Here is a 57671-nt window from a genome sequence, read left to right on the forward strand (position 1 = left end):
CCTCCCGATATTAGCTATCGCCTGTTCAAATGCCGCTGATGGTGACATCCCGTCTGCAATGCCGGAATCAAATGCCTCCATAATATGTGTTTCCAATTCCTCAAATTGTGCATTTGAAATTGCACTCCGGTTACTAAAACTGGCCCGCCACGAAGCCAGCGCATCTTCTATTCTAAACATAAGTTTGGCCCCCATAGCTTACTCATAACATCGTTGGTAAGACCCCATTGCCTTTGCGCATCCGCGAGCTCTTTCACGCCGGCTTCCGTGATCAGGTAATATTTACGTTTCCGACCTTTCTCGGACTTTCGCCAGACCGATTGAATCAATCCCTGTCTTTCCAATCTGTGCAGGACCGGATACAACGCCCCTTCCGACCATACAATCTGCTCGTTTGAAAGGCGTTTAACGCGTTGGATAATTTCGTAACCGTAGCTCTCTCCCCGGCTTAATATGGCTAAAACCATGGGCTTAGCTGAGGCTGCGGTCAATTCTCGTGAAAGCATGTTGAACCCTTTTGCCTATATCATCTAGGCATACTACCCACACAATACCTAGATGATCCAAGTAAGCCATCACTTTATGGCATCAAGAATGAATCTTACTTAACCCGTTGATTAGCCTGTCTATATCCTTGGTATCTGTATAAGGGGCGATGGAGACCCTTATGCGCCCATTACGGGCGCTACAAACAATGTGCTGTTTACGAAGTGTTTCAACCGCTGCTACTGCATCTATCGTGTCATGCGCAAGTGAAATGATATGCGGAGCCGCACCGGAAGTAGCGTGTGGATGAAACGGACGCCAGCCATACGGATGTGCGCCGGCTACAAGTGCTAACGATAGCGCTTGCGCGTGACGCACCAGACGTGCTTCCCCTATGCTCTTCAACTGATCCAGTGCTTTACAAAGGCCGGCAATTGAGACGTACGACATCGTCGATTGGGTAAATCGGCGCGCATCAGGTGCAAACGGACTTCGAGTTGCGTCGAAAGCAAAGGGCTCTGGTGTCCCCATCCAGCCCGGTAACAATGGGTCTTTTTTGAGGAGAGCTGAAGATAATGCTGCCAGCGCAACACCGCCGTGCCCACCCAGCCATTTGTAACCGCTCGTCACCACGGCATCTGCCCCCCACTCCGCTGCATCTACAGGCATTGCGCCGGCCATCTGGGTTGCATCAATAACCAGCTGCGCATTAACACGCGCCGTTGCACGACGAAGGCGTGGGATGTCTACAACCGATCCGGTGGCAAATTGTACAGCACTTATCGCTACAACCCGCGTCTCTTTGCCAATCGCGTTTTCCAGCGTGTCTGTCAGGTTTTCAGATGCCCTGTCCTCAACAAATACCAGTTCACAGTCGCTGGCAATTGCGTATTGAATCCAGGGGCGGGTAATCGCGGGAAAGTCGCTGGAAACCAGCACAATGTTGCTCCCTTTTGGGGGCCGCAATAAAAACGGCAGTTGCCCAAGCATTTCGCTTGCTGATGCAAGAATCGCCAATTGTGATGGCTTGCAACGTAGCAACCGTGCCCCACGCTCACGCAAAGACTCAAAAAAATCGACTTCTTCCTTGTCGGTCATGTTGAGATTACCATGCCGGCCAATTTCATCCAGAAACGTGTGCATGGCCTGCGCCGCTGGCTGCCCAATCAACCCGAGTGATGCCTGGTTTAAATACGTATGCTGATCAAGTGCAGGATAATCTGATCGAGGGAAAAGTGCAGCTATCACGGCATCTTACCTTGCAAACGGGTGGTATCCTGCATCATGCGGGGTCCGGTGTATTGAAAAGCTTGTAGAAAAACCGGCCGGTGATAAAGTAAATGACAAGAATCAGGAGTGCGCCGGCAAAAATACCATTTTCGGTCAAGCCTTCAATCCCGTATTCCCAGAGAAAGAGCCCCAGTGCAATGGTGCCCTGCAACAAGCCGTAGGCAATATTTTGCAAATTGCCAAAACCAAACGCACTAAACATTTGTGCTTTCCAGGTGCCCAGCACAAAGTGGGGCATGGCATTCATCAAAAAGAATCCTATTAGAAAATCTATCAGACTCATAGTAATCAAACCGGAAGTTTCAGGGTTTAAACGGGCTTCCAGTGCCCGTTTCCAAAAATTGCTTTAAACTGCCAAGGAAGTAGTCCCATCCCTGCTCGCAAATATCATAACATTCCAGCGACGGCACAAGTCCGTTGTGTGTAAACGTGACATGACTTCCCTCTGAGGCAGCTGAAATTTCCCATACTATTGTTGTCCCTTCCCACTCGTCACTTTTTGATAAACTGGTGAGATTATGGATGGCCTCGGTAACATGCCAGGCCAGTAGACGTTCGGGTTCTGCGCTGGTCACTTCCATCTGCCACGAGGTTCCTTCCTCAAAACGGACGGTAAGTTGGTCACCGACCTGCGACGCTTCATTGGCGCGTGTAGTCCACCAGGCATTGATGTGCAAGGTGATTGCGGTGTAGACCTGTGCCGGAGATGTAGCAATCTGTATTTCGGAGGAATAGCTTTGATTGGGCGACATGGAGTGAGGAGTGAGGAGTGAGGAGTGAGGAGTGAGGAGTGAATTTATGGGGCTGGGGTTATATATAAAATTGGGAAGTACCATATCGTGTGTGCATTTCAGCTATGATTTCAAAATCCGGTATTTGGGTCAGCGTTGTGGCGACTGCGTTCGATTTTATGGATCCGCTCCAGCCCTGCGCCACTTATGCAGAGCCGCTGCTTTTTGTCCGCCAACAATTGTTGCGTCCAGTTTACAAGTCCGCCATCGGACAGGTTTATGCGCGCGCCATCCTCTTCTAAAAAAATCTTGAACTGGATTCCTTCGTAATACCCATTGGCCGGGTCACGGTCTTCCACTTGTATACGAATCTCAGGATACCTACTGGATATCATCTGCTGTGTGGTCTTAACCTGTTCTTTCCAGGTCGGCGTCACATAGAAATCCAGGGAAAGCTCGTTTTGCTCAAAATATTTGACTACCTGGTCACAATGAAACTGCAGGTGTTTGTCGACTAACGCTTGTTCAAATTGTGCAGGGTTTTTCTCGCGTCCTCCCGAAACCATACAAAACAAACCGAAGTGGGCAGAGAAGGTGGGATTGTCAAAATATTGGCTCCGTACGTGCTGATGTGTTGTACAATACTGCTTTACCATCACCGGCGTCTTGCGCAACGCATCAGCAATTTTAAGCGCCAGTACATTGGTTGCATCAGAAACAACTTCTACGCCCCGCAAGGCGCTTACTACGTTGTTTTGATCAACACAGCCAAATGCGGCACTACTCCCCAATGGCGCCACAGGCGATAACTGGACAGCAGTAAATCCTATCTGTTCAGCCTGTTTGAGCCATGATATCTCCACTTCTTTGTAGGCAATCGGGTCAATTTGCGCAGCATCACAAAACCTGTTGGTCCGGGCAAGCTGCAACACATCGGTAGGTGTCAGCTGCGCCACCCGCTTTTTGAAAAGTGCTAACAGAAAAGAGTTTAGTTCAGAACCAGACAAGAGCCTACTCATGTTATCGACCAGGCTTTCAGCGTGCAGTTTTTTTTCTATTTTTTGGATCAGACGCTTCATAAATTATCCAGACTATTTACCGGGTGTAGGAGGCATAAAAGATGCTTACCGAACCGGTTGCTACTCTTCTATAACCGGCAGATATGCGCGCCAGGGGCCGATCTCGTTGCTGTACTGTTTTGCCATGACACGGGCGATTTGACGAATATGGCTCAAGTCATGCGCCACCCAGGTTGCCAGTAGTTGTTGCAGCGTCACTTCACCAAAATCAGGGTGTATTCCAGTGCGCTGGAGGTCAGCCGGCGCCAGATGCATAGCAACCAGGTGCCGGATGTTTGTATGCCGTAACGCCTTGAAGCTAGCCAACAAATCGTCGATAGTTTTACCTTTTGATTCTTCGAATTGCGCAAAGCGGTCAAAGGCAGGGAAAGGTGTCGGGTTGCCTGCCAATATGTGTTTGGCGCGCGGGATCCAGTCGGTTTTTTCTCCATGAATCAGGTGGCCCACTACATCAAACGGACTCCATGTATCCGGGCCTTCGTTTACAAGCAACCAGCTATCCGACAAACCCGCCAGCCATTGCTCCAGCACAGCCGGCGTCCGTGCCAGGATCTCTATTGTCTTATCCAAATCAAACGACTTCATGCTTTTATTCGATGCGGCTTTCGTACAGGCTCATTGCCTCTAGATATTGCTCTGCGCCTTCTTTAGTCAGATCGTAGATAAAGCCTGACAGATGGGTATGGTTTGAATCAATCCACGCCACCATGGAATCGCGACGGGCTTCCCATAGGCCCCAATCCGCCTCTGGGCATTCACCTACCAACAGCTTGTTGATTTTACGGTCCTGGAATGAAAACGTCATTTCACACGCCAAGGGATTGTTTTTCAGATAGGCGTAGCGCACAGATGACGAAGCAACGCGAACACGAATGCCTGCGTCAACTTGCTCCAGGTTTTTGATGTCGTAGGTAGACGCAAATACAGAATCCCACTGAAACATCGTGTAGTGATCCGCTCTTGATTGTTTTCGGGTAAAGTCTCCTTCAATCACGACAAAAGTGTCGGCCATTAAGGCCGTTACCTGCTGAAAATCGCCCGCATTCAGGCCAGCGTAGTAGGATTGAACAGCTTCGGTTTGGGATGTTAACTCACTTTTGCATGCCGGCAAAATTAATACAAGAAGTGCGAGAAGCACTGGCAACAAACGATACGTTTTAAAGAATCGCATAGGCATTTCTAAACAACAAAAGGTAGAATACAGTGAGCAGAAGTAACGTGTTTGCTTTTACGTAGTTATCAACATAGGGTTGTATTCGTTGTTATTTGACTCCCCCGGTCATCGGTCCGACAGGCGTTCTTCGGCTGCAGCGCGCCGAAAGCACAAGCCCGCGACGAATAAACAAGCAATGAAAACCAAATGCAAAATGATGAAGGTAGCAAGTGGTGGCGTACTCCCATCAAGATGCCGGCCCATTCCAATCGCCACAATCGGCACGATGACGAGGAATTTTGCCATTACAAACGCAGTATACATCATGCCGATGGGTTTAAAGCGCACCATAAGTGCCCCCACCAAACCAATGGCCAGGACACCCACATACATCAGGTTCGCCGGATCGTCCGAGTCACCAATAATGCCGACAGCCAGATTCATCCAGATAATAAACAGGCTGCAGGCTATCAGCAGTCCGAAAGCGTACTTGTAGGCACTGGTATGCGTTTTCATGGCATCGAAGGTTCTATTAAAGCACGCCACTTTACAAAGCAAAGTACTTTAACAAAAACACAATTACAAATCACACGATTTAGGGGGCAGCGCTGGCAGATGGCCGACCAAAACCTTCAGCCACCAGCCAGTTGAGCATTGCCTCGTGATAGCCTTCCGCGTATGGCGTGTTACCATCTTGCGCCTGCATCTCTCGGACGCCGCCCGTTTTGCTTTGCCGCATGTTGTGGTTGGCATCGGGAAAGGTTTGGATGGAGAGGGCAGCGTTGGGGTTTTCACCGATCGTTTGCCGGTAAAGCCGGGCGGTGCTGCGCCAGTCTACGTTTGTGTCTTTTTCGCCAAACAAAGCAAGCACCGGTTTATCAAGGGAAGCCAGCAATTGCCGGAAGTCAGGCACGTACACTTCCAATTCAGTCTGCTCATCCACAACAAAGGCTCCTGCCTCATAGCCGGCTTTATACGCCAGAAATTCTGCTTCGGTAGCGACACCGTTCCATCCCAGAAGCGCGATAAATGGATCAGCACGCAGGTTGGGCGCGGCATCCAGATACTCCTGATAGGTAGCGTCTTGCCAACCGGTGTTAAATTGTGCCTGCCACTCCCCGACCAACTGCTCTGTTTCTTCAGCCGTCCGCCCTTCTATAGGAAAATTAGATGCCAGCAGGTAGCGGGCATTTTCTTTGTCGTCTGTGCCACTAACCGAAATCCAGAAATCAATGGCCGGCTCAGCCTGCATAGCGAGGGGAGCAATCCAGCCAGCGCGGCTTATCCCCCATAATCCAATTTTATCACTCCCTTTAACATTGCGGTCTTGTAGCGCACGTACGGCAGCGACCACTTCTGCGGCGCTACTTTCAACCGGTTGGTTGATATCAAATTTCCCTTCACTCTGTCCACACCCGGGTTTATCCCACACCAGGGTATTGATGCCAAGCCCGGCAAACCGCGTGCGCAGGTTGTAATACCAGTTTTGCTCGACCACGTTGGTTGCGCCATACCCGTGCACCAGGATAATGGTAGCAGTGGCCTCCTGATCCTCCGGGCTATCCAGCATCCCCACCAGCTTGTTGCCGCCGGCGTCAAAACTGAACAAATCCGTTTGCATGGTTTCACTTGAAGAAACACCCGAATCAGTTAGCTCAGGATCTGTGGTAGATTCGGTACAGCCTGCAAACAGCATCAACAAAAGAACAGGAAGGGTGCGCATCATATTGGTGGGTACATGGGGTGAACAATTTGGATAAATCTATCCCTACGAAAGAACCCCAAAAGGTTTGCGTCTCAAACGCCTTCAGGCGGAAATTCACAGTACCAACCGGTACCTTCATTCGCTAAAAACCGGTCTACGCAGTGCACCGGCTGTACCGCTATCTTCATCCAACTACTACTCACCAAAACACAGCACAGCGATGCGTACCCGTATCAACTTTCTCGCTACGTCTTTTTGTATGATGGCTTTTTGCTTATTGGCCTCGCCGGCAATGGCCCAATCTACCGCCCCAAACAGCCGGCCCGACGTCCTCCCTATGGCTTGCGAAGAAGACCTGGCGCTCAGCGCAGCACCCGTCCATCTCAGGCCTGAGGCTACCGTTTATGCCTTGCGGGAAGATGGGTACATAAAAATTAACGCCGGCACCAATGGCTTTTCCTGCATTGTAAATCGAGACCACCCGCGCGTCCTCAAACCCACGTGTTTTGATGCAGAAGGCAGCGCCACGATTATCCCCAAAATTCTGCATGTAGGCGAGCGTCTCATGCAAGGCATGCCGGTTGCCGATATCAATAGCGAAGTCAAAGCCGGATTTGAATCGGGTAAATTTGTCTCCCCACAGCGGCCTGGCATTGCGTACATGTTATCCCATTACAATCGGCCGTATAACCCGAGCACGGATAGCCTCGCCTGGTTTCCACCCCACTTGATGTTCTACGCGCCAAACTTGCAAAACGAAGATATTGGCGTCTCCTGGGCAGCCATTCAGGCAGACCACCGGTTGCCATTCATCGGGTATCAGGGGCCACATGGCTACATGATCTCACTGGTTGAACATCAGAACCGTCCACAAGAGCATCCATTGCCCCATTGCCCCGCCTGGGTAAGCGAAGGCCCCCCCGCCTTGCCCCATACACACTAGCAGGATACGCGCTGGAGATTATCAGCTTTTTAAAAGCGCCAGTTCTGCTTTTAGCCGTTCATTTTCTGCAGCAATGTCCTTGAGTTGCGCATCAACATACAGTTTCACTTTATCCGTACTTACCAGTTGAGGGATGTACTGCGGACAATTCCAGTCGATGGCAACAACGTCAATTGTTGCGATTCTTTCGACCCGTCCTTCTCCTGGCGTCTCTAATCGTTCAACAACCGCAGGATCAGCATCTTCAAGTTTAACCATTTTCAGGTGCCCCAGGATTTTGAGGCGGGTGCGGTATTCGTAGTCCATGAGAATCAACGCGACCCGGTCGTTCTTTACCGCGTGCCCCATCGTGACGTATTGCCGGTTGCCCCGGTAGTCAGCAAACCCTAACTGGTTTTTGCCCGTGGCCTTCAGGAAGCCTTTTGGACCGCCACGGTGTTGCACATAAGGCCAACCAGATGGCGATACAGAAGCAATGTAGAAGCTTTCACGCCTTTCAATAAACTCAAGCGTCGCGTCATCGAGCGCTTCTGCAGTGCGAGACGGGTAGACGGCGGCGTATTTTTCTCCGGTGCCATCAAGGTCTTGCAAGGCGCGCACATCGTCTACAAAAAGCAGGTCAGCGTAATTTTGCATAATGGGTTACCGGATCATTGGGATTTTGTTGAACACCTGTGATGATTGGTGGCCCTATGTAGTCCGGTTCCAGTCGATAAAGTTACAGATTGCCGAGTGTCGAATGCCGAGTGGAGGGCTTGTACAGGCCCTCTCCTCTTAGCTGTACGCTATGCCGCCGGCGAACCCAGTTGGGTAGCCATGTACCAGGTATTGCCGGCAGGGCCGCGGACGCCGGAGCGGCGCTCAGCGGCATCTTCGTCCAGCTTGGGTGCTTGCACGCTGGTCCCACCTGCAGCCAGTGCGCGGGTATATGCCTCAACTACATCGGGCACATACACATGTAATATAACTGGAAAGGCCTGAATGGTATCGGTGCTATCAGCCAGCATCACAATAGAATCATCGATCTGTATTTCAGCGTGCTTGATGACGCCACTTTCTCGATTGTACCGGCGGGTAACGCGGGCATCAAACGTACCAGCGAGGAAGTCAATTACACGTTGAGCGCCAGCCGCAATGACGTACGGCGCAAGACTGGGATACCCTTCAGGTTTGAATTTCATGACTTTGCATAAATTGATTGGCAAGACCCGACAAGGATACGTCCACTGGCTGCCAACCCGTTGTCACCTTTACTTGCTGGCCGTTGCGATGTACCGGTCTACCTGATGCGCCATAACACCAAGCGGCACGGTACCGTTGCGCAAAATGGCGTCGTGGAATTCGCGGATATCAAACGCGTCACCCAACGCGGACTCTGCTTTTTGACGCAATTCGACAATTTTCAGCTCCCCTATTTTGTACGCCAATGCCTGTCCGGGCCAGGAAATATACCGATCAACCTCTGTGTTGATGTTATGCTCGGCAAGGGCTGAATTTTCGAGAAAGAAGTTGACGGCTTGCTGGCGGGTCCAGCCCATGGCGTGGATGCCTGTATCTACAATGAGCCGGCCGGCGCGCCACATTTCATATGTCAGTCGCCCAAAACGCTCGTAGGCATTTTCGTAGATGCCCATTTCTTCGCCCAAGCGTTCACAATAGAGTCCCCATCCTTCGCCAAACGCGCTGAGATAAAAGCGGCGGCGAAATTCAGGCACGTTTTTCAGTTCTTTACTGAGTGCAATCTGGTGATGATGTCCGGGTACCCCTTCATGCAGCGCAAGGGCGGGCAGCGTGTACAACGGCCGTTCTTTCAGGTTGTAGGTATTGACCATAAAAAGACCCCCTCGCACACCGGGGATGCCACCCCAATAGCGGCCCGTTGTATAATTGGGTGCAATCGCATCGGGTACAGCACGGACGCCGTAAGGATCGCGGGGCAGGGTTTTGAAGAACGCCGGCATCACTTCATCCGTACGCTTGGCAATCCAGGCCGCCTCCATTAACAGTTCGCGCGCTGACTGGGCATAGAACTGCGGATCTGTACGAAGAAATGACAGGAATTCTGCAAAGGTGCCAGCAAATTCCACCTCTTCGATGATTGCTTCCATTTCAGCGCGAATGCGCGCGGCTTCGCGTTGCCCGATGGCATGGACTTCTGCTGCCGTGAGATCCAGTGTTGTGAAGTATGCAATCAAGCTTTGATAATACGCCTCGCCATCAGGTAAGTCCGACGCACCCAGTGTTGTGCGGGCAGCCGGCGTATACTCCTGCGAGATGAACTGGTAAAGCGTTTTAAATGCCGGCAGCACCCTGGATTGGATGATTTCCCGTCCCTGTGCAGTCAGCGCTGCTTGTTGTGCATCCGGGATGTTTTCCGACAGGCGCTGGAACGGCGAAAAGAATACGCTCTCTTCGACGGCATCCACAGCCAGCGCTGCAAAGGACGGTTCAATTTTGGCCATGATGGCTGCCGGCTGCGTGTATCCATCGCGGAGGCCTACCCGCATGTTGTCGATTTGCTGGTTGATATGCGCAGGGATGGCAGCAAGCCGGCGCAAGTATGCTTCCACCTGTGCTTCATTGTCTGCCCGCGTACTTTCCACAGCGCCAGAAAGGGCCGTATGAAAACCACTGTCGCTCAAAAATGGAATACGCCAGGCCTTACGTGCTGCTGCCCTCACCCGATCTTCGAGAATGAACTTGAACAGGTCGTAATTCAGCCGGCTTTCATCGGACAGCGCCTCGTAAGAAATCGCAGCAAGGCGTTCCAGAAATCGAGCATCTTGTTGCGCCTGCGCCGCCACGGCTGCTGGTGACACATCGATGATTCGACCAGCGGCCTCTACATCTCCCATCGATGCTGCAAGCCCCGGATTGCCGGCTAACCTTGCCTCCCATTCGTCTGTAAATAACGTGGTGAGGGTTTCTTCAGCTGTTTGTGCAAGGACGGCTGTAGCCGGCAACAGGCAAAACAGGAGCATCATCAACAGGCTCTGGCGGCTGTGAAGGCAAATGAACATGTGCATGTTAACATGGATTAAAGAATGGGTTGGCTCCAATGTACTGGTTGTGGCGCTTCATCGCTGCCGGAGCCTTCGTAATGCTCAAGATGCAGACGCTTTTTGCATCACACATGCCCATAAAGTAAACGACACGGACCCTTCTTTCATTTCCCGCTCGCTTGCGATGGAGAATCTTCCAACTTCCAATGCATCAACAAACCGCTGACGTGCGTCGGCACCACCGGGAAGCCCACCGTCTTTCACAATTACAAACACACCATCTCTCCGCAGTATCCTGTACACCTCAGCCAGGCCCTTTGCTCTATCTACCCAATGATCAAACGAATCAAAGGCCAGTACCACATCAGCGCACGCATTCTTGAGCGGCAAGCTTTCAGCTGCCCCCTGCAGGTAAGTAATCCTTGCGGCAGCAGCGTGAGCTTGCGTATGCGCTTTGGCAATTTCTACCATCCGAGGCACCGGATCAATACCGATCAATTTACCCTCCGTAACGTATTGGGCGGCATGTCGCAAAGCCGCACCGGTACCACAACCAACATCCACAACATCAGCTTTAGCAGGGAGCGTTAGCGCTTCAATTGCCAGCCTGTTGGTCGGGTATTCGCCGTAGTGCTGCGCGTACCATTCAGCTGTTTCGTTGTCCCACTTGCTCATGATTTTTAGTTATTCTGTACTCAGCCAGGTAAGCATCGCCGTTCCGGGCGCAGCGTTGACACCTATGTCTGAGATCATTTCCCCCTATCCCCTTGGAGGCCGGCAGGTCTAAACAGCGAATTACAAGCAGAGCATCTTTTGATGTGATACTTTCTGTTGCCCGGACACAACTGAATAGCCCCGCTTTTCATAGAAGACACGCGCACCTTTTGCGTCGGTGTAAAGGCGTAATTTGTGAAATTGACCGCCCGCCGCGGTCTCGATGGCGTCTACTAACCTTGATGCGACACCTTTACGTCTAAACCCTGGGTGCACAAAAAGTCTTCGGATTCTCCCAACCTCACCCGAAGATGCGTAAGGATCAACATTGAGGCCGACAATACCTGCCAACTGCCCTCCCGAACGTGCCACAAACAGCGCTTCACCAGGTTTATTAAATCTATTCGCGCCCGATACAAATTCATTCTGTAAGCGCAAAACATTTCGAAACCCCTCAGTAAGTGCCAACATGACAAGCTCATCAATTTGATTTGGCAACACGCGTTCTTGTGAGACATTAATTTCCATAGGACCTGGCGACAAATTGTGCAAACAGCACCGTACGTCCTACAGCCAACCTGCATCAACCGTTGCCAGTCGAAATGCGCGCGTGGTGGGATTTACTGAGGAGTTTTAACGATACAAATATCACCCACCCAAAGACAACCACAAGCACAAGTCGATGTGCAACAGGTGCGGTGAAAAGGTTAGCCGCGGTGCCAACCATTGGAAGCACAACAAGAACGCCGGCGATATTGGCCCCGATGCGCATACTTTTCTCAAGCGGCCCTGTCTGCCCCATCCGCGCAAGCGCAAAACACCAGCCTGCGAGTGCGATGCAGATCGAAACGAAGTGGGCTTTTGATAGCGGTGCATCTGCGTTAGCAAAATCGGCGGGAATGGCGCCCAGGGTAAAACCAAGGCCGGCTGCAACAAGACAACCGCCGACAATACGGTCGTTGATAGTACGTCCAAACGTCCATCCAAAAGCAGAAAACAGGATGCCCACAACCACAAATCCAATTGCATTCCACCAGGGCGCAAGCGGTTGCCCAAGCGCGCCGAGCTTGCTGATATAGTCATACCACAGGGCGTAGTCAGGCGTCAGCATCGCAATAACGAAGAATGCGATAATGAAAACTGCAGCAGCAGCAAGGCCTAGATATGCAGTGGGCAGGCGCATTAAGTTCTCGTGACGTAGTTGGCTGGCGACCTGGGCATCTCGCTTCAGGTTGCGCTGGGGTCACAAGATACCAAACTATCCCGCATCTTCCTTATAGGCGCGTACTTCATCTACTTCGAGGCGAAAAGGACCATCAATCCCGTCTGCGATGAAAAAGCCGATGCGTCCAACGTTGGTCAGGTCAATGGCAGGTGCGCGTACGGGCCGGCCAAAAATTGTGGTACCAAGTGCGCTGAATGGTACGCGTACCCAGGTCCATTCCTCGGTAGTTTCAAAAGGTGCCCGGCGTGAAACGGTTCTTCCCCGAAATCGGGTGCCATCATCAACTGAAACTTCGAAGGTCCTGCCTCCCCCTCTAACACGCACTTCAAGCCCATCAAATCCGTCGATGTTTAGCGATTTAAAAACGCGAACCGAGGTGAAGCCTCCTCCCCGGGTGACCAATGTGCCGGTAAATTGCATCGCGCCTTCTTCAATCGACACATACCCCTTTGAGCGTCCCCCCATCACGCCATCGTTTACAATACGCCAGGAGGCTTCGTCGATCGTGTTGAAATCAAACAGTTTCATGGTTTCGGGAGGATTGGGCAACACAGCATCACCCATACCACCCCAAGCCAGTGAGAGTATCATGATTGGGAGTATTAAAATCGGCATGGGTAGGAGGTATTGGATTGAATAGTTCAATGATCTAGCCCTGGCACGTTCGAGAACGCGCTAGTAGATAGGAGCGACTGTTTATCCTGATGTGTATCGGCGGCTGGTTTATCGTGGATAACCAGTGTGCAAACCGCCAACAACTACTATACCCCGCAGTTCGGGAGAATAACCAAGGGAAAAACGGATACGCAAACGTCCTTTATCATCATCAAAGTACTGCGCCAATTGTAACCCCACTGCAGATATGCGGTAATGGGCCCCAATGTTAATACCCAGGCAGTAGCCCTCTCGGCAATTTTCCAACAAGCCGTGTCGTTCATTACGATAGAATATACCTACACCCAGGCCGCTCTTTTCTTTCTTATAGATGGGCATTTGTAATACTGCGGCTACATTTTGCGCAGCATTCCCGGAAAGGGTCATGAATACTTTATCTGCGTACGCGTATGTATAGTCGAGACCAATACCACCACTGCCCAAAGCTACGCCGAATGCACCCAGCTTCATGGGGTGAGCGTAGGAAAAAGAAATCCCGTAGTAATTCCGTTTAGCCAGTGCATCGCGTGCTCCTTCATGCTTGTGCGTATCAACCGCGTAGGCAAGCATATTCCGACTCACGATGGATGAATTCAGTGAAAATCCTTTCCCATTATTTCGATCGGCCACATTGGGCTCAAACAGCAAAACTTCGCTTTGCGGCGTATGTAGTGCAGCACAGCCTGATGATAAGATGGCAAGAAAAAGTATGAATACGAACTGTTTCATTTGATACGAGCTTGTGATAGCCTTCCTGAACTGCACGCAGGCGTCCACCCTCCAAACTCCTAATTATCGTACCAACGGTTAAGCAGCATATCTCCGGTAGACATGTATTCGAAAGGATTTTTCCCTTCCCACTGAATTGCGTTTAATGCCGTGCCCCCATCAGGTTTGACATAGAACCGAAATTCCCAAACAAGGGGTGCACCTTCATGGTAGCTGATATAGGTTCTCCTGAAATAACGGTCACTCCCAGGCAAGTAGCTTTCATCGATCAGGTCATAGCTATCAAGCGCACCATAGGAACTCGCCGGCGGACTGATTAAGATCACATCCAGTTGCGACTTGAATTCGTTGGTCTGTTGTACCTTTGTCGTTGCATCCCAATTATACCCTACCTGGCCCGTAATCCACTCAGCAATTTCCTGGCTTTTGCCGGCTTTCAGGTTTGTAAATAAGGTGGCAACCATATCTTCAGCCGCCGCCTGGGCAGCCAGCTTCGGCTGCTTGATTTCTGCACGAAAGTTTTGTGCCTGCAGTGTTGTTGGGACAACGAGGCATAACAGGAAAAAAATGCGTACGAAGTGCTTCATGAGGCTCGGGTTTTAAACTAACAGAATAACATTATCCTTTAACAACAAGCCAATCAACACATCTGCACAGCATTACTGAAAGTGCAACTGCTGTACCCAAAGCAGCAAGAGCGTTAAGGTGTCCGCAAGATTTTCTCCATCTTGCGTCCTTTGGCGAGTTCGTCCACCAATTTATCCAGGTATCGCACCTGTTGGGTCAGGGGTGTTTCTAATTCCTCAACACGATACCCGCATATAACACCTTTAATCAGGTTTGCATTCGGATGAAGTGTTGCCGCTGCAAAGAACTGCTTGAACGTAGCGCCATTGTCGATCATCGTTTGCAGCTTTGCCTCGTCGAATCCGGTGAGCCATGTAATGACCTCATGCAGTTCATCAACGGTCCGCCCTTTCTTTTCCACCTTCGCGACGTAATGCGGATAAACCGAACCAAAAGTCAAGGTGCCGATACGTTCATCGTGTTCTGGCGTAGTCTTCATGTTTGGGTATGCAGTTTATGATAAAAGTGCAGATTTGAAGTGTCTGTTTAGTCGATGATGTAACAATCCTTGATTCGCATCAACAATCAAACAAGCAACTTAAACCCGCCATATCCCATCCTGTTGGCATCAAATACAGGATTTGACGAATCGAGCAATGGACCAACCAAATCAACCATCCTTGGGTCCCCAAGAACACGTTCATTTGCCAGATCACGCGCTTCACGAGAGGCAAAGGCAACCCATCCGAATATGATGGTTTCATCTGTTGAGGCGGCTACAAGATCAGGAAATGGACGCGTCCCCTCCCGCGTCAAATCATCCCCCACGTATTCGTGATAATCAAGCGCGCCATGTTCTTTCCAAATGTTTGCGACGGCTTCAACCACCCTTTTATATTCTTCTAGCCGGTTGGTCGGAATGGGGAGGACAAATCCATCAATGTAATGTGCCATCGTTACGCTCGTTTTGGTGACTGGTGTCCGTTCTTTCAGCCGTTTGCAGGAAAGGCTACGGGACTGAATCGAATGACCTGCTACTTGAAGGTTTGTGTCTTTATTAGCTCGCCGGCCTCATCGTAAACCTTCCAGGTGCCCTTCTTCTTGCCGTGTTCAAAGCGGCCTTCATCCCAGAGATGGCCACTGGTATGGTATCGTTTCCATAAACCGTGTTTCTGCTCGTCATCGTCGAAGCCGCCGGTCGCTCGCCGTTCGCCAGTCTTGTAGAACCACTTCCATCGACCTACAATCTTGCCGTCCTTGAAGCTACCAGCCGACTGCATTTGGCCATTGTTGAGAAAGTACTTCCATTTTCCAGATTTCTTGCCGTTGTCGAACTCCCCTTCGCAAGAGACAAGACCATTCTTGAAAAAGAGTTTAAAAGGGCCATTTTTAGGATTGCCGTCCTCATCGATTCCAGAGATGTCTTTCATTGAATCTTGCTGGTTGGTGCATTTGTTGGGATGGATAGGCCTGCGTGTTAGTGAAGCATGAGCCGCCTAACGAGCCCGCGTAACTCACCTGCAATGCCTGCACCTGCAACGGTTGGTCAGGTACACAACGGCTAACGTTACGCTTTTGGTCGGGCACATGGCGTTGTTATGCGAACATGCCTACAAAGCAGCCAAAAGTGATAATACGTCTTTTCGCCAAATCTCAAAATCTTCTTCCGATTCTTCCCAAAGCTCCCTCAATTCAGAATTTTCTGCCAGAACCCTTTCGACTGCCGCCACTGATTTTACGTTTAATGACGAAGGGACAAGATTTTTGTGTTTTGTTACCCACTTCAATGCTTCTTCTGACAAAGACTCTCTTGCCTGGCCTTGTAACGCCAAGACTATCTCCGCAGCTGCTAGAATTTCACATCCTTCTGGCGCTTCGAGGTATGCCACCTCGGCACTACCAAACGTGGATTCAATCAGTGAGAGGTCAGATACTTCCTCAAGGTCATACAACCAGTCACAAGCAGCATCGTTTTCGAATGATTTATGGCCCCATGTACCCATTTTGTAACCCTCATTTTCTCAGTTTCGTTGTCCATCCTATTGAATTCAGAACCAAAAACGATGGTTGATTCAAGTAGGATAGCGTGACATGGTGAAAAAATAATGGGCCCTACCGACAACTCTATGTCATAGCTGCTGTGTACATATACATAGCATCCTGGCGCTACGGCAAAAGTAAAATGCTTGCGGTATTACGCTCTCCCGAATCAGCAATAACGTGAAGAAAATATACCCCGCCCGTAAGATGTTCTCCTGGTTTCCAAGTACGCTTCCAGACCTGTCCGTTCACAAGAACCCTGTTTTCAGAAAACACTACTCTTCCCAGAACATCGAAGATTGTAATGTTATAGACACCCTGTTTGATAGCGCTTAATTCAATATTAATTTGCTCCCTAAAAGGATTGGGATAAAAAGAATTTTTTGGTAGGTGCCTTGTTTCCGGCCCAAGGTCCTCAAGACCAACTAGACTAACAATGCGGGATGTTTCGCCAATGCTGTGTCCATTGACAATAGTACCTACAAAATTAAGCCCCGGAGACGAGCAGTCCCCGGCATAGCCAACCTCATAAATAAACTTGCCACAAAAGACTTCGCCATTAAATCCTAGCCCCGCAAAAAGATGAAGTCTCATTTCCTCACCCACTCGTGTTGTGTCTAAATAGACGTCAGCATAGCCAGCTCTTTGTGTTGAACCGGTAACAGCGTACCTTGACTGTAGGCTCCCGTCATAAGGAATGTTGACTGAAAAAATAGAGCGCGGCTGTGTAGTCCAAAGGGTGTCCTCTCTTATAAAATCGGTTGTGGATAGCACATAGAAATCATCTGTCAATCGGCGCCACGCATCTCGGGGAGAGCCACCGGGACCATTATATTCAAGAACTGAAAGTTTAGTCCATTGGACATCCTGTACCAGCGTATCGGTTGTTGTTGAGAGAATATAGGACCTGAAGCGGTCGCCGGTTTCATAGTGCCAATAGTTGCCTGTTTCAAGGGGGTACCATTTTGCTGCATCAAGAGCAAATGTTTGAGATGTGGCTTCAATGAACGGAACAGAGATGGACAGAAAGAGCAAACAGAAAGAAAAGCATCGTTTCATGGCATTGCTGTTTATGATTGGCCGCAGAACGGTTCACCGCTCAGGCGTCAGGCCTGAGGGCAGAACGGTGATTGGAAGTTGTAAGCGTCCTGCAAAGCAAAGTGTCATGTGATGCATGTTGCAATGCTCGCGAGCACCTTCATCGTTTTTTAAATGGATTTTCAGAGCAGTGCGCAAGCGTGGTTCTTCTGTAGGCGTCAAAACTGGCTATCCATCCATTGGCTGATCTTTTGATTCGCAGCCTTCATTTGCTCAACATTCTCCGTGTCAGGGTTTCCCATTTCATCGAGTAGTCCGTAGCGCCGGGCACGGTTGCGCTGGTAGGCGCCACAGAGATGAAATCCTACACATCCGGGATTCTCGAACAACGCCGCTAATGTCTCCGCATACCATGCGCCTTCATTGCGCGTGTACTCGCCTGGGACAGTCTGCCATTTCATCCGGGCTGCGTCGGCAAGCAGCACAGGTTTTCCTGTTTTTTGGTGCCATGCCCGGAGATGCTTCACAGGATCGCGAAAGTCCTGGAAGGAAAGCACGTCGACGTAGGGCAGTGCTGCATTAACCACTTCATCCGCGATGGGCGCATTGGCCTCGTAGCGATCGCCGAGTATCAGGTGGTTTTTATCGTATCGCCGAATGGCGTCATGTGTGGTTTTATAATAGCTGCTTGCCAATTCTGTCAGTTCCTTTCGGCCGGCTTCTGTCTTTAAAAGATCAGGGTCGAAAATCGGACCGCGCCACGCATTCGTTGGTCGCTCATGAATCCACGTTGGGCAGTCGCTATAGAAATAGCCAATCAGGTTGGGGTCGTCATACAATTCAGCACATTCTGCTCTTGCTACATAGTCGCACCACTCCTTCCACTCCTTACTTCGGAAATCAAAATGAACCGTGTGCTTTTCCCATTGGTGGGATTCCATAAAGGGAAGCAAGTGGCAGTAGGGCATGTTAAGCGCTCTATATTCGTCCACTGTAAAGGAACGTGAATGCCTCCACTGACGCACCGATACTTCCTGTACCCAACCCACACTGTTGAAGCCCCAGGCCTTTAAATTAGGAGCAACCGATTCCTCGATCCACCGAATGGTGCTTCCGCCATACTTCTCGCGCCAGATGTGAATGTTTTCCGGATAACGCAATGTTGCCGGGTCGATATGGTTCACACCCATCGTAAAGAAGGGCCTGTCGTCAGGGGTGATCAGCCACCAATGGTCGTTTCGCTGTCCTAGCGTGAAAAACCCCGCCGGCGCAATCTGGGTTGTCTTGATTTTCTCAGCCGCGGCCTGCAGGCTAAAGGGGGCCAGCGTCAATCCCGCGGTGAGTGTCAAGCCGCTTTGCAAAAATTGTCTGCGACGTACTTTGTTCATGATTCTGGATACTGGGGTGATCCGTCTTTGCTCAATACTAAAACGAGTGCCTTAGCGAGTTTGCATCAGGCATAATCAGAGGGTAAGGTTGAATTGACTTCTCCTGAATAACTTGAATTACGGCTTTCAACAAACCCATTAAGGGCTTCCCTTGTACCAACATACTCCAGTGGAACTGAATTACACAAACGTACGAGCTATTTGGTAACCGTTGACGAAGCGGGACACGTGGTGAAAGAAACCAATCTGAAAAATTATCCTGGTTCGAACAGTGTATACTTCGTATCCATGCGGTCGTTGGAAGGTAGATTTGCGTGGTTGTAGAACGTTCAACGTTTAGTCTTTCGGTATGAGCGCTATAGCTCGAACTATCTGGGCTTTGTGCTATTGCCTTGTTATCTTGCCCCGAACACTTTTCGGATGACTACAGATTCTAAGGCAAACACATGCAACAGGTCTCTCTTTGGCGAATATGGGTAGTGGCAGGCATACTGATGGTGATGCCCGCAACAGTCACAGCACAGGAAAGTGAACTCACGCTTGATGACCTGTTTGCAACGCCAAAATTGACGGGAACGCCCCCGTCTCGGCCGGCTTGGGCACCAAACAGCGAGCACTTTGCCTTTTCCTGGAATGAACCCGGAAAACCTGGACGTGGCCTCTGGGTCTCTACCAGCAATGGAAAGGAAGTACATCTCCGTTCCGATACGGCATCCGCGTCTGTGCGCGACATCGTATGGACCGACGCAACCACTATCGTGAGCCTGCGAGGTAACAACCTGTGGCGGACATCGCTGAGCCAGGGAGACGATGTCCAGCTTATGCCTGTCGAGGCCGGCGCACGTAACCTGTCGATATCACCAGCCGGCAACCAGGCGGCGTATATACGGAACGGCGACCTGTGGCTTGCGGACTTCCCTTCCAAACAGAATCGGCAGCTCACAGAGATCGGCATCGCCAGCCTCTCGGGCTTACGGAAGGGGCGCTACAGCCGGCCGGAACGCGAAATTGGTCCAGGCATCTGGAGTGGGCCAACATACAAGTGGTCGCCGGATGGCAAGACCATTGCGCTTCACGTCGTTGACCGTCGCGAGATGCGCAAAGTGCCGTTCCCGGATTATCTCGCTACCGAAACCAATCCCAACGAGGTGCGCCGTGGTTACCCTGGCGACCCAAACGAGATGCGCAGGGTAGGCCTGCTCGATGTTCAAAGCGGTGACATCACGTACCTCGATTTGCCAGACCCGGATGCAAACCAGGTCATCGACTTCAACTGGTCACCGGGCGGCGCGCTGCTGGTTGATACCGCATCCGACACGGCGATTGAACGCAAGTTGTTCGTCGTTGCACCTGGAGAAAGCCAACCGCGCGAAATTTGGCGAGGCGTTCGAGAAAGCCGGATGTACACATCGTTTGCATCGACCTGGCATCCTGATGGTGAGCATGTCATTTTCTTAAGCGATATGGGTGATCGCTACGGCCTTTATACGATCGACGCCTCACCTTCAAGGGACCTTCCGCAGCTCCTGACAGATCCGTCCTACGATGTGCTGTCCGCTCCAAGTGTTGCTGGTGATGCGCTGTTTTATGCCGGCAACAGCGTTAATCCTTATGAACAACACGTGTACCGCCTGAATATATTCGGTGGCGAACCTGAGCAAGTGACGCGTTTTGCGGGCCGGAACGCCGGCTACCCCTCGCCGGATGGCCGGCACCTGGCGTTCATGCACAGCAACGACACGTCACCAACCGAGCTTTACGTGGTATCCAGCGAGGGTGACGCAACGCGCGTAACCCACTCGCCGTTGCCTGCTTTCACGGAGCGAACCTGGGAAGCCGCGGAATACGTCAGTTTTCCCAGCCTTGTAGATGACTACACACTGCATGCCCGGATCCTGAAGCCTGCCAATATGCAGCCAGGCACGCAATATCCAGTGCTGTTTGGACCCGTGTATTCGAATACGGCGAAGAACCGCTGGGCCGGCAACTACAGCCTCGTACAGCAACTGTTGGTCAAGAAAGGATACATCATCGTGCAGGTGGACTCACGGGGGAGCAACGGTTATGGGCGGGCATTCCGTGAAGAGTTTCTGCTGGGCTTTGCCGGCCAGGACATTGAGGATTATGCAAGTGCCGTTGCCTACATGGAGTCACTGGCCTATGTTGACCCCGACCGCATCGGCATCTGGGGCAGCAGTTATGGGGGCACGCTCTCCGTTTATTCGCTGTTGATGAAGCCGGGCTTATTCCAGGTGGGTGTTGCTGCAGCGGCGGCTGTTGACCCGGTGTTCTTTGGCACCGACGACGTCGCGATTGTTCGCCACCCCGAGACACACCCGGAGATCTTCGAAAGAAAAGCGCTCAACCATGCAGCCAATCTGGAGGATAAACTCCTGTTCATCCATGGCCTGCAAGACCACGTGGTACCGTTCAAGACGACAGCTGTGTTAGCTGAAGAACTGATCAAACAGGGCAAGGACTTCGACTTTGCGTTTGCACCTGGTGCAACGCATGGATGGAGCCGAGAGCGACACTACGATCGCTACCTGTTTGGCAAAATGATCGAATACTTTGACCGACACCTGGCCGCGCCTATCGAATAGCTGCGCGGAGGAAGCGCTACAGGTAATTAGCAGTGATGGGTTGAATGAATTGGCGGGATTAATAGAGGTTGATGTCGCACGCATTAAGGTGCGTGAATTCGGTGATGCGACTCAATGATTGAGCAAGTTAGCAGCCTTGTTCAGAGGTATGGCTACGCAACTCTAGGGCCGTGTGGCTTGTGCTGTTTTTTAGTCCAAGAGCCCCGTTGATCTCTGTCAGGTATCGCGAAAAGTGATTTGATCAGTTCTCAGGCGTTGATAGCAGGCGATCATAAAGACCAAAAGGTCTAAACGCAATAGATCCAATTTTTGCACATATTAGTGCAGGTATTAACGCTGGAAGCAGGAAGCCGCAGGTAAGTTCGAAGAATGAAGGGTTATAGGCATAGGTTGAATCGCAGAATTCTGCATAGGACTCAACAATTGAAGGCATAGTAATCGTTGGCTCATGATACACTGTGCGATTTTCATCATATAACCAGTCTCCAAAGCAATTAATATGGAAAACTGATTTTCGATATTCGTGCAAAGCGAATCCGAAAGCACAAATGCAAAAAAGCAACACGGCGTCATGCCAGTAGAATGTTGTACCTGATTTGTTTTGCTGGTTTATAAAGACGGGTGCAAATACAAGAAGAATGGTCAAGGCTACAAGCGCAAGCCAGGGGTAGGGCGGTGCTGCACTAAACGCTATCACTACTATGCTCAAGAATTGCATGCAATGAGGGTTTAAGGAAATGTAGGTAGATATGTTTGAGGTACATAGCTACTCAGCGCTCAGCTGCTAGGACCCAAAGCGGAACGACAAATATTATGCTGCAGGTCGATAAATTTACATCAAAGTGATTGATCGCAAACTCTTTGTTGGCTGAAGTACCGCGTTATACTGTATATGTAAAAACTGATGCACCGTTAAGCCACTGTAACTCTCTTGTCCCTTGAGACGTCCTTTCGAAAACGTTGTCCAATCAGGCCAACGGATAACGCCCTGCAAGGTGCCAAATAGAGTTGTATTACACAAATGGACATTGTAAGGGAGAAACTGTTTGTATTCTAGAAAGAGGCGTAGCATTGTCAGGGAGTACATTTCAAGTCGTTGTTTTTACGACAGCCTTTTTATCAGCCTTAATTTTACTTGCTGCAGTCCTTTTGAAGGGAAAAGTTCGCTGGGTATGGCTTTTCTCAATTCCTGTACTGGCCTTTATTAAGCACCTGTTGCTGGTTGAAGGTGCAGCTGGAAGCTTTGGTGATTGGATACCCGGGCGGTACAATTGGGAAGGAAAGTTATTAGCTATATCGCTGTGGATTGTGGTTGTCATTACGTTTTTCAGAGACAGACTTGAAACGATCGGTCTGACCTTTAAGCAATGTGGACACTGGCGTAACACAGCATTCGGGGTTGCTGTGTTTTGCGCTCTATCGTGGGCGTTGGCGGCTGTATTCCAGTTCGAAGGATTGAAAAGCGGATCGATATCGGACATCCTGTACCAGGCATCCATGCCGACATTAGAAGAAGAGCTTTGGTTTCGGGGTATTATGCTGGCAATGCTTATTGAAGATTTTACAACAAAGGGTATTAAGAAGCCGCAGGTTACCGCTTTGATCCTGGCTGCTCTGGTCACCAGTCTCAGTTTTTGGGGGGCTCACTCTATTAACACCGATGGTGATTGGGGCTTTGTGTTTGACGTTTGGGGAAACTTAGTCGCCGGAGGATTCGGTGTGTTGTTTGTTATCGTTCGTATCGGAACCGGTAGCCTGGTTTTGCCGATGCTTTTACACACCTGGGTAAATACAGCAGGATATTTTCTTTGAAGGTGACTGCGTCAGGTCGGTCTTTACGTTTTATACATACCCCGACATCAATCTTTTCCTTTCTTCGACAGAAAAGCGGTATACCGCCCAAAGCAGCGGCGCGCGATGTTGCCTTTAGTTGTTACATGTTTTACGCTCATAACTTAGTTACGGAATCGATTGTGACAGTGCAATCAAAGTAATCGGTTACGTATGCAGTCAGACAATCGCCGAATTCATCTAACGTTGCTTGTCCATCACTATCAAAGTCATTTTCTACAATGAGCATTAGAATTTCACCGTCCCATGTACATACAGGATTATTATGCCAATCCCTATGCTCACTAAATTCTTGTGCTATATCGCATGAAGCTTCATTCCCATCCTCAGAAGATAAGCCTTTGCAAACTATTGTGACTCTATACATACATATAACGGCACGGGCATAACCCGCCGAAAGCGGGGAAAATCAGTTCATCCAGCCAACCGCAGCTTGTAAACCCTCGCTTTCGGTCGGCCGTTAATGCCCTTGTTATGTGCCGTGATTACAACCGATCCTCTTCTAATGGCTCGACATCGCCTCCATGCTCGGATAACAAGTCCCGCAATTGTTTGCTTGCATCTCCTTCTACACGAGCAGCCCTGGCTGAAAGATAGTTTGTTGCCCCTAGCTCTAGCACGGCTGCTTTTTCGGCAACAGCAAGCATGATGAACTGATTAAGAGATACACCATCCTGCTCCGCGAGCAATCGGATTTTGGCATGTAATGACTCAGGAAGTCTCAAATTCAAGGAAGCCATTTTTTACCCCAACTTTTGTAAAAATTCTGCTGCTGTAACAACTTCAATCCCAAAACTTGCAGCCTGAGTAAAATCACGTTTGTTGTATGTAATGATGTAATCACACTTGGCAGCTACAGCCAGTTCTAACACATGCGCATCATCACCATCGGGCTCTGTTGGACGCCAGAGATAATAGATACGCTGGTGATCAGATAAAGCACAGATTAAATCTAGCAGATGGTCAATCTTGGCTTTATCAAGATTCATTTGACCGCGCTGGCGAAAAAACACCTCCTCATACTCCAATACCAGGGGTACTGAAGTGACAATGCTGAAGTGATTTCCTCCGATTAATGATATCAGTTTGGCTGATGCGCCATGCTTTGAACGAAAGGCTGAGACCCAGATATTAGTGTCAAGAACGATTCGCATAAAGCAGGTTCTGCAAAGATACTACATACGGCCCCTTATACAGTACCATGTGTTTATTGTTCTCAACAGGCACATAACTACCATTATACCGAACTAGTCTGCATAACTCCAGATCCCTATCGGGATAATCTTGCTAAATAATTACGGTAAGCGATTATAAAACAATTACTTACACCAAAGAACAAGAAATTATCTCACCCCATCCGACATAATCCCTCCCATAAACCACTGCCGGCGCCTTAAGCACCTCATCGACTGGCCGATACCACAGATACCTACCGCATCCCACACCCTGTTACCCTGGCTTTCCCCACTAAACCTGTAGCCCGGTTATGTCACACGTCCGTGCCTTTAATCCGTTTGTTGTCCTGTCCTTCGGCCTCCTCATCGCAACAGGCTGCAATGCCTTTGAATTTATGCACGATGAAGAGAGCAACGATCCGGATGTCCTCCTCGATGATGCCCGTATTGCCATGCAAAACGGTGATCCCGAAAAAGCCGTCGATTTCCTCGAAAAAGCCCTGGAGAAGGCGCCTGAGAATCCAGAAATCCGCATTGAACTGTCAGCTGCCCTCTTCCAGTCCAATGAAATTGATCTGCTGGTCATGAAAGACCTCGCAGAGTTCATTTCTGATGACCAAAATGCCACCCATCTCGCCGGCGGCATAGCTTACAAATCGCCTCCTGCCTGCAACTTTCGGGATGAGGTTGATACCACAATACGGATCGACTTCGACATCGACCCGGCTTACCTGCTCTTGCTCGACAATGAAGAGGTGCTGCAACGTGCCGTAAGCTTGCTGTCCAGCACCCTGGAATCAGAAGCAGCGCAAGCGTTAACCGATCACGTGCGGAGCAATGCACATCTCATGCGGGCAATTGCAAACATGGCGACCTCCATTATCGAAATCAAACAACAAGCCGACGCCGCCGAGGCGTCTTTACACCGGCTGCGCAGCGGCAATATCGGGTACTGTGCGGCTAATGATGCAGCCCTTGCACAACTCGAAACCTTTATCCTTTGCGAAAAGCTGCCTGTTATCGACGAGGCTGTTGCGGATCTGGTAAACCGACAGGCACTCTTTAGCACCGGCGAGAGCGAGCTTGCTGATGCTGTTGCCACCGCGCGCACAGAAATCAGCAGCGCCATCACGCGCAGCTGCCAGGTTTCCGGCTGATCCACCTCCCCATCTTTACGCCAACAATTTTGAGTACGTTTTTATGAAACGTTTTACCCTCCTGCTCTCCCTCCTCCTGTGCCCGTTTTTGACGGCATCCGCACAACAGAAGCCGGCCACTACGCGCGCTTTTGCGCCAAACATAGGTGTCCTTGGTATGGGCAATGCTGTTGTCGCCCTGCCAACCCGAGGGAGCGCTTTCTTTTTCAACCCAGCACACGCAGCGCACGCCAAACGGCACATTACCTTTGTCGGCGTACAATTGGCTGCAAGCAGTACGCTGCCCGATCAGATCAGCTTTTTCAAAGATGACCTCCAGCCCGCTATCGATGAAGGCATCGACAACCTCGACAGCGAACGCCTCAACGCACTTTATGACCAGACGCTAGCAATCGGACAAAAAGCTACACGCTTGAATATCACAGCACTCGCCCCTTCCGCAGGCTTTAAAGCCGGCCCGGTTGGGTTGGGGATTGGGTTCTTTGGCAATGCCAACGTTTCCTACCGCTTCCCGGATGGCGGCGGCGGCTTGCCCCTGGTACAAGTCACCGGGCTTGCAGACGCGATGGCCGTCGGCACGGCCGGCATTGACCTGTCTAAATTTGGGGTATCCGGCCTCACAGTCGGCCTCACAGCAAAGTACACAAAGCGTTACGCCACATTCAAAAACAAACCACTCGATGCTATCAGCGATACAGAGCCCTTTGCGTTGCTCTCCGCTAACCGGGTGAGCGCTGATATTGGCTTCCTTTATAAATTGCCCCTCGTCAACAAACTACCGGGTACGGTTAACGTCGGCCTTGCGTTGTACGATGTTGCGGGTTATCCTTTTTCGTTTACCCATGAAGGTGACCTGCAGGGTACCTCTGATCCCGTCACGCTGGCACAAGACATTGAATTCGCCAACACGTTCTTTGCTGCTGAGCCTTCATTCAGACTTGGCGTCGGGTATACCCTGCCCAAAATACCTGGTGGGTTGCTGGACGAGACAGGCTTCACTATCGATTATGCCGGTGGCAAAGACTTGCCAACGGACCAGGCCTTTCTGGCCCATATCAGTATGGGTGCATCCGTCCGGGTTAAAGTGTTATCTGCACGCGCCGGCCTCAACCAGGGCTACCCTACCGTTGGCGGCGGACTACACTTAGCTTTCTTTCATGTGGAGTATGCGTACTATGGCGTGGAAAATGGGCGGTACCCTGGCCAGTTGCCAAGTTGGCACCACGCTGCGCAGATTCGGTTTGGGCTGTAGGCACGCGCCTAACGTTTGCGGGACACCCCCCGTCGATGCGGGCGCATCGACGGGGGTGTATACGCGTCCTAAACTAATCCCCACTAATCAACCCACCGATCAAACCGCCACCAATGCCGGCAACGCCTTTCCTCTCCCCCTGGTTACCGCCACCAAAGCTACCTGCGGCAATGATACGGCCGGCAAGTCGCGACAGCGGTAAGCTCTGCAAAAATACGGGACCAGGGCCGGTTAGTGTAGCCAGAAACAGTCCTTGTCCGCCAAACAGTGCATTTTTGAATCCGCGCACCATCTCGATGTCATAATCTACCGTTGGCGCAAAAGCGGCCAGGCAGCCTGTGTCTACTTTGAGCACTTCCCCCGGGCGGAGATCGCGTTTGACAATTGTGCCGCCGGCATGGATAAACGCAAGTCCATCTCCTTCTAGCCGCTGTAGAATAAACCCTTCCCCACCAAAGAAGCCGGCGCCCAGGCGCTTGGTAAATGCCATTTCAATTTCGATGCCGCGCGCGGCACAAAGAAAGGCGTCTTTCTGGCAGAGAAAGCTGCCGCCTACTTCAGATAGATCCAGGGGCACTATTTTGCCTGGGTATGGTGCGCTAAACGAAATCCTCGCTTTATCGCGCCCATTATGCAGAAACGTAGTAATGAAAAATGATTCTCCGGTAAACAGGCGTTTAAAGCCTCTGAACATGCCACCGTCGGTACCGGTCTGCATTTCGATATCTGCATCCATATACATCATGGTGCCGGCTTCCGCGCGGACGCCTTCACCCGGGTCGAGCTCTATCTCGACCACCTGCATGTCATCACCGTAAATCTTATAATCAATTACATCTGCTGCCATAGATATTCCATCCGTTTAGTTGAAACAGGGTTTACGTCCGCTCGCATTCAAACACCGCCAATCATAACAATGCACCCAGATACACCTATCGAGGTACTTAAAAACCTTGGCCCCAAATCAGCAGAAATGCTGCGGAGCATTGACATCGACACGTTTGCGGCGCTAGAAAAGGCCGGCCCAGTGCTTGTCTACAAGATTTTGCAACACCGATTCAAAGGCGTAAATCTGCTCATGCTCTACGCTTTGTACGGCGCAGTGCACAACAAACACTGGAATAGCTTGTCACCAGCTGAGAAAGAAACATTGAAAGCGGCGGCTTCAGGACCACTGCAAATATCGCATCCCGAACCAGGCAACAGAACCGGCGACTAACCTAGCCCATCGATTCCAGCGCCTCTTGAACATCTTGTCCGTATTTTTCCTGATATAGTTTCATTGCCTTGGTAACAACAGCACGTGCTTTATCAGGGCCCAGGAAATTGTCCACTTTCACTTCCTTCTCTTCGAGTTTTTTGTAGTCTTCAAAGAAGCGCTTGACTTCCCGCAGCATATGCTCGGGTAGCTCCCATATGTGGTAGAATCCGTTGAATGCCGGATCATTGAGGTGTACACAAATAATCTTTTCGTCCGCCTCTCCTTCGTCAAACATTTCCATCACACCAATCGGGCGAGCCGTCAGGATGCTCAGCGGTGCAACGGGCTCCTGCATAATAACCAACACATCAAGCGGATCGTTGTCATCGCCGAGGGTTTGCGGGATAAATCCGTAGTTGGCCGGATAGATCACAGAAGAGTATAGTACCCGGTCCACACGAATCAAGCCGGTCTGCTTGTCCAGTTCATACTTGATTTTGCCGCCGCGCGGGATTTCAATCACTGCCTGAAACGTCTCTGGCGCGTCTTCTCCGATCGGAACAGCGTGCCAGGCATGGGCGGTGCGCATTGGGATATGGGTATTCATTTAATCAGGGTTTTATATCGGGCGCAAGGATCGCGCTTTTCTGCAATTATAAGGTCGGGCCCAGTAGCCGGTAGCATACTGACGCCCCTGGAAGAGCTTATTTTTTGTTCTTTACGTTCCTTTCGTTGCAGATGTTTGCGCTGCCTAAGTCTGAACCCGGATTCCGTTTAAAATTTAACGTACGTTGAACAATGATCTTTTGGCCCAGCTATTCAACGGTCAAAAACTGAACGCTGAAGAGGCAATTGGCATCGGTCCATACGCGCCGTACCCGCAGGCCGGCTTCTTTTCCGATCGCAGCAAACTCCGCAAGGGTGTATTTATAAGAGTTTTCAGTATGTATCGTCTCTTCAGCATCAAAACTGAACTGCTTACCACCAATCGACACAATTTGCGAGGCCTCGCTCACCAGATGCATTTCAATCCGGCCGGCCTCCGCATTATACAAAGCGTGATGCCTGAACTGAGAGAGATCAAAGTCAGCCCCTAATGCTGCATTAATACGTTTGAGCAAATTCAGATTAAATGCGGCGGTAATGCCATGTGCGTCATTGTATGCCGCCTCAAGTATGGCTTTGTCTTTTTTCAGGTCTACCCCAATGAGCAAACCACCTCCCTGATCACCCAGCGTTGATACCCGTTTGAGGAATGTAATGGCTTCTTCCGGCGTAAAATTGCCAATGGTGGATCCGGGGAAATATACGACACGACGTGCAACATGTCGCTCGATCTCGGGCAACGTGAGCGCAGCAGAATAATCAGCGTGTAAAGGATGCACGTCGATATCGGGAAAGTCTTTTCTGAGCTGCGCAGCGCAGGCATAGAGGTAATCCCGCGAAATATCGATAGGTACGTAGCCGGCCAGGTTTTCGAGATGCTGCAACAATATGCGTGTTTTCAGGCTACTGCCGCTACCATACTCGATCAATAACGCTTCAGGACCTACATGGCGCACGATATCCGCCAGGTTGTCCTGCATGATTTTCATTTCCGTACGTGTCGGATAATACTCCTCAAGGTCACAAATTTGATCAAACAGCTGCGACCCTTCCTCATCGTAAAAGTATTTTGAAGGCAACTGCTTTTGAGGCAGTGCAAGCCCGGTGAGTACATCCGATAAAAAGGGGTCGTCGGCTTTAACCGCCGGGGACGAAGTAACGTCTAGGTTCGACATGTATCTGGATTGGGTGGATACAAACTGTTGGTGATTCCCAAGAGCTAACGGACAAATTATATCTACTGGCACTGCAAGCTACATGCAGTGCCAGTAAAGAAAAGGAGCATACAACGGCAAGCCGGCTTATTTGGCCAGGCGAATGCCCATAAATTGCCAGCGCGACTCAGGAGGGAAGAAATTCCTGTAGGTTACGCGGGCATGGGATTGCGATGTGGCACAGGAGGCGCCTCGCAAGACAAATTGATTACACATAAATTTACCGTTGTACTCACCTAGTGCACCTTCAACGGGTTTATATCCTGGATAGGACGTGTACTGGCTCTGGGTCCACTGCCAGACTTCGCCGTACATTTGCTGTAAGCCGGCGTCTGGCGCGGCCACGCGCGGATGATAATAGCCGGCATCCACAAAATTCCCCTCAACAGGTAGCGAAGCTGCAGCAATCTCCCACTCCTGCTCGGTAGCGAGCCGCGCGCCATACCAACGTGCGTAGGCATCTGCCTCGAAGTAGCTGACGTGGCAAACAGGCTCAGCCAGGTTAACGGGCTGTAACCCGGAAAGCGTAAACATATACCAGCGGCCTTTTTTCTTCTCCCAGTACATGGGCGCCTGCCAATCTTCTTCCTGTACCGTCGCCCAACCAGCAGAAAGCCATAACTCGGGGCGTTCGTACCCGCCGGCTTCCATAAACTCGATATACTCGCCATTGGTCACCAAACGGGAGGCCAGGGCAAAATTCTGGATGTAGGTTTTGTGGCGGGGCAGTTCGTTGTCAAAAGAGAATCCGCCCCCTTTGTGCCCCACTTCTCGCACCCCTTCGTCAAAGTTAACCCATGCGATTGGCGCTACCTCAGTTACAGGATCAGCCACATGGGACTGGTAGGCAGGGTAGAGTGGGTTGATAGAAAACACATGTTTGAGATCCGTCAACATGAGCTCTTGATGCTGCTGCTCATGATGAATGCCAATTTCTACAAGCGGCTGGAGCACAGCAAACAGGTCGGCGCTGGCACCTTGTAGCAAGTCTACCATGTGCTCATCCACATGGGCACGGTATCCATAAACCTCTTTCACAGTAGGCCGCGAAAGCAAACCCCGACGCGCCCGGCAATGGCGCTCACCAGCCTGGACGTAATAGGAATTAAACAGGAAAGGAAACTGGCTGTGAAACAACCCATATTGCTGGAAATGCGGACGCAGGATAAACGTCTCAAAAAACCAGCTTGTATGCGCCAAATGCCACTTGGTAGGGCTAACGTCCGGCATAGATTGGATAACGTAATCTTCAGGGACAAGCGGCGAACAGAGCGCTTCGGAGAAATTACGTACACTTTGGAATCGACGGACCAAGTGGCTTCTATCGTCGTCATTCAAAGGCTCAGCAACAAGCACGTCAGCCGTTGTAGAGGGATGCGAATGGTCTTCAACCTGCATGAAAAAGAATCAGTAAGTGGCTTGGAGTATCCTGGCTTGATGTACACATGTTTAAAATATGTGTTCCGCCACACACGGGATATCCCGATTCCGGTGGCAGCATCTCAGGTAATGCTTTGAGTTGGATAGGCCGGCGTCAAAAACAACAATGCATTTGGGGCAGATCAGACTGGGCAAGCAGTGGGACGTTACCTACCCTTCAGACGCACTTGACGGGATTCTGTTACAAGAAAGGGCAGAAGTGATCAACACTCCTGCCCTTGAATGCCACAATGCCTTGGCAGTGCTGCAATTCAAAAATCTTGACGGTTGCTTATTCAACCTCTACAACGCGAGACTCAGGGCCATTTTTCATGACTGATGCGATGCCTTTCTTCATTGAAGATTTGGAAGAATAGCTTTCGCTCTTGCCAATTACTTCTGAGTTTTTGGCTTTCAGCACGAAATACGGATTACCATTTTTGTCTTCCAACGCGTCGAACTGTCCTTCAGATACTGAGTTTTTGCGAACAGACTCGATGCCATTTTTGCAACCACGCTTGTCAGCATACATCTGGCTGGAAAGAATAATCTCTCCGTTGCCAGCTTTCAGGTTGAAATAGAATTTGCCATTTTTCGCTTTTTTGATTTCAAATTTTCCAGGCATAATGGTAATAAGTTTGAAAGTGAGTGTTTAAGCCTTTTTTGAGGCTGGTGCAAAAGATACCATTGCTCAGCCCAGGTCGGAAAAGCCATTTCCCGGTAAGCTACTACGATCCGAGCGGTACTGCAAGGACTTTTTTCAGGAATAGGATATTTTTTGCATCCCATTTGCAAGACATGGCAATTTTATTGCTACGTCGTCTGCTTGTTTATGCGAGGCCACAGTGAAGTTTTTCCCGATGCCCGCTTCAAAATAACCTGCTGAATTGCAATGTTATTGTGTTATTTGCTTTTGATGCCCCTCAATCAATTTTGATACCATATACTACAGCACCCTACCAAAAAATGGAAACCAAGAACCCTGTAAAGATTTGAACCCTGTATCTCACTCAAGTACCTCGGGCGCAATGCGATCTCTTGAACCTGCAATTAAAACGATCTGGACCATCAAGTTTGCATCCTTGCTGGGCAGCATGTTTCTCGCGGCCCTGCTGTACGAGGTATACGTCTATTTTTCCAGAGCAAGCTTCGCCCTGCCACCCGGCGTACTTACAGGTGCATTTCTGATCGTAGGCGTAGCAATTACGTTTTCGGTTCCGAGACTGAGCTATAAGTACTGGCGTTTTGATCTGCGGCAGGAAGAGCTGTACCTCGAACGGGGCATCCTCAACAGGGTACGCACCATTGTACCTTTGCGCCGCATTCAGCACCTCGACGTATCCCAGAATATCCTCGAGCGAGAGTTCAATTTAAGTAAACTGATTGTACATACCGCCGGCAGCAGAAGTAGCGATGTCGTTTTACCAGGCCTCCGGTTTGAAGAAGCAGAACAGCTGCGTGACGATGTAAAACGGTATATCCTGGAAGATGCCGTATGAGAGTTGATCAGCAATTTGATGAAGCGCAGATGCTTCATCCGATGACGCTGGTGCAGCGCTTTCTGCTGAGTTTACCGGCTTTTGTATTGCTCCTGATCCCAATTTTCCGCTCTGCTGATTCTGCAAGTGTGGTCCCCGTTGTGGCCGTCATCGTTTACGGTGTCCTCGCGCTTCCCCTCATTGCCTTGCGCTACTACCGGTTTCGCTACCGGATTACCAGGAAAGAAATTGTTATCCAAAGCGGCGTGCTCAACCGGCAAAACAGGAGCATTCCCATCGAACGTATCCAGAACATCGAAATTGAACAGTCGCTGCTGCCACGCATCTTTGGTACTGCAAAAGTAAAAATTGAAACCGCCGGCAGCTCAAAAACAGAAGGTGTACTGGAATTTGTCGGGATCGAAACAGCCCACGAAATCCGCGAAATTGTCCGTACCTACCAGCAGTCCAGAGAAGCTGCCGCTACCCCGGTAAACTCGGTCGCATCTCAAGATACGGGTCTAACGGACCAACCCATTGCACCAGCGCCGGCAAGGCAACAGGATGCAACTGCTAACACACCGGTCTTCAGCCTGCCGCTATCTCGCGTGCTGATGGTGGGCGTCATGCGCTTCTCATTGCTCTATATCGCAATTGCGTTTTCGCTAATAGAGCAAATGTTACCTAATCCGGACGAACTTGAGGTCTGGCTTCGACGCGGTTGGCTTAAGCCACTTACAGAATATGGTACAGATTCTCCCTGGCAACTCACCGCTGTCATTATATTCTCTGCTGTTTTACTCTCCTGGCTTTCCGGCATCCTCGTGAGCTTCAACCGATACTACGGTTTCAAACTCTGGTTGGAGAGCGACAAAATGCACAAGCGCCACGGATTACTCACCCTTTCGCAAGGCACCATTCCGTTACGCCGCGTCCAGGCCATGATCCTCCGCGCCAACATGTTGATGCGGCGGTTTAAGTGGATTACACTCGAAGTGCAAACAATGGGACTCGAAGCAACGGGGCGCGGTCATCAGGTAGTTGCCCCGCTTGCACGGCTCCCCGTAGCAATGGGACTGGCAAATCATATTGGCCCCGTCACGTTGCCAGAGCACTTTACACCCGTCTCCCGACTGACTATCCGGCGTACCATCGTCCGCTTTACGGTAGCCCTGCTGGTTACCGTGTTGCCAACAGCGTATTTCTGGCAGCCGGCATTATGGGGACTCCTGGCATTGCCAGCCATTCCTTTCTACGCATTCCAGCATTACAAAAACCACGGCTACGCCCTCCAGGAGGATACCCTGTATGTCCGCCGCGGTGTATTTCGCCATTTTATTTGGATGATTCCTGTAAGCAAATTCCAGGTACTCTATGGCGAGTCATCCATATTCCAGCGCCGGCTCGGACTTGAAACAGTTTACATCGACACCGCTGGTGCAGGCGGACTTGCCCTTCCTGAAATCATTGACGTGCCGACGGAAGAAGCCACAGCCTTGATCGAAGCCTGCTACAACCGGTTTCAACAAGCTTTTGCAACACCCTAACCTTTTACCGTGACCACGGCGGCGTCACCCCATTCATGCGTGCATAGGCAATCGATTGCCCAAGATGCTCGTTCATGTGCGTAATGAGTTGAAATAAAACGCCCCATCCTTCTGTCTCTCGACCATAAAGGCGCGTTGAAACGTTCATTCCCGCTGCCCCTAGTTCGTCGGTTGTTGCCTTAACATAGGCCACTGAGGCCCGTAAATGCTCAAGGACGTTTTGTTTCCCTGTCACAGACGCCATGGCATCCAGGTTCACATCTGCGGGGAGCGTTGTATCGAGGTAGGTATGGGGATGGTTGTAGTTGTAGCGCGCAATATGCATATACACCTCTTCCACTGACATCGCTTCATTATCCGGACGCCATGCGTATAGCTCAGCCGGCATGGCTTCTGCCAACGCTAAAAATTTACGTGCTGATGTATTGAAGTGGCGCAGAAACTCTGCCTTGAACGATGCACTATCCTGGGCAACAGCACCTGTGGGTACAAACAGCGATCCGGTGAGCAAGCCTGCAAGCAGCAAGCACACAAAAGAAAAGCGGGATTTCATAGTACAACAAACTTAACCTGATGGAATGGGGGACGCGAGGTTTGTTGCCCTCGCTACTTCACACAGCAGCGCACAACAGCCCAAAATCGGCTGCATCTGTGTGTAGCACCTGCAATTTACGCTAAAAACAACGATTTGATCGATTTGATTTTATGCCGATCACTTTTTTCGCGGCGTTGCGCTTCCATCTTCTTTACCCCGCATCGAACAGAGGCCAAGATATAACACGATGGGGATCGTTTTCCTGTAAGCCGGTCCCTGCACATCAAACGCCGTCCAGCCGATAGAAACGGTCCATGCAACAGGACCAATCCAGGAAACCCACCACGGGAATCTCCCCAAAATAAAATTGAACAACCGCATCGCCAGTTGATGCCCGATGATTTTTCCGATCAATCCAAAAATAATGTTCTTGATCAGTCCGTTCACAACCAGGCTGCCAAAGGCTTCGATCAACATCGGCAAAGCAAAAACGCCGGCTGATTTCTTGATGAACGATGCTGCGCGCTCTTGCTCTACGCCGAGGCTTTCGAGCATTTTTTGTTTCTCTTCATCCGGCAGCTCGGCAAACTGCTTGGTCGCGTATTGTGTCACAATTTGCTCTAGCATCTCGCGCTGCGTGCCCACTTGCGGCTTGTCAACTTTGAGCGCACCTGCTACATCCCGCATCATTTCGTGGAATGGCACACCGGGTTCCGGCGTTGCCCACCTGCGCATAAAATAGGCAAGATCTGAGCTGCCGAGGTACCGCGTGGATCGCTCCAGTTGTTTGTTCAGCGCCGCACGCCGCGCCGGCGTCTCATCTTTCTCATAGGCGGCCAGCAACGACTTCAGTTTTTGATCATCCGTCAGGTTAAACGGACTTTCGATAATCCCGATTAGGAAATGGTAATCTGCAATTTCAAGGGGTTTGAAGACTTCTTGCATGATGCGCGCTGTAAATTGAGCAACATTGATGAGGCAGGTCGGTTCTACGATTGCCGGCGATCCAAGGTTACGCGTAGGGAGATTGTTTTATATATGTGTATAAAGAAGGGCTGGCACCAGCATTAAAGGTTATCGTTTTGCCCCCACACCTTGTATATAATTAACACCATTCATAGCTGATTTATTGCATGTTTTCTGATAGATCTGTTCAGGTAACCCTAACCATTGTCTTCGCGCTTGGCCTACTCTTCTACTTTAAGCCGGCAACCCCCAACCTGACAGATCAAGCCGGCCAGGCAATCCTGAAAGATCTGGAAGCCCCATCGAAAGCAGATCGCAGCAATTACATGTTTACCATGATGCGCAATCCCGCAACCATGGCCATCCCCCGAAACATTCGTTCCAGAGAGTTGCGACATGCTGCCGGAATCGCTGCGGACGCCCGGTTTCTAAACAAAACAGACCGAAACCAGACCTTCAACTGGTTTGCTGCCGGCCCGTTTGATGTTGGCGGCAGAACGCGCGCGCTTGCCATCGACAGAGAAAACAGCAACCGCCTGCTGGCCGGCGCTGTTTCTGGCGGCGTCTGGGAGTCGCTCGACAGAGGTGGCACCTGGCATCCCGCCGAGATGACTGACGGCAACCTCAGCATCACCTACCTCGCACAAGACCCCCGCCCCGGTAATACCGCAACCTGGTATGCCTCTTCGGGTGAGTTCCTTGGCAACAGCGCGTCAGATGCGAGCCGTGCGGCTACGTATTTTGGCAGCGGCATCCACAAATCTATCGATGGCGGAAAGTCCTGGTTCGTGTTGAGCGGTGGACAGGCCGGCGATGAAGTCTCGTTTGATTCTCCTTTTGATTTTGTTAACCGTATCGTGGTCAGCCCGGTTACCGGCTCCGTTTTTATTGCGTCCAATGCTGTAGGCATTTATCGTTCGACCAATGGCGGAGAAACGTTCGGCACCATCGCCCCCGGGCAGCGCTTCCCTGATCCTGTATTGGGTGGCTTAAACGAACATTTCTGGTCTGATATCGCCGTCAACGATCAAGGCGTGCTGCTTGCAACACTGTCCTCTACAAGGTCTGCCAACCAGGCAACCAACACACCCGGCGTCTATATCTCGCGCAACGATGGTGATACCTGGACAAACATCACCCCCGGCACCTTCCCCTCTACCCACAGCCGCAGTGTGTTGGCGTTTGCGCCTTCAAACGAAGAAGTGGCCTACGTATTCACCGCCACACAACGTACAACCAACAACCGGGAAGACGTTCGCCTGCATAAACTGGACCTTGGTTCTGGAGCAGCCACCGATCTTTCAGACAACATCCCTGGCCTTAGCGAAGCCGGTAATATCGACACACAAGGGGGCTATAACATGGCAATTGCCGTGAAGCCCGACGATGAAGACTTTGTCCTGCTCGGTGCAACCAACACCTACCGGTCGCGCAACGGTTTCTCTTCTGTTCTGGTAGATCGCCTCGATTACTGGGTTGGCGGGTACGATGCCGTTGATGATGACTTTGGCAATTATGCCAACCACCACCCGGACCAACACCTCTTCATCTTCGACCCCCAAGACCCCAACCGGATGTGGAACGCCAATGACGGCGGCGTTTTCATGACACCGAACATTGCCCGTACCAATGAAGTGGTTTGGTTCGACATGAACCTGGGATACAAAACCACGCAGTTCTACACCGTTGCCATGCCAGAAATTGATGGCGATACACGCATTGCCGGCGGGACGCAAGATAACGGCACACCGTTCGTCCGTCTTGATGACCTGGCCAATACTTCGCGCAACATTAGCGTCGGCGACGGTGCACACCTGTATTTTGGGGAAGCCTTTGCGTTTGTAGGATTTCAAAATGGCGCAACGCTCCGGCTGCAATACAACAGCGATGGGACCCCAACATTTGCAGGTTTTAGTTTCATCCAGCCCAGCCAGGCATCAAACCAGCTCTTCGTTAATCCGTTTGTGGTAGATCCCAATGACGAAGAAGTAATGTACTACCCTGCTGGCGCTTCCCTTTGGCGCAATGATGCACTGTCGTCTATTGCAAGCGGACAAACAGACAATGGTGGCGTCTTAACCGGATGGAACAGGCTGAACAATATCCCGCGGCTTAGTGGTCTCACCATCTCGGCAATTGCCATTTCACGTGCGCCTGCCCATACCTTGTACTTTGCGGGAAGCGATGTTCGCGACACCAACCCGCAGGCCCCCCGCATTTACCGGCTCGACAATGCCAATCTTGGAGACGGCGATGGCACCCAGACTTATACAATACCTGGCGCATCAAGCGGCGCATACATTGCAGACATTGCTATAAATCCGGCAGATGCAGATGAAATTATCGTCGTATTGTCTAATTATGAAATCATTGGCCTTTACCATTCAACAGATGGTGGAGAGAATTTCACGGCAATAGAAGGCAATCTTACCGGCAACACATCAGAACCCGGCCCTTCTTTACGCGCAGCAACCATACTTCCCGGAAGCGATGGTACAACCTACTTTGTGGGTACAAGCACCGGACTCTACAGTACCGAAACCCTGAATGGTTCAAATACGATTTGGTCTCCGGAAGGCACAGAAGAACTGGGCAATGCTGTTGTATGGGATGTGACAAGCCGGCAATCAGATGCTTTGGTGGCTGTAGGTACACATGGCCGAGGCATGTATGTTGGTAGCCAGGATCCGAGTTTCAATCCACGGCCTGTGCCAGAATCATTCACCCTCTTCCCCAATTACCCCAATCCTTTTGCATCCATCACACGCATTGGCTACACGCTTACAGAACGCAGCCGCGTGAGCCTTGCTGTGTTTGATCTTTCAGGCAAAAAAATAACAGATCTGGTAACAAATCAGGAAGAGGAAACAGGGCGGCATGAGGTGGTGTTCAACGCGGGTTCTGTTGCCAGCGGAGTCTACCTGTTCCAGCTACTTGTACATCCCCTCGAAGGATCGACAAGCGCGGCGTCATTTTCTAAGACAAGGAAAATGATGATTATCAAATAGGACTCAATGGCTGTTTCTTGTCATTATCTCCCTATTTGTTTTTATGATTTTACCACGGAGCAGCGGCATACTCCTTCACATCACATCCCTCCCAAGTCCTTTTGGGGTCGGCGACCTTGGGCCGTCGGCGTTTCACTTTGCCGACTTGCTTCACGAGGCGCACCAACAAGTCTGGCAAGTGCTACCACTCGTTCCCGCCGGTTTTGGAAATTCCCCGTACGCGAGTCCGTCAACCTTTGCCGGTAATCCGTTGCTCATCAGTCCGGAAAAACTGCTGGAAGACGGCCTGTTGGAGGCAGCAGATCTGACAGAGATTCCAGCATTTGATACGACGAAAGTAGATTTTGAAGCTGTCAAACCATTCAAATTCAGTTTGCTCAAGCGCGCTTTTATGCGGTTTGAAGCCGGCAAAAGCAGCCTCAATCCCGCAGGGTTTGATACCTACTGCGCTGCAAACCAGTCATGGCTGGATGATTACGCGCTATTTTCTGTACTCAAGGCATTTTATGATGATCAGGAGTGGGTTGATTGGCCCCACGATATCAAACAGCGTGCATCAGCCGCTATAGACAAAGCCCGCAAGGAGCACGCACGTGATATCCGCATGCACCAGTTCTGGCAATACCTCTTCGATAAACAGTGGCATGCGCTGAAGGCCTATTGCAATGCGAAGGATATCAAGATGTTTGGCGACCTGCCCATTTATGTCGCACACGACAGCGCCGACGTTTGGGCAAATCAAGAACGATTTTATCTGGATGCCGATGGCCGACAGACTGTAGTTGCCGGCGTGCCCCCCGACTATTTCAGCGAAACAGGCCAGCGCTGGGGCAACCCCATCTACAGGTGGGATAAAATGGCCGAGCAGCAATATGCGTGGTGGACCGAGCGATTTGCCGCCATCCTGAAGCAAGTCGATTATGTTCGGCTCGATCACTTCCGTGGCTTCGAAGCCTACTGGGAAGTGCCGGCATCCGAAGATACAGCCATTAACGGGACCTGGGTAGAAGGCCCCAAACATGCGCTTTTTGAGGTATTGAAACGCGAACTGGGCGACCTGCCCGTCATCGCTGAAAACCTGGGGGTCATAACCGAAGGCGTTACGTCCATCATGGAAGCCTTCGAATTTCCAGGTATGGCTATTCTGCAGTTTGCCTTCGATGGCGATCCATCATCAGAATTCCTCCCGCACAACTACCAACAGCACCTGGTAGCCTATACGGGTACCCACGACAACGATACGTTAAAAGGCTGGTGGTTCAACAACCAGAGCACGCAAGAGGCAGCAGCCATCGAACGGGCCAGAAACTATGCACGCGCATATCTTGACCTGGAAGGCAAAGCTGATGAACACCTGCACTGGCCCTTTAATCGGGCGCTTCTGGCTTCTGTCGCAGCATTAGCCGTGCTTCCGTTGCAGGATGTAATGGGTTTGGGGCAACATGCGCGCATGAACACACCCGGTACAGTTGGTGATGCCAACTGGTCTTGGCGCTTTACATTCGATATGTTATCCGCTGAGGCGGTTACACACCTCGGAAAACTGACCAAGCTGTATGGACGCGCCATCGTATAGACTGAAAAACAAGTAATCGGGTAGCGTTTCCTGCTTATTCAGCTCTTAGGACCCATACACTGCGAGGAGGCACTGCACCGCGATCACCCATCTGAAACCCTGTGCCCACTTCAGGATCGCCGGCAACCGCATTCAACGCCATGGTCCATCCATGCTCCCGGTCTTTGGAAGCGCTCGGGACAACAAATGAAACAGACTCATGGCTCGCATTAAAAATAACGAGGAACGTATCGTCCTGTATGCGCTGACCAGTAGCGTCCTTTCGTAGGATACGATCGCCTTGTAGCATCATGCCTATCGTTCTGAGGCGATCATTTTGCCAGTCGCCTTCTCCCATCTCACGCCCAGAAGGATGCCACCACATCACATCTTTCAATCCGGATTCATCCACACGGCCAGTAAGGAAATGGTGCCGGCTAAAATTAGGATGGGCCTTTCGAAAATGAATGACCTTTTTCATATACGCCAGAAATTCCTGCGCCTCATCATCCAGCGACCAGTTGTACCAGTTAATGTCATTGTCCTGGCAATAGGCGTTGTTGTTACCATGCTGGGTTTTAGAGAGTTCATCCCCACCCAATACCATCGGCACCCCCTGAGAAAACAGGAGGCTGGCAATCATCGCCTGCTTAAGCTTCTTCCGGTGTCCGTTGACCGCTGGATCATCAGAAGGCCCCTCAACGCCCATATTGATGCTGTGATTGGCATTGTGGCCGTCGCGGTTGCCTTCTTTGTTTAATTCGTTGTGCTTTTGCTCATAGCTCACAAAATCCTGTAACGTGTAGCCGTCGTGGGCTGTCAGGAAGTTGATGGAGGCATATGGCCGGCGGCCCGACCACTCATAGAGGTCGCTGGAGCCGGCGAGGCTTGTGGCCATATCACCAATCAATCCCGTATCCCCGCGCCAGAAGCGCCGCATAACGTCTCTGTACCGGCCATTCCACTCCGTCCATTGCCAGGGGAAACTGCCCACCTGGTAGCCCCCTGGCCCTACATCCCACGGCTCCGCAATCAGTTTAACCTGGCTCAACACGGGGTCCTGCTGGATGACCTGAAAAAAGGCCGATAACATGTTGATTTCAAAAAGATCGCGGGCGAGGGCAGCGGCAAGATCAAACCGAAAACCGTCCACATGCATTTCCTCGACCCAGTACCGCAAACTGTCCATCACCAGTTGGAGAACATGTGAGTTGCCCATATCTAGCGTATTACCCGTACCGGTATAGTCCATCAGATACCGCGGATCTGACGGATTCTGCTTGTAATACGAAAGGTTGTCTATGCCTCTAAACGACAGGGTAGGCCCCATGTGGTTGCCTTCGCCTGTGTGGTTGTATACAACGTCTATGATAACTTCAAAGCCGGCGGCGTGTAATCCACGCACCATCATTTTGAATTCGCGAACCGCAGCAATCGGATCATCTGCTGCACTTGTATTGGCAGCGTACGCGGGCTCGGGTGCAAAGTAGGCCAGCGTATTGTACCCCCAGTAGTTGACCAACTCTTTTTCTACGAGGTGGGCTTCTTCAACCCGCGCATGTACGGGCAAGAGTTGGATGGTTGTGACACCAAGGCTTTTGAAATGGTCGAGTACGGGCGCTGAAATAAGGCCAAGGTAAGAACCACGCAGTCCTTCTGGCACATCCGGATGCAACTGGCTGATGCCTTTTACATGCGTTTCGTAAATGATGGTATCTGCCCACGCAATGCCGGGCGGCTTGTCATTGCCCCATTCAAAATGCTCTTCTATAACCGCCCCGAGTGGTGCATAGGCGGCCGTATCGACGGTTGAAAAGGTCAGGTCGGCTTCCGGATCTTCGCTATCATAGCCATACAAACCGTCGTCCCATTTCATTGGCCGGCCAATTGCACGAGCATAGGGATCCAAAAGGACCTTATTGCGATTGAAGCGCAGTCCCTTCTCAGGTACATAAGGACCGTCAACGCGGTACCCGTAGCACTGCCCCGGTTTTACATGCGGCAAATATATATGCCAGATCGGGCCGGTACGCTGATCGAGTACGTGCACCTCGCTGGGTGCAGCATCTTCTGCACGGGCAAAAAGCAGCAATTCTACACGTGTAGCCTGTGCGCTATAGAGCGCAAAATTAACGCCTATACCATCCCATGTTGCCCCAAGCGGATAAGGTTTGCCAGGCATCACAGGCATTTGGTTGCTTTTGTCGTCGGTCACTGTATCTTCAGCAGAGATTGAGAGCATCGGGTCCATATTCGGAACTTCTATCTAGAATTCATGACTTGCTTTATGAATCATTGCTTAAGTTATGACGAAGATAACCTAAACTTGAATTACGTACTTTGCTAACGTGGTACACACCAGCTAGGGAATGTAACACACCAGTTTTCGTTCAATACATTTTTTCTCATCGAGAACAAGCTCAAAGGCCAGTTAACATAAATTATGCCGTGGATAAGTAACGCAGAAGCCCAGGCGTGGCAGGAAGGACAGTTTCACCAAAGCTATCATAAGTTTGGGGCCCACCCTGATGCAACTGGGTGCTGGTTTGCCGTTTGGGCACCGCATGCAGATTCAATTGCCATCATTGGTGACTTTAATGATTGGTCGAATACGGCACACTGGATGAACCGCGAAGCAGCCGGCATCTGGACCTGTTATGTCGAAGGCGCACAAACGGGCCAACGCTACAAATACCATATTAAACGCGGCACCTACACCACCGACAAAACCGACCCGTTTGCTTTCCAAATGGAAGCCCCTCGCCCACAGGGCAACGATATTGACGGCCTGTCATCGATTATTACAGATTTATCTGGTTACCAATGGCAAGATGATGCCTGGATGAAAAGCAGAAGGGGGCCTTCGGGCATTGATACGCCCATCTCTGTGTACGAGGTGCACCTGGGCTCCTGGATAACAGACGACAACGGGAATCCCCTGAATTATCGCCAGATTGCACAGTCTCTAGCAGATTATGTTTCGGATATGGGATTCACCCATATCGAGGTCCTGCCCTTGATGGAGCACCCCTATTACGGCTCATGGGGCTACCAGACCATTGGGTATTATGCCGCCACGCACCGGTATGGCAGCCCGGAAGACTTGAAATTCTTTGTGGACTACATGCACCAGCGTGGTATCGGCATCATCCTCGATTGGGTGCCGGCACACTTTGCAGTAGATCCCCAGGGCCTTGTTTTCTTTGATGGTAGCACCCTCTTTGAATACGACGACCCCCAGATGCGGCAACATCCAGACTGGGGCACCTACATTTTTGATTACAACAAGCCAGGTGTACGTAACTTCCTTACCTCCAATGCACTGTTCTGGCTCGACGAATACCACATCGACGGCTTGCGATTCGACGCCGTAGCCTCGCTCCTCTACCGCGACTATTCTCGTACTGAATGGTCACCCAACAAATATGGCGGCCGGGAGAACCTGGAAGCGATAGATTTTCTAAAGAAAGTGAACGAGGTGGTTTACAACCGCTTTCCCGAAGCCCTGATGATTGCGGAGGAATCCACGGCCTGGCCTGGCGTCTCAAAACCTACGTACGATAACGGCCTGGGCTTTCTCTACAAATGGAATATGGGCTGGATGCATGACACGCTCAAATACGTTGAGGAAGACCCCGTACACCGGGCTTTTCACCATAACAACCTGACCTTTCCGTTATTTTACGCATTCACCGAACAGTACATGCTACCACTCTCGCATGATGAAGTGGTACACGGTAAAGGATCACTTTGGGGCAAAATGCCGGGTGATCTCTGGCAAAAAGCAGCAAACCTTCGCTTGCTCTACGGCCACATGTTTGGCCACCCAGGCAAGAAACTGCTGTTTATGGGCTGTGAATTTGGACAGCCAGAAGAATGGAATTATAAACAGTCGCTCAACTGGTCTTTACTGGAATATCCCCTGCACAAAGGATTACAAGACTGGGTTCGGGCGCTTAATACCCTCTATCGCACATATCCTGCACTCGGTAAAGACAGTGGAGATGCCTTCTACTGGATTGACCACACCGACGCACAACACAGTCTGGTGAGCTATGTGCGGCATCTGGACGATGAAACCCTGGTGTTTGTCCTGAACTTCACCCCTGTGCCGCGCGATGAACACCTTCAGGGCATGCCCAAGACGGGGACCTGGAAGCTCCTGCTAAATAGCGATGACCCTGCTTATGGCGGTAGCGGATACGGGAAAGTGAAAGCAACTGTGAAGGTGAACGATAAAACACCTCACCAGGGGCAACCGGGTTCAATGAAGCTGACTGTGCCGCCTTTAGCGCTGATGGTGTTCAAACACACGCCGGCGAAAACCAAGAAGAAGAAATAGACGGGCCGGCTGTATTGCCAGCATTCGACGCACAGGGTCTACGCGTACATAACCGCGCTATTGCCAGCTGCGCCCTTCAATCACAACGTTGAAGGTTACGGAGTTGAATTGTGGTACAATCGACGAATCAACTGGAGAGGGGTAGTTTTCCAGATTGATTTCAGGCAATTCCTGCGAACCAAAGCCAAGCGCTTCAACCGCACCATCGCCATTGTCGAGCCCGAGTTGGATGAGCTGAGAAACGATGGCCTCTGCCCTGCGGATACTGATATCAAAGTTATCTTTCTCCGTATCACCATCGGTAGAGTAGCCCCAAACGCTGATCACGATATTTTTGTGACCCAGCTTGGCGTTATCGAGAAGTCCTTTGGTGGAAAGGTAGATTTCGTAGAGGTTGTTGTTCTGCGTAGAATCAACGTCGAAAGAAGCTTTATTGAAGTACACAAACTTGTTTTCAAGTTCTACTTCGTAAGCCAGCATCGCGCTTTCGTCGAACTCGACCACTTCGTCATCATTATAACTGACGATACCAACGATGAAGCCGGCTTTTTCACGCGCTTTCTCTTTCCACAGCACAGGCACACCATTGCCCGTGGCAATGAGCACTTTGTTCTCTACTTTCAAATCAACAGCTTCAGGAAGCGGGCCAAGGAACTGCTGGGCGCGAAGCTCCAAAATTTCGTCCGACAAATCGCTATACGCAGTCCAGCGTTGCACCACGTCTTCAGGATTCAGATCAGTGGCTTCCAGCAGCGAATCAGCACTAATGGCCAGCGGGTCTTTGAGACCTTGCACAAACCACTTGCCGCCATCCCGTCCTGAATCAAGAATGACAATACCCGGCTGGCTGTCGAGTTTGTTAAGGTACTCTTTCCAGTCGATGTTGTCTTTTACGAAGAAAACAGCAATCGTAACCAACCAAACGGCAAGACCACCCAGGATAATCCAGAAAAGCGGCGATACGGGCCGTGTTGGAATTTGGTAGTGCGAAAGCAGCTCGGATTCGAGAATCGGCTTGGTTGCTTCAAACGGTGTAATATCGCCGTCGAAGAACGTAAGGGCAGCATTAAATTGGAGATGAACAGAGCGCGCGGTTTCTTTCAATACGCGTCGCAATTCGGGCTCCGGCGTAACGCGAACAACAGCCGCGAGAATAGCCTTGGGGCCTTGTTCAATCCAAACAGTCAATTCTCCAACTTGCAGGGTTGCAAGCCCCTCCTCTGCCTTTGTGCCGAACGAGTCTTGCACAAAGTCCTGGATGGCGGTAAGCATACTGGATACGAGCGAACCATCTTGTGCTTTTACCGAATCGGCAACCACGTGCTGCAGCGGCAACCCGCTGATGCGATGGATAAGAAAGACTTGCTCAACGCGGTACCGCAGGGTATGACTGAGAACAACTTCAGAAAACGAGCGGCCGCTCCGCATGGCTTCAATCTGCCACTTGATGCCCTGGAGTGAGACGCCATATTGCAGTGCCCACTTGATGGCATTACGGGTAGAGCGGAAAGATTCGCGAATCCCCCGGCGCAGCGCAGGCACCACGAGTGGGGAAATCCCCTCGACCATGGTTTCTGTGTCCTGTTGAACAGATACGTCCAGGGTTCGGCTAAATGTCTGGGATAACGCCTTGGCGAGTTTGTCTCCTTTCCTGGCGTTTATTGCTACGGCTTCGGGCAGGTATTTGCTGATAGAATTGAGTTGGGCATCTGGTGCCTCCAACTCATCCAGCCGGCGATGCAGTTGCATCAGCTGATACTGCTCTGGCGCGAGGAGTATCCGGCGAAGTTCTTCAATTTCTTCTTCTGTAAGCTTGCTCAATACACCATCCCCAGCGCCGCTGCCATACACCGACCCCACAACCTTGGAACCAAGGGGTGTTCGCCTATAGGGGTTTGCAGGAGAAGCTTCAGACATAATTGGAATCTAATCCGACTTAAACGTGTCACCAGGCATGTAGCATGCTTTAAAAGCATATATGCGCAGGTCGTTAAAATAGTATCAGGAGTGATTTCAGCGCATTAGGCTAGCTTGCACAAAACGCGGGAAATCTTTGGTTAAAGGTATTTAACGCCAGTAACAGGTTAATTCTTCGGCTTTGTATTGTATGCCGGCTACACACACCCAACTCACACCATACAATCTCGAAGAGCTTGATAATATACGGTATTTATTGCGAAAAAGTATCGTAAGGGAATCTTTTCTGCAACAGCGTTTTTATCTTTGCGCTATGTCAGTGGTTCTGCCTGCCATCTTTGAGCAACCAGATAGCACCAGAACATACACATGTCGCATGCTTGCAGGAGCGACCTGCAGTTTTTGAGTACAGTTTTTTCAACTACGCCAAGCCCTAAGAATAAACATCAGGAGAATAGGGCGGCATACCGTGTGTCTCACTCGACCATCAACCTTTGGCGCAATTGTCATCATACTATTCGCCCGAGCATGTAACTCTTTTGGCATTTTAGCATTGAATAAAAAACTGAACCAAATTATCAAATTTTCTTTCTCGAACACCCTTCGTAACGAACGGTAGAGAAACCGGACGAAAAAATGCTATCGCATGGTTTTTCGATTGAATTCACCACACGTGCATAATTCGTGCTTCGAAAAGCCTACCTGTATTAACCCGGTTCGTTTTGGATTCCATCGATTGCCCTGTAATAGGTCCAAACAACGGTAAGCTCAAGTAATGACCAAATCTTCTTCGCAAGACGTTACCCCGAAAATAGACTTGCAGATGACCCAGAAAAAGATCTGTACCCTCGGCACATCAGCCGTAGGAAAAAGCAGTCTTGTTGCCAGATTTGTCAAGGGAATTTTCTCTGACAGTTACCTGACGACAATTGGCGTCAAGATTGACAAGAAGTCCGTGTCCCTGAAAGGGCAGAAAGTAGATCTGCTAATATGGGATCTCAACGGCGAGGATCGATTCCAGAAACTCTCCATGAATTACCTTCGCGGTACAGCAGGTTATCTGCTCGTCATCGATGGTACACGGCGCAACACCCTGGACGCTGCTCTGGCTTTGCATCACAAGGCCCAGGCAACCCTCGGGACTGTCCCTTCTGTTGTTTTAATCAACAAAGCGGACAGAAAAGAAGAGTGGGAGATTGAAGAGGCTGATATCAATGATTTACAAGCACGAGGCTGGACGGTAATGGAAACCAGTGCCAAATCCGGCTCCGGAGTGGAGAAGGCTTTCACTAACCTTACGCAAAAGCTCGTATAGCCAGAATCGATCAGTTCTATCCCAGCAAATCACTGCCATGAATCCTGTTTTGTTACCTCCCAACCTGCTTGCACAGCTGGACATGGCTGTCTTTCGCCGCGAAAGCGATGGAGCGTTCTCGTTGATTGGAGAGGCGCCCCAGTGGCTCAGACAGTTGTACCCTAAATTACCTACGGATGGCTCAACCTGGCATCCGGAGCATCACCTTGTTTATCTCGCCCACTTTTTGGAAGAAGCGGAAGAGGTATGGAAAGGCGGCACGGTTGTACACCACACGTCGGATATCTGGACAGAAGAAGACCCAACAGGCAAAGAGTGGCTCCTCGAAGCCATTGCACTACGCCTGGACGACCAGGATCTCCTTCTGCTTAAATTTCCTTCCAACGACTTTCAAACGTTGCGCAGCATCTACCAGGAAGCCCGCGACCAGAGTTTGAAGCAATACAATTTGATGAAGGAGATCGATAAGCGCGAAGTGCTGCTGCACTGTACCGTGCACGATCTTTCTGCACCGCTGGCCGGCATCCGCGCCAGCCTCTGGCTTTTGCACGAAGACAAAATGGTGCAGCCCGTAGGAGAAGAATTTGTCGAAATTGGCCTCGACCAGGTCGACAAAATGCAGGACCTGATCAAAGATACCCTGACAACCTTCTCTACGCGCTCCAAACCGCTCTTCCAACCGACAGCCAACCTGGAAGACGCACCTGATATTGCCGAGAGTGCCAAAGAGGTAACCGAAGCCCTTGGCGCAATGGCCTCGATGAAAGACGTCACCTTCAGGATATCAACAGAAGGCCCTGACGATACCAGTTGGAAAGTAGCCGGTGACCACGCCAGGCTTGAGCGTATTTTGTTCAACTTGCTCGAAAACGCCCTCCGACACACCCGAGACGGCACCTCTGTTGTGGTCCGGCTTCGAGATGAAGGCAATTCCATCCGCATCAGCATCAAAGACCAGGGCAAAGGTGTGCCGCTGGAGATGATGAACAAATTGTTCGAGAAGTTCACCCAGGGATCAGACGAGTCGGGCAAAGTGGGCCTGGGCCTCTATTTCTGTCGTATTACGGTGGAAAGCTGGGGTGGAGAAATTGGCTGCCTGCCAAATATCAAAGATGGCGCTTGCTTCTGGTTCACACTGCCGAAAGCCGGCCAAAACGGCGTCGCGCACGCCTGACCGACTACCCGGCACCCTTACCTAAATCACTCAGGACTTCTCGCCGTTGAGGGTTACCATCAGGCGCCTGGCGCCACCGTAGTCTCTGTGCTCACACAAGTAGATCCCTTGCCAGGTCCCTAACCGAAATTGTCCACGGGCAATCGGCAGCATGAGGCTACTGCCCAGCAAAGCAGCTTTGATGTGCGCCGGCATATCGTCTGGTCCTTCCATCGTGTGCTTGAAATACGGCTCGTTTTCAGGCACAAATTTATTGAAATAGGCCTCCATATCTTCCCGCACGTCAGGACTCGCATTTTCATTCAGCGTCAACGAAGCCGAGGTATGCATAATAAAAATCTGGGCCATCCCTACCGCATACGCCTGTAATTCAGGTAGCTGTTGCAGCACTTCACGGGTGATCAGGTGAAACCCGCGGCTTTTGGGTGAAAGTTGGATCTCTTTCTGAAACCAGGCCATATTCTATTCAGATCAGGGAATTTGCAGTAGCTTATGGCTCTGTAAACTTAGACGCCAATGCGGGTTGCGGAGGCAATACGCCAATGCCTGCTGTGTATTAACTGCCACATCAGGACCGTCCATCGGCTGCAGGAAAAAATGGTCAAAGTCGAGATCAGCATACGCCTCAGGCATGGCTTCAGGCTGCGGATAAACCAGCTTGAGCTCATTGCCTGTCGTCTGCACGGTCGTTGTACCTGCTTTGGGGCTCACGCATATCCAATCTATGCCTTCAGGCGCGGGCAAGGTGCCATTGGTCTCAACGGCGACTTCAAAGTTGGCGGACTTTAACGCATCAATCAACGCCACATCTAACTGCAGTAGGGGCTCGCCGCCTGAGCACACGACGTACCGCGACTGTCCTGCTTCAGCTTCGGGCCAAAGTGCATTTACTTGCGCAGCCAACGCGGTAGCATCTTTGTATTTCCCACCACACGCACCGTCCGTACCGAAGAAGTCGGTATCACAAAACTGACAAATAGCCTGGGCCCGATCAACTTCTCGCCCTGACCAAAGGTTACATCCTGAAAAACGCAAAAACACAGCCGGCCGGCCAGTATGCAGGCCTTCACCTTGCAGAGAATAGAATATTTCTTTTACAGCATATGCCATACACGTCTTCCAGAAGATGCAACATGCCTAACTTTCAGCCTCCAGGGATTCCAGTTGGCGCAAAAACGATTTTACCGAGACATTTTCAGGATCTTTCTCGAGTGCCATCTCCCATGCAAACCGCGCTTCTTCGTAGCGTTTGTTGTTGGCCAATACAGCTCCGAGATTAATCCACACCTCAATGGCTTCAGGTTGGAAGTTCAGAATACGCTGGTATTGCTGAATCCCTTCCTCGAGCCGGCCTGCTTCTACCAACATATTGGCCAGGTTGTTTTGCATCGCAAGGTTTGTAGGATCCATTGTGATGCCATTTTGATACGAATCAATGGCTTTCTCATATTGCCGGCTCCGCCAAAGCAGATTTGCAAGCGTCACCCAGGCCACCGGGTTATCCGGCTCAGCGTTGATGCCATTCTCCGCCTCATTAATTGCCTGTTGCAATTGCTGCGCACTATCAGCCTGGGCCAGATAAAACTCAGCTTTTTGCTGCTCCCCTACCCGCAATAACGCCTGACCGAGATTATACTGGGCGCCCTGATGCCACGGCTGAGCTTCAGCTACAGGCTCCAGATACTCAATCGCCTTGTCTGTATCCCCCATCCGATTGTACAGCGTGCCAATAATGTAGGCATAGTCATTGTTGTCGGGCCTGAGCTCAGCACCTTTCAAAGAATACTCCAGCGCTTTCTCCAACTCACCCGTTTCTTCCATCAACTGTCCCAACCACATGTAGGCTGTTGGATTTTCTGTATCCAGGACAATTGACTCTTCAAAAGCAGCCAGGGCGCTATCTGGCTCACCTAGCTTTGAATAGGCTTTGCCTAATTCCAGATACAATTGCGTTGTCGGCAGAATTTCTTCTTCCGCTTTGTATGCTGCTACCGCCTGACGAAAAAGCCCGCGACGGAAAAAGTTCACACCCATGTTATGATGTGCCCCTTTGTATCCAGCATCCCGCTTCAACACATCCTGGTAGGCCATCTGTGACTGCTCCCACCGGTTCATTTGGGCGAAGATACGGCCGCGCATGAAATATATATCCGCAAGGTCAGGCTCAATGGCTGTGGCGCTATCAAGGTATGTCATGGCAAGGTTATGATTCCCTTGCTGAAAAGAGCGTTCACTGCGACTCATAAACCTGCCGACTTCGGGAGGCAGGGTTAATCTCAGCGCCTCTGTCTTGCCCAGACTTGGCCCATCACTGCCCGTATTACATCCCGTAAAGCATAGGACAAAACCCAATACGCAGGCCGCAAATAGCTTTTTCCTGGTGCTCATCATTCTTTCTTGCATGTTTATTTTCCGGTAAGCGTCGTAAACTGTCCGTCTCCTTCCCTCACCAAAATTTCCTGATTGGCATCTATATCAAGCAGAACTTCTTCTGCGCCACTTGGCCAACGTATTAATAACGAATCTACCGTGGTGTTATTTCCCAGACCGAAGGTCAGTGTCTTTTCGTAGCTAGACAAAAAGCTGCTACCTGTTTTCACCCAGCGCTCGATGCGCAAGTCAGGGACAACGGCAATAACATGGGCCCCCACCGCATCGCGGTTACTATCCACGCCTTCAAGCTTGACGCGCAAATAGCCGCCGGCCTGGGTATCATTACGCCACAGGCGAGCGGGACCGTCGTTCTCAACAAACAGAAGATCAATGTCGCCATCCCTGTCGTAATCTGCATAAGTCAGGCCACGGGCCACCATAGGCATGTTAAACGGCGCAGCTTCAGACTTAAACTCGTCAAATACACCATTACCACGGTTGAGATAGATCTGCGGCGGCTGCCTGAATTTGATGGCTTCCTGTATGCGGGAAATATGCGTGAGTACGTGGCCATTGGCTGTAACCAAATCGAGGTCGGTATCAAGATCTATATCCAGCAAGCTGAGGCCAAACGTAAGCGTTAAGTTACTCGGGAAAGCAATGCGAGAAGCAGTAGCACGGTCTACAAACTGACCATAAGGAGAGTATCGATACACGCCAACGGTTTCTTCCGTAAAGTTGCCAACGAAGGTGGATACATAGCCTGTACTATCAACAACGCCTGTATCGAGCCCCATGCCTGCCCGTGCCCGACCATGCTGGCTCACAGCAACGCCGGCCTGCAAGCCTACTTCTTTAAAGGTCCCATCTTGCTGGTTTTCGAAGAGGTAGTCATTTTCCGTATCATTGCCTACCATCACATCAATCCAGCCATCTTTGTTGAAGTCGATAGGGGCTACGCCCAGCGTTTTGTCTTTCAGTGTATCGAGGCCGGCTAAAAACCCTGCTTCACGGGTCCGATTGGTAAAGGTCCCGTCTCCGTTGTTGCGGTAGTAGTGGCTCGCACGTCCATTGTATTCCTGTGGCGTGCAAAACATCTTTTGCCCTTCAAATTTACACACGATGTCGTTGAGGAAGCTCCAGTCTACATAGTTGCCTACGTACAAATCCACAAAGCCGTCTTTGTCTGCATCAAAGAACATCGCCGAACTACTCCACGCGCTTTCGTCAGTTATCCCTGCATCGGCCCCAACTTCTACAAAGCGCCCCCCCTGGTTTTCGAAAAGCATGTTTTTCCAGAGGTTTGTCATAAAGAAGTCTTCGTCTCCATCATTGTCGTAATCAGCAACTGTAAAGCCAAAGCTATAGGTGTAGGTGTCTTTCAGGCCGCTGTTGGTGTACGTTACTTCGGTGAAAGATCCGTCTTTATTGTTTTCATAAAGCCGTACTGCCTGTACTTTTCTTCTTTCATGATGCGGGAAGGTGCCGCCTACAGCAAGCAGGATATCCGGCCAGTTGTCGTTGTTGTAATCGATAAACGCAGCGCCTGGACCGACAATTTCTGGCATCAGTTTGTTATCGAATCCACCGGTCTCGTGGGCGTATTCACCGAGGCCAGCAGATGCGGTGACATCTGTAAACACCGGGGCACCTATATCAAGCGAAGGAACGGCCGGCTCTTGCACACCACATCCCGTCAGGATACTGCCGAGCAACAAGATGCTGCCCAGTACAAGCAGTTTTGGGGCGTTAAACAACATAGGGGTATCAAAAATTCTTGGATTAACGAGATATTTGTTCATACGTATCAGCACCTTCAACGATAAATATCTCCTGGTTCTTTGCAATGTTTGTAAACACGGTGGCTGGTGAATTGGGCCATTCGATACGAAGCGTATCCACCTGGCTGTTGTCACCAAGGCCAAAAGTCACCGTTTTTTCCGAACTGGACAGGTAACTGGAAGCAGTCCGAATGCGCCGGACCATATCAAGCCCGTTTACAGTCGCTGTAATTTCTGCACCAATGGCATCACGATTCCCCTTCGTCCCCTGGACCTTTACGCGCAAAAATGACTGCCCCTGCTGGTCGTTTCGCCACAGGTAGGCTTTGCCACTATTTTCGGTAAAGAGCAAATCGAGGTCACCGTCTCTGTCGTAATCAGCCTGGGCCAACCCGCGCGCAACAAGCTGGTCGGTAAAGACGCCTTCATCTGCTTCATGCAGATCGAACACACCATTCCCGCGATTCAGGTAAAGTTGGGCCGGCTGCCGATAGGTTACTTTGTCCTTATCGCCAATCCGGTCTGGGTACACGTGGCCGTTAGCAAGCAAAATATCCATGTCTGTGTCTAGATCTGCATCAAACAGAATCAACCCAAACGTGAGAATCAACAAACTGGGGTAGCCGACCCGAGAAATGGCTGAGCGGTCGAGAAACGATTCATTGCCGATGTGTTTGTATACACCGACCATTTCTTCGGAGAAATTACCAACAACAATTGAATAGCGGCCGCTGCTATCCAGCACTGCGGCATCGATACCCATGCCAGCGCGCGCTTCGCCATGCTCGCTAAACGCCATGCCGCTTTTGACACCAATTTCTGTAAACGTACCGTCTTTGTTGTTGCGATAGAGCAAGTCTCCTTCCCCATCGTTGGCTACGGCAAAATCTGTCCAACCATCATTGTTGAAATCCAGGTCAGCAACCCCCAGCGATTTACCCAAGGTTGGATAGAATCCGGCTGTTGCAGTAACGTCACGGAAGGTACCATCGCCGTTATTCAGGAAGAAGCTGCTGGGAATGCCTGTGTAGGCTGCAGGTATGCAATACAGCTTAACCGTGCCCCCTGGTGGGCAAAAAATATCAGTCTCTTCGCTCCATTCGACATAGTTACCAACATAAAGGTCGAGCCAACCATCTTTATCGGCATCAAAAAACATGGCTGAACTGCTCCAGACCGCGAGTTCGTCAATGCCGGCAGCGGCGCCTACTTCGACAAAAACACCATTGTCATTTCGGAAAAGCATGTTGGTGCGCAGATTGGAGACAAAGAAGTCTTCATCGCCATCATTGTCATAATCGGCCACGTTTACACCGAGCGTGTAGGCACGGACGCTGTCGAGTCCGGTGTCGGCGCTGACATCTTCAAATGTGCCATCGCCTTTATTTCGGTAGAGCGAGAGGGACTGCGGCTGGCGTGCAGGATCGGCTTCCCAGTTTCCGCCGGCAGCGAGCAGAATGTCGAGCCAGCCATCACCATCATAATCGATAAAGCCGCCGCCGCTCCCCATCGGTTCGGGGTACCACTTGTCACCAGTTGCTCCTGTGTGATGCAGGAAATCTCCGAGGCCGGCTGCATCGGTTACATCAACAAAAGATATCGGCTGTGGATTTTCAGCTTCTTCAACAGGTGAATCGCTGCTACAGCCTGCCAGGCAAAAGAGTAAAAGAATAACAACAAGCTTCATGCTCGTTCAAACTTATTTTGGCCTAAAGCCACAGAGAGGGTGGGGGCACACATGTCATCCTGGTGTGGTGGTTAGGAGATGACAACAGATATCCCAATAAAAGAGCAGAAAGCGCCGGGGTTCCATTATATAAGCAAACTGAAAAGCCGGCATAAACACAGATGCCATCCTTCTGGTGCCGAAGCACCTGAAGAATGGCATCCCTCAACGCAAGCGTTGATCAGTGTCTTTTCAACTTACAAGCCAAGTGCAAGAGAGAAGCGGTTTACGCCATCAAATACACCAAAGTCGGTGTAAGAGTAGTCGGCAGTAACGTTGATGTTGGAGAGATTAAAGTTCAGTCCAGCACCAAGGCTAAATCCGCGTTCCTGATCCTGTACAAATGCTTCAGCGATACCGGCACGGAGTGACAACAGATCCATGAAGGTATACTCAGCACCCGCTTTAACGTGCTCCTGGAAGTCACGCGGACGCTGTGCGTCTACGCTGAACTGGATGGAGTGAACGTTGGGATCCATGCTGGTAAAGTCGACGAGATCCATCGCCAAACCAATCTGGAACGTCAGCGGCAGCTCAAAGCTTTCTGTTACGTAGGTTACTTCTTGAGAGAAGTTGCGCGCGCTCATACCGATGGTAAGGCTACGGAATCCGGTGTTATAAAGTACACCGAAGTCAACGGCAACTGTGCTCTCTTTGAAGTCACGGTTTGTAGTTGCACCCGCGTCAGCAGATTCCGGCTGTGAGCCGAGATCCTGCGTAGCGATTTTGAAGTGTGCACCTACAGAGAACCGGTCAGTGAAAGAGCGGGCATAGCCAAGACCAATCGCCATAGCGGTTGGGCTGAATGTACCCAGTCTAACAAAACCAGCGTCCGTATCAGCGCGAATGGTCTGCTCAATTTCACCGTAGTCCAGTGACAAGATTGAGAGGCCAAACACACCGTAGTTTCCACCCTGAGGCTGGAAAGCTACGCTGAAAGCGTTGTAGTTGATGTCTTCAATAAATGCAGTGTTTGAAAAACCAACGTGAAATGTACCACTCATGCGAGCCATACCAGCTGGATTATAAAACAATGCTGTTGACGTGTTATAAGACTCGTCAGCGGTCACGGCGCCACCAAGTGCGGTAGCACGCGCGTCCAGAGAGGTCGTCAAGAACTTCATGCCTGTCTGGGCAATCTTTTCAGTGTCGACCTGGTCGAAATCTTCCTCTACCTGTGCAAAACTCGAAGGCACTAAAACCATCATGAGCGCAACAAGCAGCATCGAGGATTTTAAACTTCTATTCATAGCTTTTTTCCAAGATTTTGGTTGCTCTATTAGAGCATTGTTAGTCTAGGAGCGCACCGGAGTGCGCTCCTGGCGCTCAGATTTATTTAATGACAACCATTTTCTTCGTATCAACGGCACCCGTTGCAGTGTCTTCAACGCGAACGAGGTAGACACCACTTACGATCAACTGGCGGGCTTCAGTCAGGAGGTCCCATTGTTCGTCACCAGAACCGTCTGTATGCGACAGCTGCTGTACAAACTCACCAGTTTCAGTGTAGATCGTAATGTTACATTCGCCCGGGATATCCAGGAAAAGTACCTGCAGACGCGATGCGTCACCGTCTACGAAGAAACGTACAGACTCATCAGAACCAAGGTTCACAGGATTCGGAACGATAGCAAAGTCGTTAACCGTAGCACCAGGTGCACGCTTCAGCGTGGTTGGTGAATAAGTCTGTGTGTAGTAACGGCTACTCTTCAGTGGAACGCCACCTGGAGTACCTGTGATCGCATCCGGATCATTAGGCTGAGCAGGTCCTACAGCTGCAAGATAGTAGTAGTATTCTACACCACGAAGCAAACCATTGGAATCGTCAAAGCTACGTGCGCTACCTGGCAATGAAGCCACGCGCTCGTATCCTTCCATGTTGTCCACGAAGTCGCTTGTACGCCATACTTCCCATGCTTCAGGATCGCCAGCACCTGCGTGTGACTCCCATGCGAGGGCAATTACGTCAGGCAGACCCTGTACAGAGAATGTACGTGGCGGACGTGGTGGCTCAACGATTGGGTACGTCGTCATGTTGTTTGAAGCTTCAAACACACGGCGTGCCTGATACATCTTCTTGAACATAGAGTCACGTGCCGTCATGAACCACTGGTTTTTCGTCAGTGCTTCACCACCGGTGTTATACTGGGTGTAATCAAAAGGTGTTGTATCGATTACGCCGTCACCGTTTGCATCGTATTCAATGATGAGGTCATCATCAAAGCCACTGCGTTTGAAAGTCTCACCAACATGGAGCGCTGCATCGTAGCTCAAACCGTAAGCAACGAGGGCTTCCCACACGTTAATGGTTTCATCGAACTGCATGTCGTAAGGACCAAATGCAATTGTAGAAGCGTGACCACCCTGCTTACCGGTAGACGCATCAAACTGCGGCTCCCAGAATACACCACTAGGCTCAACGCGGTCTGCGTAGTGTGGGTACATACGTGGTGGACGACCAACTTCTGCGTCACGGGTAAGGATACCCAACTCGTAGTAGTCACGGATTGGCTGACCGTCAGCAGTAAGTGCTTCGTCAGAGTCCATGAAACCAAGCGTCAGTGGCTGGTTGTCAGGGTTGTAGCTACGATCTGTGGTAGATTCGTCAGCGTGCAACACCATGATACCAGACATAGACTGACCAGCCAGACGACCTGTTGTGTCACGTGCTGTGGTCCACTGGTTTGAGTTGATCATCGGGCTACCAAGGTGATCCCAGTTACCTGATGCGA

Annotated in this window: 57 protein-coding genes (1 of these 57 running past the window's edge); 13 read left to right on the forward strand and 44 right to left on the reverse strand. The window is 50.7% G+C overall.

The window, feature by feature from the left end; genetic code table 11:
• The 10 genes from AAF564_03640 to AAF564_03685 form a co-directional block, all read right to left on the reverse strand.
• Window positions 1-180, reverse strand: a 180-nt coding sequence (locus tag AAF564_03640; GenBank protein ID MEM8484611.1) for a permease prefix domain 1-containing protein, incomplete at its 3' end; no start/stop codon positions are given.
• A complete protein-coding gene (locus AAF564_03645; GenBank protein MEM8484612.1) occupies window positions 168-506 on the reverse strand; it encodes a PadR family transcriptional regulator in 339 nt (112 codons plus the stop codon). The genes AAF564_03640 and AAF564_03645, both read right to left, overlap by 13 nt.
• Before the next feature lie 82 nt (window positions 507-588).
• On the reverse strand, window positions 589-1734 hold the full coding sequence (locus tag AAF564_03650) for an aminotransferase class V-fold PLP-dependent enzyme (protein ID MEM8484613.1): 1146 nt from the start codon (window positions 1732-1734) through the stop codon (window positions 589-591).
• A gap of 34 nt (window positions 1735-1768) precedes the next feature.
• Window positions 1769-2059 (reverse strand): hypothetical protein, encoded by a 291-nt coding sequence (locus AAF564_03655; protein ID MEM8484614.1) that lies wholly within the window; start codon window positions 2057-2059, stop codon window positions 1769-1771.
• Window positions 2060-2078: 19 nt separating this feature from the next.
• Complete coding sequence (locus tag AAF564_03660) at window positions 2079-2528, reverse strand: SRPBCC domain-containing protein (protein MEM8484615.1); 450 nt, start codon at window positions 2526-2528, stop codon at window positions 2079-2081.
• 110 nt (window positions 2529-2638) lie between these two features.
• Window positions 2639-3586, reverse strand: coding sequence for a hypothetical protein (locus tag AAF564_03665; GenBank protein ID MEM8484616.1), 948 nt, complete (start codon window positions 3584-3586; stop codon window positions 2639-2641).
• Window positions 3587-3646: 60 nt separating this feature from the next.
• Window positions 3647-4171, reverse strand: coding sequence for a DinB family protein (locus AAF564_03670; GenBank protein MEM8484617.1), 525 nt, complete (start codon window positions 4169-4171; stop codon window positions 3647-3649).
• A 4-nt stretch (window positions 4172-4175) separates the two neighbouring features.
• Entirely contained in the window at window positions 4176-4757 is a 582-nt protein-coding gene (locus AAF564_03675; GenBank protein MEM8484618.1) for a hypothetical protein, read from the reverse strand.
• 108 nt (window positions 4758-4865) lie between these two features.
• Window positions 4866-5255: a hypothetical protein gene (locus AAF564_03680; GenBank protein ID MEM8484619.1), complete on the reverse strand. Its 390-nt coding sequence runs from the start codon at window positions 5253-5255 to the stop codon at window positions 4866-4868.
• Between the two features lie 79 nt (window positions 5256-5334).
• Complete coding sequence (locus AAF564_03685) at window positions 5335-6465, reverse strand: alpha/beta hydrolase (protein ID MEM8484620.1); 1131 nt, start codon at window positions 6463-6465, stop codon at window positions 5335-5337.
• Window positions 6466-6664: 199 nt separating this feature from the next.
• Here AAF564_03685 and AAF564_03690 point away from each other — a divergent pair, with 199 nt between their 5' ends.
• On the forward strand, window positions 6665-7387 hold the full coding sequence (locus AAF564_03690) for a hypothetical protein (GenBank protein MEM8484621.1): 723 nt from the start codon (window positions 6665-6667) through the stop codon (window positions 7385-7387).
• 21 nt (window positions 7388-7408) lie between these two features.
• Here AAF564_03690 and AAF564_03695 read toward each other — a convergent pair whose 3' ends face one another.
• The 15 genes from AAF564_03695 to AAF564_03765 form a co-directional block, all read right to left on the reverse strand.
• Window positions 7409-8023 (reverse strand): pyridoxamine 5'-phosphate oxidase family protein, encoded by a 615-nt coding sequence (locus AAF564_03695; GenBank protein ID MEM8484622.1) that lies wholly within the window; start codon window positions 8021-8023, stop codon window positions 7409-7411.
• Window positions 8024-8172: 149 nt separating this feature from the next.
• Entirely contained in the window at window positions 8173-8568 is a 396-nt protein-coding gene (locus AAF564_03700) for a VOC family protein (GenBank protein ID MEM8484623.1), read from the reverse strand.
• 69 nt (window positions 8569-8637) lie between these two features.
• On the reverse strand, window positions 8638-10407 hold the full coding sequence (locus AAF564_03705) for a DUF885 family protein (GenBank protein MEM8484624.1): 1770 nt from the start codon (window positions 10405-10407) through the stop codon (window positions 8638-8640).
• Window positions 10408-10491: 84 nt separating this feature from the next.
• Window positions 10492-11064 (reverse strand): class I SAM-dependent methyltransferase, encoded by a 573-nt coding sequence (locus AAF564_03710; GenBank protein ID MEM8484625.1) that lies wholly within the window; start codon window positions 11062-11064, stop codon window positions 10492-10494.
• Window positions 11065-11184: 120 nt separating this feature from the next.
• A complete protein-coding gene (locus tag AAF564_03715) occupies window positions 11185-11631 on the reverse strand; it encodes a GNAT family N-acetyltransferase (protein MEM8484626.1) in 447 nt (148 codons plus the stop codon).
• Window positions 11632-11686: 55 nt separating this feature from the next.
• Window positions 11687-12286, reverse strand: a complete 600-nt coding sequence (locus AAF564_03720) for a DUF998 domain-containing protein (protein ID MEM8484627.1) — start codon at window positions 12284-12286, stop codon at window positions 11687-11689.
• Window positions 12287-12361: 75 nt separating this feature from the next.
• On the reverse strand, window positions 12362-12919 hold the full coding sequence (locus AAF564_03725) for a CIA30 family protein (GenBank protein ID MEM8484628.1): 558 nt from the start codon (window positions 12917-12919) through the stop codon (window positions 12362-12364).
• A gap of 132 nt (window positions 12920-13051) precedes the next feature.
• A complete protein-coding gene (locus AAF564_03730; protein MEM8484629.1) occupies window positions 13052-13711 on the reverse strand; it encodes a hypothetical protein in 660 nt (219 codons plus the stop codon).
• Between the two features lie 59 nt (window positions 13712-13770).
• On the reverse strand, window positions 13771-14298 hold the full coding sequence (locus AAF564_03735) for a hypothetical protein (GenBank protein ID MEM8484630.1): 528 nt from the start codon (window positions 14296-14298) through the stop codon (window positions 13771-13773).
• A gap of 113 nt (window positions 14299-14411) precedes the next feature.
• Window positions 14412-14777, reverse strand: coding sequence for a DUF2200 domain-containing protein (locus tag AAF564_03740; GenBank protein MEM8484631.1), 366 nt, complete (start codon window positions 14775-14777; stop codon window positions 14412-14414).
• A gap of 86 nt (window positions 14778-14863) precedes the next feature.
• Window positions 14864-15232, reverse strand: coding sequence for a DUF1428 domain-containing protein (locus tag AAF564_03745; protein MEM8484632.1), 369 nt, complete (start codon window positions 15230-15232; stop codon window positions 14864-14866).
• A gap of 80 nt (window positions 15233-15312) precedes the next feature.
• Complete coding sequence (locus AAF564_03750; protein ID MEM8484633.1) at window positions 15313-15708, reverse strand: hypothetical protein; 396 nt, start codon at window positions 15706-15708, stop codon at window positions 15313-15315.
• Window positions 15709-15888: 180 nt separating this feature from the next.
• On the reverse strand, window positions 15889-16281 hold the full coding sequence (locus tag AAF564_03755) for a DUF4259 domain-containing protein (protein MEM8484634.1): 393 nt from the start codon (window positions 16279-16281) through the stop codon (window positions 15889-15891).
• A gap of 163 nt (window positions 16282-16444) precedes the next feature.
• Window positions 16445-17377 (reverse strand): T9SS type A sorting domain-containing protein, encoded by a 933-nt coding sequence (locus AAF564_03760; protein MEM8484635.1) that lies wholly within the window; start codon window positions 17375-17377, stop codon window positions 16445-16447.
• A gap of 197 nt (window positions 17378-17574) precedes the next feature.
• Entirely contained in the window at window positions 17575-18744 is a 1170-nt protein-coding gene (locus AAF564_03765) for an agarase (protein ID MEM8484636.1), read from the reverse strand.
• Between the two features lie 446 nt (window positions 18745-19190).
• On the opposite strand from AAF564_03765, the gene AAF564_03770 reads away from it, so the two are divergent.
• On the forward strand, window positions 19191-21347 hold the full coding sequence (locus tag AAF564_03770; GenBank protein MEM8484637.1) for a prolyl oligopeptidase family serine peptidase: 2157 nt from the start codon (window positions 19191-19193) through the stop codon (window positions 21345-21347).
• 241 nt (window positions 21348-21588) lie between these two features.
• Here the strand turns inward: AAF564_03770 and AAF564_03775 are convergent, their stop codons facing one another.
• Window positions 21589-22056: a hypothetical protein gene (locus AAF564_03775; GenBank protein MEM8484638.1), complete on the reverse strand. Its 468-nt coding sequence runs from the start codon at window positions 22054-22056 to the stop codon at window positions 21589-21591.
• Window positions 22057-22418: 362 nt separating this feature from the next.
• On the opposite strand from AAF564_03775, the gene AAF564_03780 reads away from it, so the two are divergent.
• Window positions 22419-23159, forward strand: coding sequence for a CPBP family glutamic-type intramembrane protease (locus AAF564_03780; protein MEM8484639.1), 741 nt, complete (start codon window positions 22419-22421; stop codon window positions 23157-23159).
• A gap of 524 nt (window positions 23160-23683) precedes the next feature.
• Here AAF564_03780 and AAF564_03785 read toward each other — a convergent pair.
• Both AAF564_03785 and AAF564_03790 read right to left on the reverse strand, forming a co-directional pair.
• Window positions 23684-23938 (reverse strand): toxin-antitoxin system HicB family antitoxin, encoded by a 255-nt coding sequence (locus AAF564_03785; protein ID MEM8484640.1) that lies wholly within the window; start codon window positions 23936-23938, stop codon window positions 23684-23686.
• Between the two features lie 3 nt (window positions 23939-23941).
• Entirely contained in the window at window positions 23942-24352 is a 411-nt protein-coding gene (locus tag AAF564_03790) for a putative toxin-antitoxin system toxin component, PIN family (GenBank protein MEM8484641.1), read from the reverse strand.
• A gap of 332 nt (window positions 24353-24684) precedes the next feature.
• On the opposite strand from AAF564_03790, the gene AAF564_03795 reads away from it, so the two are divergent.
• Together AAF564_03795 and AAF564_03800 are read left to right on the forward strand one after the other, a co-directional pair.
• Window positions 24685-25530: a tetratricopeptide repeat protein gene (locus tag AAF564_03795; GenBank protein ID MEM8484642.1), complete on the forward strand. Its 846-nt coding sequence runs from the start codon at window positions 24685-24687 to the stop codon at window positions 25528-25530.
• A gap of 43 nt (window positions 25531-25573) precedes the next feature.
• Window positions 25574-26782: a hypothetical protein gene (locus AAF564_03800; protein ID MEM8484643.1), complete on the forward strand. Its 1209-nt coding sequence runs from the start codon at window positions 25574-25576 to the stop codon at window positions 26780-26782.
• Window positions 26783-26855: 73 nt separating this feature from the next.
• Here the strand turns inward: AAF564_03800 and AAF564_03805 are convergent, their stop codons facing one another.
• Entirely contained in the window at window positions 26856-27629 is a 774-nt protein-coding gene (locus AAF564_03805) for a TIGR00266 family protein (protein MEM8484644.1), read from the reverse strand.
• Between the two features lie 69 nt (window positions 27630-27698).
• Between AAF564_03805 and AAF564_03810 the strand changes: the two genes are divergently transcribed.
• Window positions 27699-28001, forward strand: coding sequence for a TfoX/Sxy family DNA transformation protein (locus tag AAF564_03810; protein MEM8484645.1), 303 nt, complete (start codon window positions 27699-27701; stop codon window positions 27999-28001).
• Between the two features lies 1 nt (window position 28002).
• On the opposite strand, the gene AAF564_03815 is transcribed toward AAF564_03810, so the two are convergent.
• The 4 genes from AAF564_03815 to AAF564_03830 all read right to left on the reverse strand — a co-directional run bounded on the left by AAF564_03815 (window position 28003) and on the right by AAF564_03830 (window position 31850).
• Complete coding sequence (locus AAF564_03815) at window positions 28003-28590, reverse strand: inorganic diphosphatase (protein MEM8484646.1); 588 nt, start codon at window positions 28588-28590, stop codon at window positions 28003-28005.
• A gap of 208 nt (window positions 28591-28798) precedes the next feature.
• Window positions 28799-29764 carry an L-histidine N(alpha)-methyltransferase gene (gene egtD, locus AAF564_03820; protein ID MEM8484647.1) on the reverse strand — a complete coding sequence of 322 codons (966 nt, stop codon included), beginning with the start codon at window positions 29762-29764 and terminating at the stop codon, window positions 28799-28801.
• Window positions 29765-29890: 126 nt separating this feature from the next.
• Window positions 29891-31201, reverse strand: coding sequence for an ergothioneine biosynthesis protein EgtB (egtB, locus tag AAF564_03825; protein ID MEM8484648.1), 1311 nt, complete (start codon window positions 31199-31201; stop codon window positions 29891-29893).
• Between the two features lie 313 nt (window positions 31202-31514).
• Window positions 31515-31850: a DUF1508 domain-containing protein gene (locus tag AAF564_03830; protein MEM8484649.1), complete on the reverse strand. Its 336-nt coding sequence runs from the start codon at window positions 31848-31850 to the stop codon at window positions 31515-31517.
• A 400-nt stretch (window positions 31851-32250) separates the two neighbouring features.
• Between AAF564_03830 and AAF564_03835 the strand changes: the two genes are divergently transcribed.
• Complete coding sequence (locus tag AAF564_03835; protein ID MEM8484650.1) at window positions 32251-32721, forward strand: PH domain-containing protein; 471 nt, start codon at window positions 32251-32253, stop codon at window positions 32719-32721.
• A complete protein-coding gene (locus AAF564_03840) occupies window positions 32718-34247 on the forward strand; it encodes a PH domain-containing protein (GenBank protein MEM8484651.1) in 1530 nt (509 codons plus the stop codon). Before AAF564_03835 ends, AAF564_03840 begins: the two co-directional genes overlap by 4 nt.
• Before the next feature lie 4 nt (window positions 34248-34251).
• On the opposite strand, the gene AAF564_03845 is transcribed toward AAF564_03840, so the two are convergent.
• Window positions 34252-34800, reverse strand: a complete 549-nt coding sequence (locus AAF564_03845) for a DinB family protein (protein MEM8484652.1) — start codon at window positions 34798-34800, stop codon at window positions 34252-34254.
• 159 nt (window positions 34801-34959) lie between these two features.
• Window positions 34960-35727: a hypothetical protein gene (locus AAF564_03850; GenBank protein ID MEM8484653.1), complete on the reverse strand. Its 768-nt coding sequence runs from the start codon at window positions 35725-35727 to the stop codon at window positions 34960-34962.
• A gap of 188 nt (window positions 35728-35915) precedes the next feature.
• Between AAF564_03850 and AAF564_03855 the strand changes: the two genes are divergently transcribed.
• Together AAF564_03855 and malQ are read left to right on the forward strand one after the other, a co-directional pair.
• A complete protein-coding gene (locus AAF564_03855) occupies window positions 35916-38756 on the forward strand; it encodes a T9SS type A sorting domain-containing protein (GenBank protein MEM8484654.1) in 2841 nt (946 codons plus the stop codon).
• Window positions 38757-38799: 43 nt separating this feature from the next.
• Window positions 38800-40332: a 4-alpha-glucanotransferase gene (gene malQ, locus AAF564_03860; GenBank protein ID MEM8484655.1), complete on the forward strand. Its 1533-nt coding sequence runs from the start codon at window positions 38800-38802 to the stop codon at window positions 40330-40332.
• A gap of 34 nt (window positions 40333-40366) precedes the next feature.
• Here malQ and glgX read toward each other — a convergent pair whose 3' ends face one another.
• Entirely contained in the window at window positions 40367-42553 is a 2187-nt protein-coding gene (gene glgX / locus AAF564_03865) for a glycogen debranching protein GlgX (GenBank protein MEM8484656.1), read from the reverse strand.
• 201 nt (window positions 42554-42754) lie between these two features.
• On the opposite strand from glgX, the gene glgB reads away from it, so the two are divergent.
• Entirely contained in the window at window positions 42755-44653 is a 1899-nt protein-coding gene (glgB, locus tag AAF564_03870) for a 1,4-alpha-glucan branching protein GlgB (protein MEM8484657.1), read from the forward strand.
• 57 nt (window positions 44654-44710) lie between these two features.
• Here the strand turns inward: glgB and AAF564_03875 are convergent, their stop codons facing one another.
• Window positions 44711-46570 carry an OmpA family protein gene (locus AAF564_03875; protein MEM8484658.1) on the reverse strand — a complete coding sequence of 620 codons (1860 nt, stop codon included), beginning with the start codon at window positions 46568-46570 and terminating at the stop codon, window positions 44711-44713.
• Window positions 46571-47345: 775 nt separating this feature from the next.
• On the opposite strand from AAF564_03875, the gene AAF564_03880 reads away from it, so the two are divergent.
• Complete coding sequence (locus AAF564_03880) at window positions 47346-47885, forward strand: Rab family GTPase (protein MEM8484659.1); 540 nt, start codon at window positions 47346-47348, stop codon at window positions 47883-47885.
• 37 nt (window positions 47886-47922) lie between these two features.
• The gene (locus tag AAF564_03885; GenBank protein MEM8484660.1) at window positions 47923-49059 is read left to right on the forward strand and encodes a HAMP domain-containing sensor histidine kinase; all 1137 of its coding nucleotides are present in this window, start codon (window positions 47923-47925) and stop codon (window positions 49057-49059) included.
• 30 nt (window positions 49060-49089) lie between these two features.
• Here AAF564_03885 and AAF564_03890 read toward each other — a convergent pair whose 3' ends face one another.
• The 7 genes from AAF564_03890 to AAF564_03920 all read right to left on the reverse strand — a co-directional run.
• Window positions 49090-49518 (reverse strand): secondary thiamine-phosphate synthase enzyme YjbQ, encoded by a 429-nt coding sequence (locus AAF564_03890; GenBank protein ID MEM8484661.1) that lies wholly within the window; start codon window positions 49516-49518, stop codon window positions 49090-49092.
• A 12-nt stretch (window positions 49519-49530) separates the two neighbouring features.
• The gene (gene queE, locus AAF564_03895) at window positions 49531-50169 is read right to left on the reverse strand and encodes a 7-carboxy-7-deazaguanine synthase (GenBank protein ID MEM8484662.1); all 639 of its coding nucleotides are present in this window, start codon (window positions 50167-50169) and stop codon (window positions 49531-49533) included.
• Window positions 50170-50196: 27 nt separating this feature from the next.
• Window positions 50197-51303: a tetratricopeptide repeat protein gene (locus AAF564_03900; protein ID MEM8484663.1), complete on the reverse strand. Its 1107-nt coding sequence runs from the start codon at window positions 51301-51303 to the stop codon at window positions 50197-50199.
• A gap of 161 nt (window positions 51304-51464) precedes the next feature.
• Complete coding sequence (locus tag AAF564_03905) at window positions 51465-53192, reverse strand: CRTAC1 family protein (protein ID MEM8484664.1); 1728 nt, start codon at window positions 53190-53192, stop codon at window positions 51465-51467.
• 22 nt (window positions 53193-53214) lie between these two features.
• A complete protein-coding gene (locus AAF564_03910; GenBank protein ID MEM8484665.1) occupies window positions 53215-54900 on the reverse strand; it encodes a CRTAC1 family protein in 1686 nt (561 codons plus the stop codon).
• A 236-nt stretch (window positions 54901-55136) separates the two neighbouring features.
• Window positions 55137-56189 carry a PorV/PorQ family protein gene (locus tag AAF564_03915; protein ID MEM8484666.1) on the reverse strand — a complete coding sequence of 351 codons (1053 nt, stop codon included), beginning with the start codon at window positions 56187-56189 and terminating at the stop codon, window positions 55137-55139.
• An 82-nt stretch (window positions 56190-56271) separates the two neighbouring features.
• Window positions 56272-57671 carry the 3' portion of a hypothetical protein gene (locus tag AAF564_03920; protein MEM8484667.1) on the reverse strand. The gene runs 787 nt beyond the window's last position, so only the last 1400 of its 2187 coding nucleotides appear in the window; its start codon lies off the right edge, out of view; it ends in the stop codon at window positions 56272-56274.

Source organism: Bacteroidota bacterium (assembly GCA_039111535.1).
GTDB lineage: Bacteria > Bacteroidota > Rhodothermia > Rhodothermales > JAHQVL01 > JBCCIM01.

Coding starts and splice junctions, on each gene's coding strand:
- AAF564_03700 (MEM8484623.1), bottom strand. CDS start 8,568: ATGAAATTCAAACCTGAAGGGTATCCCAGTCTTGCGCCGTACGTCATT.
- AAF564_03880 (MEM8484659.1), top strand. CDS start 47,346: ATGACCAAATCTTCTTCGCAAGACGTTACCCCGAAAATAGACTTGCAG.
- AAF564_03915 (MEM8484666.1), bottom strand. CDS start 56,189: ATGAATAGAAGTTTAAAATCCTCGATGCTGCTTGTTGCGCTCATGATG.
- AAF564_03680 (MEM8484619.1), bottom strand. CDS start 5,255: ATGAAAACGCATACCAGTGCCTACAAGTACGCTTTCGGACTGCTGATA.
- AAF564_03715 (MEM8484626.1), bottom strand. CDS start 11,631: ATGGAAATTAATGTCTCACAAGAACGCGTGTTGCCAAATCAAATTGAT.
- AAF564_03670 (MEM8484617.1), bottom strand. CDS start 4,171: ATGAAGTCGTTTGATTTGGATAAGACAATAGAGATCCTGGCACGGACG.
- AAF564_03770 (MEM8484637.1), top strand. CDS start 19,191: ATGCAACAGGTCTCTCTTTGGCGAATATGGGTAGTGGCAGGCATACTG.
- AAF564_03790 (MEM8484641.1), bottom strand. CDS start 24,352: ATGCGAATCGTTCTTGACACTAATATCTGGGTCTCAGCCTTTCGTTCA.
- AAF564_03885 (MEM8484660.1), top strand. CDS start 47,923: ATGAATCCTGTTTTGTTACCTCCCAACCTGCTTGCACAGCTGGACATG.
- AAF564_03720 (MEM8484627.1), bottom strand. CDS start 12,286: ATGCGCCTGCCCACTGCATATCTAGGCCTTGCTGCTGCTGCAGTTTTC.
- AAF564_03800 (MEM8484643.1), top strand. CDS start 25,574: ATGAAACGTTTTACCCTCCTGCTCTCCCTCCTCCTGTGCCCGTTTTTG.
- AAF564_03845 (MEM8484652.1), bottom strand. CDS start 34,800: ATGAAATCCCGCTTTTCTTTTGTGTGCTTGCTGCTTGCAGGCTTGCTC.
- AAF564_03660 (MEM8484615.1), bottom strand. CDS start 2,528: ATGTCGCCCAATCAAAGCTATTCCTCCGAAATACAGATTGCTACATCT.
- AAF564_03645 (MEM8484612.1), bottom strand. CDS start 506: ATGCTTTCACGAGAATTGACCGCAGCCTCAGCTAAGCCCATGGTTTTA.
- AAF564_03850 (MEM8484653.1), bottom strand. CDS start 35,727: ATGCAAGAAGTCTTCAAACCCCTTGAAATTGCAGATTACCATTTCCTA.
- AAF564_03740 (MEM8484631.1), bottom strand. CDS start 14,777: ATGAAGACTACGCCAGAACACGATGAACGTATCGGCACCTTGACTTTT.
- AAF564_03785 (MEM8484640.1), bottom strand. CDS start 23,938: ATGGCTTCCTTGAATTTGAGACTTCCTGAGTCATTACATGCCAAAATC.
- AAF564_03690 (MEM8484621.1), top strand. CDS start 6,665: ATGCGTACCCGTATCAACTTTCTCGCTACGTCTTTTTGTATGATGGCT.
- AAF564_03735 (MEM8484630.1), bottom strand. CDS start 14,298: ATGAAGCACTTCGTACGCATTTTTTTCCTGTTATGCCTCGTTGTCCCA.
- glgB (MEM8484657.1), top strand. CDS start 42,755: ATGCCGTGGATAAGTAACGCAGAAGCCCAGGCGTGGCAGGAAGGACAG.
- AAF564_03710 (MEM8484625.1), bottom strand. CDS start 11,064: ATGAGCAAGTGGGACAACGAAACAGCTGAATGGTACGCGCAGCACTAC.
- AAF564_03705 (MEM8484624.1), bottom strand. CDS start 10,407: ATGTTCATTTGCCTTCACAGCCGCCAGAGCCTGTTGATGATGCTCCTG.
- AAF564_03805 (MEM8484644.1), bottom strand. CDS start 27,629: ATGGCAGCAGATGTAATTGATTATAAGATTTACGGTGATGACATGCAG.
- AAF564_03760 (MEM8484635.1), bottom strand. CDS start 17,377: ATGAAACGATGCTTTTCTTTCTGTTTGCTCTTTCTGTCCATCTCTGTT.
- malQ (MEM8484655.1), top strand. CDS start 38,800: ATGATTTTACCACGGAGCAGCGGCATACTCCTTCACATCACATCCCTC.
- AAF564_03855 (MEM8484654.1), top strand. CDS start 35,916: ATGTTTTCTGATAGATCTGTTCAGGTAACCCTAACCATTGTCTTCGCG.
- AAF564_03755 (MEM8484634.1), bottom strand. CDS start 16,281: ATGGGTACATGGGGCCATAAATCATTCGAAAACGATGCTGCTTGTGAC.
- AAF564_03725 (MEM8484628.1), bottom strand. CDS start 12,919: ATGATACTCTCACTGGCTTGGGGTGGTATGGGTGATGCTGTGTTGCCC.
- AAF564_03685 (MEM8484620.1), bottom strand. CDS start 6,465: ATGATGCGCACCCTTCCTGTTCTTTTGTTGATGCTGTTTGCAGGCTGT.
- AAF564_03810 (MEM8484645.1), top strand. CDS start 27,699: ATGCACCCAGATACACCTATCGAGGTACTTAAAAACCTTGGCCCCAAA.
- AAF564_03765 (MEM8484636.1), bottom strand. CDS start 18,744: ATGAACAAAGTACGTCGCAGACAATTTTTGCAAAGCGGCTTGACACTC.
- AAF564_03750 (MEM8484633.1), bottom strand. CDS start 15,708: ATGAAAGACATCTCTGGAATCGATGAGGACGGCAATCCTAAAAATGGC.
- AAF564_03875 (MEM8484658.1), bottom strand. CDS start 46,570: ATGTCTGAAGCTTCTCCTGCAAACCCCTATAGGCGAACACCCCTTGGT.
- AAF564_03835 (MEM8484650.1), top strand. CDS start 32,251: ATGCGATCTCTTGAACCTGCAATTAAAACGATCTGGACCATCAAGTTT.
- glgX (MEM8484656.1), bottom strand. CDS start 42,553: ATGCTCTCAATCTCTGCTGAAGATACAGTGACCGACGACAAAAGCAAC.
- AAF564_03745 (MEM8484632.1), bottom strand. CDS start 15,232: ATGGCACATTACATTGATGGATTTGTCCTCCCCATTCCGACCAACCGG.
- AAF564_03695 (MEM8484622.1), bottom strand. CDS start 8,023: ATGCAAAATTACGCTGACCTGCTTTTTGTAGACGATGTGCGCGCCTTG.
- AAF564_03840 (MEM8484651.1), top strand. CDS start 32,718: ATGAGAGTTGATCAGCAATTTGATGAAGCGCAGATGCTTCATCCGATG.
- egtD (MEM8484647.1), bottom strand. CDS start 29,764: ATGTCGAACCTAGACGTTACTTCGTCCCCGGCGGTTAAAGCCGACGAC.
- AAF564_03905 (MEM8484664.1), bottom strand. CDS start 53,192: ATGTTGTTTAACGCCCCAAAACTGCTTGTACTGGGCAGCATCTTGTTG.
- AAF564_03675 (MEM8484618.1), bottom strand. CDS start 4,757: ATGCGATTCTTTAAAACGTATCGTTTGTTGCCAGTGCTTCTCGCACTT.
- AAF564_03900 (MEM8484663.1), bottom strand. CDS start 51,303: ATGAGTCGCAGTGAACGCTCTTTTCAGCAAGGGAATCATAACCTTGCC.
- AAF564_03795 (MEM8484642.1), top strand. CDS start 24,685: ATGTCACACGTCCGTGCCTTTAATCCGTTTGTTGTCCTGTCCTTCGGC.
- AAF564_03665 (MEM8484616.1), bottom strand. CDS start 3,586: ATGAAGCGTCTGATCCAAAAAATAGAAAAAAAACTGCACGCTGAAAGC.
- queE (MEM8484662.1), bottom strand. CDS start 50,169: ATGGCATATGCTGTAAAAGAAATATTCTATTCTCTGCAAGGTGAAGGC.
- AAF564_03910 (MEM8484665.1), bottom strand. CDS start 54,900: ATGAAGCTTGTTGTTATTCTTTTACTCTTTTGCCTGGCAGGCTGTAGC.
- AAF564_03890 (MEM8484661.1), bottom strand. CDS start 49,518: ATGGCCTGGTTTCAGAAAGAGATCCAACTTTCACCCAAAAGCCGCGGG.
- egtB (MEM8484648.1), bottom strand. CDS start 31,201: ATGCAGGTTGAAGACCATTCGCATCCCTCTACAACGGCTGACGTGCTT.
- AAF564_03815 (MEM8484646.1), bottom strand. CDS start 28,590: ATGAATACCCATATCCCAATGCGCACCGCCCATGCCTGGCACGCTGTT.
- AAF564_03655 (MEM8484614.1), bottom strand. CDS start 2,059: ATGAGTCTGATAGATTTTCTAATAGGATTCTTTTTGATGAATGCCATG.
- AAF564_03730 (MEM8484629.1), bottom strand. CDS start 13,711: ATGAAACAGTTCGTATTCATACTTTTTCTTGCCATCTTATCATCAGGC.